The 56,704-nt window shown below is 71.9% G+C and carries 45 protein-coding genes and 3 pseudogenes; 29 read left to right on the top strand and 19 right to left on the bottom strand.

Annotated features, from left to right (window positions below; translation table 11 throughout):
- Positions 1–164: 164 nt before the first annotated feature.
- Positions 165–713 carry a winged helix-turn-helix domain-containing protein gene (locus tag ACZ5NH_RS37350; RefSeq protein WP_468781739.1) on the bottom strand — a complete coding sequence of 183 codons (549 nt, stop codon included), beginning with the start codon at positions 711–713 and terminating at the stop codon, positions 165–167.
- Positions 714–1,066: 353 nt separating this feature from the next.
- On the opposite strand from ACZ5NH_RS37350, the gene ACZ5NH_RS37345 reads away from it, so the two are divergent.
- The 5 genes from ACZ5NH_RS37345 (at position 1,067) to ACZ5NH_RS37325 (ending at position 9,075) form a co-directional block, all read left to right on the top strand.
- Positions 1,067–1,909 carry an oxygenase MpaB family protein gene (locus ACZ5NH_RS37345; RefSeq protein WP_388634103.1) on the top strand — a complete coding sequence of 281 codons (843 nt, stop codon included), beginning with the start codon at positions 1,067–1,069 and terminating at the stop codon, positions 1,907–1,909.
- Between the two features lie 116 nt (positions 1,910–2,025).
- Entirely contained in the window at positions 2,026–4,257 is a 2,232-nt protein-coding gene (locus ACZ5NH_RS37340; protein ID WP_468781737.1) for a serine/threonine-protein kinase, read from the top strand.
- A 511-nt stretch (positions 4,258–4,768) separates the two neighbouring features.
- On the top strand, positions 4,769–6,337 hold the full coding sequence (locus ACZ5NH_RS37335) for a phytoene desaturase family protein (protein WP_468781735.1): 1,569 nt from the start codon (positions 4,769–4,771) through the stop codon (positions 6,335–6,337).
- Positions 6,338–6,415: 78 nt separating this feature from the next.
- Positions 6,416–7,525 carry a nitronate monooxygenase gene (locus ACZ5NH_RS37330; protein WP_468781733.1) on the top strand — a complete coding sequence of 370 codons (1,110 nt, stop codon included), beginning with the start codon at positions 6,416–6,418 and terminating at the stop codon, positions 7,523–7,525.
- Positions 7,522–9,075: an acyl-CoA synthetase gene (locus ACZ5NH_RS37325; protein WP_468781731.1), complete on the top strand. Its 1,554-nt coding sequence runs from the start codon at positions 7,522–7,524 to the stop codon at positions 9,073–9,075. Before ACZ5NH_RS37330 ends, ACZ5NH_RS37325 begins: the two co-directional genes overlap by 4 nt.
- Positions 9,076–9,191: 116 nt before the next feature.
- On the opposite strand, the gene ACZ5NH_RS37320 is transcribed toward ACZ5NH_RS37325, so the two are convergent.
- Complete coding sequence (locus tag ACZ5NH_RS37320) at positions 9,192–9,632, bottom strand: hypothetical protein (RefSeq protein WP_468781729.1); 441 nt, start codon at positions 9,630–9,632, stop codon at positions 9,192–9,194.
- 198 nt (positions 9,633–9,830) lie between these two features.
- On the opposite strand from ACZ5NH_RS37320, the gene ACZ5NH_RS37315 reads away from it, so the two are divergent.
- Positions 9,831–11,327 carry an acyl-CoA synthetase gene (locus tag ACZ5NH_RS37315; RefSeq protein ID WP_468781727.1) on the top strand — a complete coding sequence of 499 codons (1,497 nt, stop codon included), beginning with the start codon at positions 9,831–9,833 and terminating at the stop codon, positions 11,325–11,327.
- On the opposite strand, the gene ACZ5NH_RS37310 is transcribed toward ACZ5NH_RS37315, so the two are convergent.
- The 3 genes from ACZ5NH_RS37310 to paaK form a co-directional block, all read right to left on the bottom strand.
- Positions 11,324–12,226, bottom strand: a complete 903-nt coding sequence (locus tag ACZ5NH_RS37310) for a TIGR03620 family F420-dependent LLM class oxidoreductase (protein ID WP_468781726.1) — start codon at positions 12,224–12,226, stop codon at positions 11,324–11,326. The genes ACZ5NH_RS37315 and ACZ5NH_RS37310 overlap by 4 nt on opposite strands.
- A gap of 202 nt (positions 12,227–12,428) precedes the next feature.
- A complete protein-coding gene (locus ACZ5NH_RS37305) occupies positions 12,429–12,761 on the bottom strand; it encodes an ArsR/SmtB family transcription factor (RefSeq protein ID WP_468781724.1) in 333 nt (110 codons plus the stop codon).
- Positions 12,762–12,840: 79 nt separating this feature from the next.
- Positions 12,841–14,160 (bottom strand): phenylacetate--CoA ligase PaaK, encoded by a 1,320-nt coding sequence (paaK, locus tag ACZ5NH_RS37300; protein WP_468781722.1) that lies wholly within the window; start codon positions 14,158–14,160, stop codon positions 12,841–12,843.
- Between the two features lie 214 nt (positions 14,161–14,374).
- Between paaK and ACZ5NH_RS37295 the strand changes: the two genes are divergently transcribed.
- Positions 14,375–15,268, top strand: coding sequence for an alpha/beta fold hydrolase (locus tag ACZ5NH_RS37295; protein WP_468781720.1), 894 nt, complete (start codon positions 14,375–14,377; stop codon positions 15,266–15,268).
- Between the two features lies 1 nt (position 15,269).
- Positions 15,270–15,737 carry an alpha/beta fold hydrolase gene (locus tag ACZ5NH_RS37290; RefSeq protein ID WP_468781718.1) on the top strand — a complete coding sequence of 156 codons (468 nt, stop codon included), beginning with the start codon at positions 15,270–15,272 and terminating at the stop codon, positions 15,735–15,737.
- Between the two features lie 172 nt (positions 15,738–15,909).
- On the opposite strand, the gene ACZ5NH_RS37285 is transcribed toward ACZ5NH_RS37290, so the two are convergent.
- Both ACZ5NH_RS37285 and ACZ5NH_RS37280 read right to left on the bottom strand, forming a co-directional pair.
- Entirely contained in the window at positions 15,910–17,766 is a 1,857-nt protein-coding gene (locus ACZ5NH_RS37285) for an alkaline phosphatase family protein (protein ID WP_468781716.1), read from the bottom strand.
- Positions 17,767–17,923: 157 nt separating this feature from the next.
- Positions 17,924–19,540 (bottom strand): acyl-CoA synthetase, encoded by a 1,617-nt coding sequence (locus ACZ5NH_RS37280; protein ID WP_468781714.1) that lies wholly within the window; start codon positions 19,538–19,540, stop codon positions 17,924–17,926.
- A gap of 204 nt (positions 19,541–19,744) precedes the next feature.
- Here ACZ5NH_RS37280 and ACZ5NH_RS37275 point away from each other — a divergent pair, with 204 nt between their 5' ends.
- Genes ACZ5NH_RS37275 through ACZ5NH_RS37265 form a run of 3 tightly spaced genes read left to right on the top strand, consistent with a single transcriptional unit; the run spans position 19,745 to position 22,555 of the window.
- On the top strand, positions 19,745–20,545 hold the full coding sequence (locus tag ACZ5NH_RS37275) for a crotonase/enoyl-CoA hydratase family protein (protein WP_468781712.1): 801 nt from the start codon (positions 19,745–19,747) through the stop codon (positions 20,543–20,545).
- A 22-nt stretch (positions 20,546–20,567) separates the two neighbouring features.
- Complete coding sequence (locus ACZ5NH_RS37270) at positions 20,568–21,509, top strand: Zn-ribbon domain-containing OB-fold protein (protein WP_468781710.1); 942 nt, start codon at positions 20,568–20,570, stop codon at positions 21,507–21,509.
- Positions 21,506–22,555, top strand: a complete 1,050-nt coding sequence (locus ACZ5NH_RS37265; protein WP_468781708.1) for a thiolase domain-containing protein — start codon at positions 21,506–21,508, stop codon at positions 22,553–22,555. Before ACZ5NH_RS37270 ends, ACZ5NH_RS37265 begins: the two co-directional genes overlap by 4 nt.
- A gap of 29 nt (positions 22,556–22,584) precedes the next feature.
- Here the strand turns inward: ACZ5NH_RS37265 and ACZ5NH_RS37260 are convergent, their stop codons facing one another.
- Positions 22,585–23,781, bottom strand: coding sequence for an RNA-guided endonuclease InsQ/TnpB family protein (locus ACZ5NH_RS37260; protein WP_468781706.1), 1,197 nt, complete (start codon positions 23,779–23,781; stop codon positions 22,585–22,587).
- Between the two features lie 155 nt (positions 23,782–23,936).
- Between ACZ5NH_RS37260 and ACZ5NH_RS37255 the strand changes: the two genes are divergently transcribed.
- From ACZ5NH_RS37255 to ACZ5NH_RS37230, 6 genes are all read left to right on the top strand, one after another.
- Positions 23,937–25,103: a thiolase domain-containing protein gene (locus tag ACZ5NH_RS37255; protein ID WP_468781704.1), complete on the top strand. Its 1,167-nt coding sequence runs from the start codon at positions 23,937–23,939 to the stop codon at positions 25,101–25,103.
- Between the two features lie 82 nt (positions 25,104–25,185).
- Entirely contained in the window at positions 25,186–25,428 is a 243-nt protein-coding gene (locus ACZ5NH_RS37250; RefSeq protein WP_468781702.1) for a DUF397 domain-containing protein, read from the top strand.
- A 188-nt stretch (positions 25,429–25,616) separates the two neighbouring features.
- Entirely contained in the window at positions 25,617–26,519 is a 903-nt protein-coding gene (locus ACZ5NH_RS37245) for a universal stress protein (protein WP_468781700.1), read from the top strand.
- A gap of 206 nt (positions 26,520–26,725) precedes the next feature.
- A complete protein-coding gene (locus ACZ5NH_RS37240; RefSeq protein WP_468781698.1) occupies positions 26,726–27,988 on the top strand; it encodes an extracellular catalytic domain type 1 short-chain-length polyhydroxyalkanoate depolymerase in 1,263 nt (420 codons plus the stop codon).
- Between the two features lie 144 nt (positions 27,989–28,132).
- On the top strand, positions 28,133–29,548 hold the full coding sequence (locus tag ACZ5NH_RS37235; RefSeq protein WP_468781696.1) for a 3-hydroxybutyrate oligomer hydrolase family protein: 1,416 nt from the start codon (positions 28,133–28,135) through the stop codon (positions 29,546–29,548).
- Positions 29,549–29,721: 173 nt separating this feature from the next.
- Positions 29,722–30,219: a glycosyltransferase family protein gene (locus ACZ5NH_RS37230; protein WP_014670824.1), complete on the top strand. Its 498-nt coding sequence runs from the start codon at positions 29,722–29,724 to the stop codon at positions 30,217–30,219.
- Positions 30,220–30,235: 16 nt separating this feature from the next.
- Here ACZ5NH_RS37230 and ACZ5NH_RS37225 read toward each other — a convergent pair whose 3' ends face one another.
- Complete coding sequence (locus tag ACZ5NH_RS37225) at positions 30,236–32,206, bottom strand: N-acetylmuramoyl-L-alanine amidase (protein WP_468781694.1); 1,971 nt, start codon at positions 32,204–32,206, stop codon at positions 30,236–30,238.
- Positions 32,207–32,464: 258 nt separating this feature from the next.
- Positions 32,465–33,610, bottom strand: a complete 1,146-nt coding sequence (locus tag ACZ5NH_RS37220) for an aminoglycoside phosphotransferase family protein (RefSeq protein ID WP_388634165.1) — start codon at positions 33,608–33,610, stop codon at positions 32,465–32,467.
- Positions 33,611–33,941: 331 nt separating this feature from the next.
- Here ACZ5NH_RS37220 and ACZ5NH_RS37215 point away from each other — a divergent pair, with 331 nt between their 5' ends.
- Entirely contained in the window at positions 33,942–35,435 is a 1,494-nt protein-coding gene (locus ACZ5NH_RS37215) for a DNA-binding protein NsdB (RefSeq protein WP_468781692.1), read from the top strand.
- A gap of 66 nt (positions 35,436–35,501) precedes the next feature.
- On the opposite strand, the gene ACZ5NH_RS37210 is transcribed toward ACZ5NH_RS37215, so the two are convergent.
- On the bottom strand, positions 35,502–36,932 hold the full coding sequence (locus ACZ5NH_RS37210; protein WP_468781690.1) for a PP2C family protein-serine/threonine phosphatase: 1,431 nt from the start codon (positions 36,930–36,932) through the stop codon (positions 35,502–35,504).
- Positions 36,933–37,280: 348 nt separating this feature from the next.
- Here ACZ5NH_RS37210 and ACZ5NH_RS37205 point away from each other — a divergent pair, with 348 nt between their 5' ends.
- Positions 37,281–37,697, top strand: a complete 417-nt coding sequence (locus ACZ5NH_RS37205) for an SsgA family sporulation/cell division regulator (RefSeq protein WP_388634172.1) — start codon at positions 37,281–37,283, stop codon at positions 37,695–37,697.
- A gap of 132 nt (positions 37,698–37,829) precedes the next feature.
- Positions 37,830–39,854 (top strand): phosphocholine-specific phospholipase C, encoded by a 2,025-nt coding sequence (locus tag ACZ5NH_RS37200; protein WP_468781688.1) that lies wholly within the window; start codon positions 37,830–37,832, stop codon positions 39,852–39,854.
- Here ACZ5NH_RS37200 and ACZ5NH_RS37195 read toward each other — a convergent pair.
- Entirely contained in the window at positions 39,844–40,878 is a 1,035-nt protein-coding gene (locus ACZ5NH_RS37195; protein ID WP_468781686.1) for a Gfo/Idh/MocA family protein, read from the bottom strand. The two genes, ACZ5NH_RS37200 and ACZ5NH_RS37195, sit on opposite strands and share 11 nt — an antisense overlap.
- A gap of 102 nt (positions 40,879–40,980) precedes the next feature.
- Positions 40,981–42,075 (bottom strand): baeRF3 domain-containing protein, encoded by a 1,095-nt coding sequence (locus ACZ5NH_RS37190; RefSeq protein WP_468781684.1) that lies wholly within the window; start codon positions 42,073–42,075, stop codon positions 40,981–40,983.
- 157 nt (positions 42,076–42,232) lie between these two features.
- Between ACZ5NH_RS37190 and ACZ5NH_RS37185 the strand changes: the two genes are divergently transcribed.
- Positions 42,233–43,012 (top strand): alpha/beta fold hydrolase, encoded by a 780-nt coding sequence (locus tag ACZ5NH_RS37185; RefSeq protein ID WP_468781682.1) that lies wholly within the window; start codon positions 42,233–42,235, stop codon positions 43,010–43,012.
- A 235-nt stretch (positions 43,013–43,247) separates the two neighbouring features.
- Positions 43,248–45,089, top strand: a complete 1,842-nt coding sequence (gene asnB, locus ACZ5NH_RS37180) for an asparagine synthase (glutamine-hydrolyzing) (RefSeq protein ID WP_468781680.1) — start codon at positions 43,248–43,250, stop codon at positions 45,087–45,089.
- On the opposite strand, the gene ACZ5NH_RS37175 is transcribed toward asnB, so the two are convergent.
- Positions 45,079–45,609, bottom strand: coding sequence for a DUF4232 domain-containing protein (locus ACZ5NH_RS37175; RefSeq protein ID WP_468781678.1), 531 nt, complete (start codon positions 45,607–45,609; stop codon positions 45,079–45,081). The genes asnB and ACZ5NH_RS37175 overlap by 11 nt on opposite strands.
- A gap of 82 nt (positions 45,610–45,691) precedes the next feature.
- Positions 45,692–47,290 (bottom strand): alpha/beta hydrolase, encoded by a 1,599-nt coding sequence (locus tag ACZ5NH_RS37170; RefSeq protein ID WP_468781676.1) that lies wholly within the window; start codon positions 47,288–47,290, stop codon positions 45,692–45,694.
- Positions 47,291–47,572: 282 nt separating this feature from the next.
- Here ACZ5NH_RS37170 and ACZ5NH_RS37165 point away from each other — a divergent pair, with 282 nt between their 5' ends.
- From ACZ5NH_RS37165 to ACZ5NH_RS37155, 3 genes are all read left to right on the top strand, one after another.
- The gene (locus tag ACZ5NH_RS37165; protein WP_468781674.1) at positions 47,573–48,232 is read left to right on the top strand and encodes a chaplin; all 660 of its coding nucleotides are present in this window, start codon (positions 47,573–47,575) and stop codon (positions 48,230–48,232) included.
- Between the two features lie 94 nt (positions 48,233–48,326).
- Complete coding sequence (locus ACZ5NH_RS37160) at positions 48,327–48,764, top strand: hypothetical protein (RefSeq protein WP_468781672.1); 438 nt, start codon at positions 48,327–48,329, stop codon at positions 48,762–48,764.
- A 78-nt stretch (positions 48,765–48,842) separates the two neighbouring features.
- Positions 48,843–49,697 (top strand): GNAT family N-acetyltransferase, encoded by an 855-nt coding sequence (locus tag ACZ5NH_RS37155; RefSeq protein WP_468781670.1) that lies wholly within the window; start codon positions 48,843–48,845, stop codon positions 49,695–49,697.
- Between the two features lie 26 nt (positions 49,698–49,723).
- Here the strand turns inward: ACZ5NH_RS37155 and ACZ5NH_RS37150 are convergent.
- Positions 49,724–49,840, bottom strand: a pseudogene (locus ACZ5NH_RS37150) (nucleoside deaminase); the annotation flags it as partial.
- A 210-nt stretch (positions 49,841–50,050) separates the two neighbouring features.
- On the opposite strand from ACZ5NH_RS37150, the gene ACZ5NH_RS37145 reads away from it, so the two are divergent.
- Positions 50,051–50,827 (top strand): GNAT family N-acetyltransferase, encoded by a 777-nt coding sequence (locus tag ACZ5NH_RS37145; protein ID WP_468781668.1) that lies wholly within the window; start codon positions 50,051–50,053, stop codon positions 50,825–50,827.
- Positions 50,828–50,834: 7 nt separating this feature from the next.
- Here ACZ5NH_RS37145 and ACZ5NH_RS37140 read toward each other — a convergent pair whose 3' ends face one another.
- Positions 50,835–51,098: a GlsB/YeaQ/YmgE family stress response membrane protein gene (locus ACZ5NH_RS37140; protein ID WP_388634205.1), complete on the bottom strand. Its 264-nt coding sequence runs from the start codon at positions 51,096–51,098 to the stop codon at positions 50,835–50,837.
- A gap of 211 nt (positions 51,099–51,309) precedes the next feature.
- On the opposite strand from ACZ5NH_RS37140, the gene ACZ5NH_RS37135 reads away from it, so the two are divergent.
- Complete coding sequence (locus ACZ5NH_RS37135) at positions 51,310–52,767, top strand: hydrolase (protein ID WP_468781666.1); 1,458 nt, start codon at positions 51,310–51,312, stop codon at positions 52,765–52,767.
- On the opposite strand, the pseudogene ACZ5NH_RS37130 reads toward ACZ5NH_RS37135, so the two are convergent.
- Positions 52,760–53,007 (bottom strand): annotated as a pseudogene (locus ACZ5NH_RS37130) (hypothetical protein); the annotation flags it as partial. The gene ACZ5NH_RS37135 and the pseudogene ACZ5NH_RS37130 sit on opposite strands and share 8 nt — an antisense overlap.
- A 233-nt stretch (positions 53,008–53,240) precedes the next feature.
- Entirely contained in the window at positions 53,241–54,425 is a 1,185-nt protein-coding gene (locus tag ACZ5NH_RS37125) for an ROK family transcriptional regulator (RefSeq protein WP_468781664.1), read from the bottom strand.
- Positions 54,426–54,543: 118 nt separating this feature from the next.
- Here ACZ5NH_RS37125 and ACZ5NH_RS37120 point away from each other — a divergent pair, with 118 nt between their 5' ends.
- Both ACZ5NH_RS37120 and ACZ5NH_RS37115 read left to right on the top strand, forming a co-directional pair.
- Positions 54,544–55,995 (top strand): APC family permease, encoded by a 1,452-nt coding sequence (locus tag ACZ5NH_RS37120; RefSeq protein WP_468781662.1) that lies wholly within the window; start codon positions 54,544–54,546, stop codon positions 55,993–55,995.
- 88 nt (positions 55,996–56,083) lie between these two features.
- A pseudogene (locus ACZ5NH_RS37115) lies at positions 56,084–56,593 on the top strand (GNAT family N-acetyltransferase); the annotation flags it as partial.
- Between the last annotated feature and the right edge of the window lie 111 nt (positions 56,594–56,704).

The raw sequence follows: 56,704 nt of genomic DNA, 5'->3' as shown, positions 1-56,704 counted from the left end.
GAGATCGGCCTGGCCGTCTGCGTCGCCGAACGACCGCCGTGGCGGGCACCGCTGCGCTGGTACGCCGCCCCGGCCGGAAGCCGCCCACCGCCCCCGCGAGTACCACGGACGACCTGGATTACCGCTGACTGGTGTTCCGATCGCGGAACCGCCCCGGACGGCTGTCAGGCCTCGGGCACGTACTTGTATCCCACGCGTCGCACGGTGACGATCCGCTGCCGTTGGGCCGCGCCCAGCTTTCGGCGCAGACGTGCGATGTGAACGTCGACGGTGCGTCCGTCCCCCAAGTGGGTGTGTTCCCCCACGTGCTCGACCAACTGATCGCGTGTGTGGACTCGATGCGGATGAATCACGCGCTGGGCCAGCAGGCCGAACTCCAGGTCTTGCAGCCCGAGGAGGACATCCCCGTACCGGCCGACGCCGTGGCCCGCATCCTCGCCGGTGTCGCGTACGGCACTACCCTGCCCCCGCGGCCACCCCGCGGCCACCCCGCGGCCACCCCGCGGCCACCCCGCGGCCGTCTCCGCCGAAGGAGCCTGGCGCCTCGGGCTGACCACCGGGACCTGGAGCAAGCCGGAACCCGCATTCATCGGTGCTCTGCCCGGCAGCGGGCCCGGCAACGCAGGGCCGCCGAACTGACCAGGCACATAGAGGAAGCGGACGGCGCCCTCGCCGCCCTCGACCACCAGCGGCGATGTGGTTGCCGCGTTCATATCAAGGCTGTCGCCGCCGAAGACCTCTGGCCCCCCTATGGCGACACACGCCTCATTACCTGCGCTGTACCAAAGTGCCAACTATTTCGCTGATTCAGCGGCTCCGGCCGCTGAATCCACTTGGCATCAGTGCAGGTCGTGAACGCGGCCTGGTGCCAACTAGCGAGCCCGGTCACACGCCGTCGTCCCGGCCCGGGACGCCGGCGCGGCAAGCCGGTGGCTGATGGGCTGACCCGGCTGTGAATGGTTCACTGTCAATCTGGGGTGTTGTGGCTGCCGGGACCGGCGCGCGGCACCGTCGGCCGGACAGCGACAAGAGGTGACAACCAGTGGCTGTGGTCACACCTGCGGGCATGGATGATCCTGGGCTGTTCACGCCGAGCTCCGTGACCTGGCAGATGCACGGCGACCCCATGATGTGGGTCGCCGGGGTCCGCGCGCTCTACCTCCAGGCCCTGCACCCGCGTGCGGTGCGCGGCGTCATGCAGAACTCCGACTTCCGGCGCGACGCCTGGGGCCGGCTGATGCGCACCGCGAACTTCGTCGGTACGACGACCTACGGCACGACCGAGGCCGCCGAGCGCGCCGGCGCCCGCGTACGGAAGATCCACAGCCTGCTGACGGCGACCGACCCGGAGACCGGAGAGCGGTACGGCGTCGATGAACCCGAGCTGCTGCTGTGGGTGCACTGCGCGGAGATCGACTCCTATCTGCACGTGCTGCGCCGCTCCGGCTTCCCGCTCACGGACGCCCAGGCCGACCGGTACATAGCCGAACACCGGGTCAGCGCACGCCTGGTGGGCCTCGACCCGAAGACCGTACCCGCGAGCCGGGCCCAACTCGCCGCGTACTTCGAGACGGTACGGCCCGAGCTGGCGGCGGGACCCGAGGCACGCGAGGTGGACGACTTCCTGCTCCGACCGCCGACGCATCCCCTTCTCGTCCCGGCGCGCGAGGTGTTGTGGCGGCGCGTGGCCCAACTGGCCTACGCCGCCCTGCCGCCGTACGCCCATCAGCTGTACGGCAGACCGGCCCCCGCACCCGCCGTCGTCACCCGTCGGCTGCGGGCCACGGGCGCGCTGCTACGGTGCGTTCCCGCACGTGCGCGCTGGCAACTGCCGCCCAAACACATCCTGCGGGCCATGGCGCGGCTCGGACCGGGGGCACGTCCGGCACCATACAAAGTCGGGCGATAGGCCGCCATACTGGACGAGCAGGGGGGTGTGGCGCGGATCGGGCCGACGTGATGCGGCGCGGTGCCGAGCAGGTCCCCTGGCGGCGGGGCGGACGGCGACGGGGGCGGCGGATCGCTATGGGGGAGAACAGGCTGGTTCAGGGCCGGTACCGGCTGCTCGACCTGATCGGGCGGGGCGGGATGGGCGAGGTGTGGCGGGCCCGGGACGAGTCCCTGGGCCGGCTGGTCGCCGTGAAGTGCCTCAAGCCGCTCGGCCCGTACCACGATCCGTCCCTCGTGGCGGTCCTGCGCGAGCGCTTCCGCCGTGAGGCCCGGGTGGCCGCCGGCCTCTCGCACCGCGGGGTGACCGTCGTCCATGACTTCGGCGAGTCCGACGGGGTCCCGTTTCTGGTGATGGAGTTGCTGGAGGGCCGCGATCTGAGCCGGCTGCTGCAGGACAACAAGGGCCATCCGCTGCCGGTGGAGGACGTGCGGGACATCGCCGCACAGGTCGCCGCCGCCCTTGCCTACACCCATCAACAGGGGGTCATACACCGTGACTTGAAACCGGCCAACGTCGTCCGGCTGACCGACGGGACCGTGAAGATCTGCGACTTCGGCATCGCCCGGCTCGGCCACGACATCGGCTTCACCGCCCGGCTGACCGGCACCGGCGTCGCGCTGGGCACCCCGCACTACATGTCCCCGGAACAGATCGGCGGCGACGCGGTGGACCAGCGCAGCGACCTGTACTCGCTGGGCTGCGTGCTGTACGAGATAGCCACCGGGGCACCGCCGTTCGACCTGGAGGACGCCTGGGCGATCCTCATCGGCCACCGCGACACCCCACCCCGGCCCCCACGCGAACACCGCCCGGAGCTTCCCGGTCACCTCGAGCGGATCATCCTCGACCTGCTGGCCAAACGGCCCGAGGAACGGCCGTACGACGCGGGGGAGTTGGTCCGCCGACTCGGGGGCCGGCGCGCAACAGGCGCTTTCCCCGAGGCCGTCGGGTCCGCGCTCCCGGACGCCGGGGGCAGGAGCCGGCCGCCGGCCTGGACTCACGGCATGACCACCGGCCCCAAGGCGCTCGGCACCGGCCTCGGCGCGCTGCCGCCGGTCTCGGGGGCGATGCTGTCGTGCCGGTGGGCTGCAGCGCCCCAAAAGGGCGCGGGGAACTCCGCGACCGGCCACAGCGGCTCCGCGGGCGCTGGACGCCCCGTGCCGGCACCACCCGTGGAGCGCAGCGCACGGCACCGCGAGGCCGTCCGGCTCGCCGGGCTCGGCCGGTGGGCCGAGGCGGGCGAGGCGCACCGGGCGGTGGCCGCCGAACGCGCCGCGCTCCTCGGACCCGACCACCCCGAGACCCTGGCCAGCCGCTACGAGGCGGCCTTCGCCCTCGTCCGGGCCGGCCGGGTCGCCGAGGCCATGGCCGCCTACACGGACCTCGCCGAGGCCAGAGCGCGCGTCCTCGGCGCGGAGCATCCCGACACCCTGGCCGCCCGCCAGGAGACGGCCTATGCGCTGGGCCGGCTGGGCCGCCACTTCGAGGCCCACCAGGTGTACGCGGAGGTGCTGGCCGCCCGGGTCCGCATCATGGGCCCCGACCACCCGGACACCCTGCGCTGCCGCCACAACCTCGCCTGCACCCTCGGCCGGCTCGGCCGCCTGGACGAAGCCTGCCGTACGGCCCTGGAGGTGGCCGCCGCCCGGGCCCGGGTGCTCGGTGCCGAGCATCCCGACACCCTGGTCTCGCGCTGCGAAGCCGCCTACGCCCAGGGACAGTCGGGGCGCTGGGAGGAAGCGCTGGGCATCTACCGCGAGGTCGCCGGGGCCAGAGCACGCGTCCTCGGCGCCGACCACCCGGACACCCTCGCCGCCCGCTACGAGACCGCCCTCAGCCTCGGCCGCCTCGGCCGCAGCGCGGACGCCCTGCGCCTGTACCGCGAGCTGATCGTGGACCGTACCCGCGTCCAGGGCTCCACCCACCCCGAGACCCTGCGTGCCCGGCACGGCCTCGGGGTCAACCTCGGCCGGCTCGGCCGCTGGGAGGACGCCCTGACCGAGGCCCGCGACGTCTGTCTGCTCCGGGAGCAGGTCCTCGGACCCACCCATCCCGACACGCTCGTCAGCCGCCGCGAGATCGCGGTCGCGCTCGGCTGGCTTGGCCGCTGGGTCGAGGCCCTCACCGAGTACCGGCGGGTCGCCGCCACCCGCGAGCAGATCCTCGGCCCGGACCACCCCGACACCCTCGCCGCCCGCGGCGACGAGGCCCACTGCCTGGAGCGGCTCGGCCGGGACACCGAGGCCGGCGAGCTGTACCGCCGGGTCGCGGTGATCCACCGCCGGCATGCGTCGGGCGGAGCCTGAGGGGACTCTCCTGCCGAGGTCACCCTGCCCCGGGCTGCTGCCAACCGCCCCCTCGGTCGCCTGATCGAGTCCGCGCGTGGGAGGCGGCCTGCCCCCGGCCGTTCGGCTGCTGCCCCCCCGGGCGGCGCCGGACGCCACCCGCCCGCCGACGGATGCCGCGGCCACCCGCCCGCCGACCGATGCCGCCGCCACCCGCCTGCCGACCGATGCCGCCCGCCCGGCTGCCGCCCCCCGGCCCTCGGCCGCCCCCGGCCCCTCGGCCCCTCGGCCGCCCGGCCTGCCCCCGGCCGCCCGGCTGCTGCTCCCCGCCCACCCGGCCGATGCCGCCGGCCACCCCGGCCGCCGGCTCCGGCCCCCGGCCGACGTCACCCTGCCCCCGGGCTGCTGCCACCCGCGCCCCGGCCGATCCCCCGGCCCCCGCCGGGCGCTACCCGCCTCGCAGCCGATGCCACCCGCCCCCGCCCGGGGCACGCCTCTGGCCGCAATGGATCATCACGTGTTACGAAGAACCATGCCTGCCAACGAGCACACCCGCACCTACGACGCCGTCATCGTCGGCGGTGGCCACAACGGCCTGGTCGCCGCCGCCTACCTTGCCCGCGCCGGCCGTTCGGTGCTGGTGCTGGAGCGGCTGGACCACACCGGCGGGGCCGCGATCTCCACCCGCCCCTTCGCCGGTGTAGACGCCCGGCTGTCGCGCTACTCCTACCTGGTCAGCCTCCTGCCGCAGAAGATCGTGCGCGATCTCGGACTCGACTTCCAGGTGCGCGCCCGCACCATCTCCTCGTACACCCCGGCGGAGCGGGACGGCCGGCCCACCGGACTCCTCGTCGGCGGCGGCGAACAGCGCACCCGGGAGGCCTTCGCCCGGCTGACCGGCGGCGAGCGCGAGTACCAGGCCTGGCAGCGCTTCTACGGCATGACCACGCGTGTCGCCGAACGCGTCTTCCCGACCCTCACCGAGCCCCTGCCCGCCCGTGACGAACTGCGCCGCCGCATCGACGACGAGACCGCCTGGCGGGCCCTGTTCGAGGAGCCGATCGGCGTCGCCGTCGAGGAGAACTTCACGGACGACCTGGTCCGGGGCGTCGTCCTCACCGACGCCCTGATCGGCACCTTCGCCGACGCCCACGACCCCTCCCTCGCCCAGAACCGCTGCTTCCTCTACCACGTCATCGGCGGCGGCACCGGCGCCTGGGACGTGCCGGTCGGCGGCATGGGCGCGCTCACCGACGCCCTGGCCGCCGCGGCCCGTTCGGCGGGCGCGGTCCTCGAGACCGGGCACGAGGCGGTCCGGATCGCCACCGACGGACACTCCGCCGAGGTCACCTACCGCACGGCCGACGGCGAGGGCGTCGCCGCCGCCCGCCACGTCCTGGTGAACGCCTCCCCGCAGGGACTGGCCGCCCTCACCGGCGACCCGTCACCCGAGCCCGCCGAGGGCGCGCAGCTCAAGGTCAACATGCTGCTCACCCGGCTGCCCAAACTGCGCGACCCGGCGGTCGACCCGCGGGAGGCCTTCGCCGGCACCTTCCACATCGCCGAGGGCTACCGGCAGCTCGCCACCGCCCACGCCCAGGCCGCCGCCGGCGAACTCCCCGCCGTGCCGCCCTCGGAGATCTACTGCCACTCCCTGACCGACCCCACCATCCTCGGCGCGGACCTCGCCGAGCGCGGCTACCAGACCCTCACCCTGTTCGGCCTGCACACCCCGGCCCGCCTCTTCGACCGGGACAACGACGCCGTACGCGAGGAGCTGCTGAAGGCCACCCTCGCCCAGCTCGACGCCCACCTCGCCGAACCCCTCACCGACTGCCTGGCCACCGACGCCGACGGCCGCCCCTGCATCGAGGCCAAGACCCCGCTGGACCTGGAGCGGGACCTCCGGCTGCCCGGCGGCAACATCTTCCACCGCGCCCTGACCTGGCCCCATGCCCAGGAGGGGACCGGCCGCTGGGGAGTGGAGACCCGGCACCCGAACGTCCTGCTGTGCGGCGCGGGCGCCGTGCGCGGGGGAGGGGTGAGCGGCGTACCGGGACACAACGCGGCGATGGCGGTGCTGGAGGCCACCACTGCGTAAGGCGCCGCTCGGCAAAAGAATCTGACGGGACGTCAGAAAACTCTTCCGTCGTTCGGCCCGCTGCGGCATCCTGCGCCCATGCAGACGGAGCTGAGCAGGAAACTCGGAGTCGAGCACGCCGTCTTCGGCTTCACGCCGTTCCCCGCCGTCGCCGCGGCCATCAGCCGGGCCGGCGGCTTCGGCGTGCTCGGCGCGGTCCGCTACACCGCCCCCGACGACCTCAAACGCGACCTCGACTGGCTCGACGCGCACACCGGCGGCCGCCCCTACGGGCTCGATGTCGTCATGCCCGCGAAGAAGGTCGAGGGCGTGACCGAAGCCGACGTCGAGGCGATGATCCCGCAGGAGCACCGGCAGTTCGTGCGGGACACCCTCGCCAGGTACGGCGTCCCCGAGCTGGCCGAGGGGGAGGCGTCCGGGTGGCGTATCACCGGCTGGATGGAGCAGGTCGCGCGCACCCAGCTCGACGTCGCCTTCGACTACCCGATCAAGCTGCTCGCCAACGCCCTCGGCTCCCCGCCCGCCGACGTCGTGGCCCGCGCCCACGACCGGGGCGTGCAGGTCGCCGCGCTCGCGGGCAGCGCCCGGCACGCCTGCAAGCACCAGGAGGCCGGCATCGACATCGTCGTTGCCCAGGGTTACGAGGCCGGCGGCCACACCGGCGAGATCGCCACCATGGTGCTCACCCCCGAGATCGTGGAAGCCGTCGACCCACTGCCCGTCCTCGCCGCCGGCGGCATCGGCAGCGGACAGCAGGTGGCGGCCGCACTCACACTCGGCGCGCAGGGCGTGTGGCTGGGCTCTATATGGCTGACTACTACAGAAGCGGACCTCCACTCGCCCGCTCTGACCCGCAAGCTGCTCGCCGCCGGGTCCGGCGACACCGTCCGCTCCCGTGCCCTCACGGGCAAGCCCGCACGCCAGCTCCGTACCGAGTGGACCGAAGCCTGGGAGGACCCGGCCGGACCCGGCACCCTGCCGATGCCGCTGCAGGGCCTGCTGGTGGCCGAGGCGGTCTCCCGGATCCAGAAGTACGAGGTCGAACCGCTGCTCGGCACGCCGGTCGGGCAGATCGTCGGCCGGATGAGCAGCGAACGCAGCGTCCAGACCGTCTTCGACGACCTCACCCGCGGCTTCGAGAAGGCCGTGGACCGCATCAACCGCATCGCCGGAAGGAGCGGCAAGTGACCAGCACGCCCCCCGCCGGATTCTGGGCCCAGGCCGCCCAGCAGCCCGGCCGCGCGGTCCTCGTCGCCCCCGACGGCGAGGAGTGGACCGCCGGACGACTGCACGGGGCCGCCAACCGGCTCGTCCACGGGCTGCGCGCGGCCGGTCTGGAGCGCGGCGACGCCTTCGCCGTCGTCCTGCCGAACGGTGTCGAGTTGATCACCGCCTACCTGGCCGCCACGCAGGCAGGCCTCTATCTGGTCCCGGTCAACCACCATCTCGTCGGCGCCGAGATCGCCTGGATCGTCGCCGACTCCGGCGCCAAGGTGCTCATCGCCCACGAGCGGTTCGCATCCGCCGCGCGGTCCGCCGCCGACGAGGCGGGACTGCCCGCCACCCACCGGTACGCGGTCGGCGAGGTCGCCGGCTTCCGGCCGTACGGCGAACTCCTCGACGGACGACCGGAGTCCGCCCCGGGGGGCCGGGAACTCGGCTGGGTCATGAACTACACCTCGGGTACGACCGGACGCCCGCGCGGCATCCGCCGTCCGCTGCCCGGCAAGGCACCGGAGGAGGCCTACCTGGGCGGTTTCCTCGGGATCTTCGGCATCAAGCCGTTCGACGACAACGTGCACCTCGTCTGCTCACCGCTGTACCACACGGCCGTCCTGCAGTTCGCCGGTGCGTCCCTGCACATCGGCCACCGGCTGGTCCTGATGGACAAGTGGACGCCCGAGGAGATGCTGCGCCTCATCGACAGCCACAAGTGCACCCACACCCACATGGTCCCCACCCAGTTCCATCGCCTGCTGGCCCTCCCGCACGAGGTGAGGGCCCGCTACGACGTCTCGTCCATGCGGCACGCCATCCACGGCGCCGCCCCCTGCCCGGACCATGTGAAAAGGGCCATGATCGACTGGTGGGGGCACTGTGTGGAGGAGTACTACGCGGCCAGCGAGGGCGGCGGAGCCTTCGCCACCGCCGAGGACTGGCTGAAGAAGCCCGGCACGGTCGGCAAGGCCTGGCCCATCAGCGAACTCGCGGTCTTCGACGACGACGGCAACCGGCTACCGCCCGGTGAACTCGGCACCGTCTACATGAAGATGAGCACCGGCGGCTTCTCGTACCACAAGGACGAGGCGAAGACCCGCAGGAACCGTATCGGCGACTTCTTCACCGTCGGCGACCTCGGCTACCTCGACGAGGACGGCTACCTCTTCCTCCGCGACCGCAAGATCGACATGATCATCTCCGGCGGGGTCAACATCTACCCCGCCGAGATCGAGTCCGTGCTGCTGTCCCACCCCGCCGTCGCCGACGCGGCCGCCTTCGGCATCCCGCACGACGACTGGGGCGAGGAGGTCAAGGCCGTGGTCGAACCGGCCCCCGGCCACGAGCCGGGCCCGGCCCTCGCCGCCGCCCTCCTCGACCACTGCGCCGAGCGACTCGCCGGCTACAAGCGGCCCAAGAGCGTCGACTTCATCGCCGAGCTGCCCCGCGACCCCAACGGCAAGCTGTACAAGCGGCGGCTGCGGGACCCCTATTGGGCGGGGCGGACGCGGCCGGTGTGACCACGGCCCCGGCCGTCGGAGTCATGGGTGACTCTCCAGGAATCCGGCGAGGCCCGCGGCGTCGGTACCGGCCTTGCGGTAGACGCTGGACAGCAAGTGCCGCACGCCTTGCTCGGTCAGCCGCAGTTACTTGGCGACCACCGCCACCGGGTGTCCATGGGCGGACAGTTCGGCTGTGCGGCGTTCCCGGGCGGCCAGCGTGTCCGGCAGCGCATACCGCAGCGGCAGCGGACGCATTCCCGCCGCCGCGAGCTCTGCCCTGGCCCGGGGGCCGGTGCCTCCGCCCCGCAGTGGACGGCGCCTTCCAGGCCTTGGTAGAGCCGATAGGCGGCCTCCTGCAGCCGCCCGTTGCGGGACAGCGCGGCGCCGTGGCCGACCTGGGCGCGGGCCGGCTCGTAGGCGGCGGGGGACTGCTCCAGGTGAGCGACGGCCTCCGCGTACAGGGGGAGCGCGGCGGGACCGCCGGTCACCTCGGCCAGCGTGTGCAGAGCCTGATCGATGGTGGAGGCGGCACCGAACTCCCGGGTGCGCCGTGCGGCGTCCCGGGCGTGGCCCACCGCCTGCCCCGGGGCGGTGGGGGCGAGTGCGGAGGCCAGGTGCAGCTGCCACGGACACCAGGCCGGGTTCCGCCAGGCCCGCCCGTCCGAATCCCTTCTCCAAAGGGGCGCACAGAGGTACGCGGAAGCAAAAGTGCATCCGGAATGCGCCTCCAAAGTCCTTGACCTGTCTTTGCGGCGGACCCAGGATCATGAGCCATGACGCAGGGACACGGCAGCACGGTCGACGGGGTGCTGCGCCGCAGCGCCCGGCGTACCCCGGCCCGCCGCGCGGTGGAGTACGGCGAGCGCCGCTGGACGTACGAGGAACTCGACGACGCCGTCTCCCGCGCGGCCTCGGTGCTGCTCGCCGAGGGCCTCGCACCCGGCGACCGGGTCGGCGCCTACGGCCACAACTCCGACGCCTACCTGATCGGCTTCCTGGCCTGCGCCCGTGCGGGCCTGGTCCATGTGCCGGTCAACCAGAACCTGACCGGGGACGACCTGGCGTACCTCGTCGGCCAGTCCGGCAGCAACCTCGTCCTCGCCGACCCGGACCTGGCCGACCGACTCCCGGACGGCGTGCGGGTGTTGCCGCTCAGGGACACCGAGGGTTCGCTGCTCGCCCGGCTGGCGGACACACCGCCGTACGCCGGGCCGGAACCCCGCACCGAGGACCTGGTGCAGCTGCTGTACACCTCCGGTACGACGGCCCTGCCCAAGGGCGCGATGATGACCCACCGGGCTCTTGTGCACGAGTACCTGAGCGCGATCACCGCTCTGGACCTGAGCGCCGGTGACCGTCCGGTGCACGCGCTGCCGCTGTACCACTCGGCCCAGATGCATGTGTTCCTGCTGCCGTACCTCGCCGTCGGCGCGACCAACATCATCCTGGACGCGCCGGACGGCGACCGCCTGCTCGACCTGATCGAGGCCGGCCGCGTGGACAGCCTGTTCGCGCCGCCCACGGTGTGGATCGGTCTGGCGGGCCGGCCCGACTTCGCCACCCGCGGTCTCGACGGCCTGCGCAAGGCCTACTACGGCGCGTCGATCATGCCGGTCCCGGTGCTTCAGCGGCTGCGCGAGCGCCTGCCGCGGCTCGCCTTCTACAACTGCTTCGGGCAGAGCGAGATCGGCCCACTGGCCACCGTCCTCGGCCCCGACGAGCACGAGGGCCGGCTGGACTCCTGCGGGCGGACCGTGCTGTTCGTGGACGCACGGGTCGTGGACGACCAGGGCGAGGACGTGCCCGCCGGCACGCCCGGCGAGATCGTGTACCGCTCACCGCAGCTGTGCGAGGGCTACTGGGACAAGCCCGAGGAGACCGCCGAGGCCTTCCGGGACGGCTGGTTCCACTCCGGGGACCTCGCGGTGCGCGACGCCGACGGTTACTTCACGATCGTGGACCGGGTGAAGGACGTCATCAACTCCGGTGGCGTCCTGGTGGCTTCGCGCCAGGTCGAGGACGCCCTGTACACCCACGAGGCGGTCGCCGAGGCCGCCGTGATCGGCCTGCCCGACGAGCGGTGGATCGAGGCCGTCACGGCGATCGTCGTCCTGCGCGGCGAGGCGACGGAGGATCAGCTCATCGCGCATGTGAAGGGGAAGCTCGCGCCCTTCAAGGCGCCCAAACGGGTGCTGTTCGTGGACGAGTTGCCGCGCAACGCCAGCGGGAAGATCCTCAAGCGCGAACTGCGGGACCGCTTCGGCGGCTAGCCGAGGCCGCCGGCGGTCTTCGACGGCAGCAGGGCGTCGGCCAGCAACCGCGACTGCGGAAGCGCCGATTCGCCCGGGGCCACGCCGATCACCTGCACGGCGACGTGATCGGCACCGGCCTCCACATGCCCGTGCAGCTTCCGTACGACCGTCTCCGGGTCGCCCCAGAACACCAGGTCGTCCACGAGCCGGTCGCTGCCGCCGCCGGAGAGGTCGTCGTCGGTGTAGCCGAGCCGACGGAACTTGGCGATGTTGTAAGGGGTTTCGAGGTAGCCGCGCAGGTGCTCGCGCGCGAGCGCGCGGGCCCGGTCCCGGTCGGTCTCGAACAGCACGGCGTGCTCCACGGCCAGGAAGGCGTCCGGCCCGAGGATCTCCCGCGCCTGCGCGGTGTGGACCGTGTTCACGTGGTAGGTCTGGGCACCCTCGGCGCGCTCGCGGGCCAGCTCCAGCATCTTGGGACCGTAGGCCGCCAGCAGGCGCCGGACGGGCTGGGCCGGGCGGGGGTTGGGCGTCTGCAGGGCGTCCAGCTCGTCGAGGTACCCGGCCATCGCGGCGAGGGGCTTGACCCCCGGACGCGGCTGCCCGCCGAAGCCCAGGCCGAGCACGTGCCGCCCCGGGTAGGCGTCCGCCAGCAGCAGGGCGGCGCCGTGCGCCCAGGTCGCCTCCCGGGACCAGATCCGGGCGATGCCGTTCACGACCCCGAGCCGACGCGTCGAGGCGAGCAGAAACCCGGCGTGCGTGAACGCGTCCCGCCCGAGCGCCTCCGGGATCCAGACGGCCCGCCAGCCCAGATCCTCCAGCTCCTGGACCGAGTCCCGGATCCGTGCGGCCGGCTGGTGCTCGAAGTCAAAGGTGTAGATCCCGAACCTGCCGAGGTCCAGGCCGTTCTTCCCCGTCATCGTCAGTCTCCCTGCGCGTCGGCTCCATGCGATGATTCGAAATATCGCAGATTCTCGATATGAAGTGCAAGGCGTGGCCAGCGCCGGTGATCAAGGTGCGGCTGACAGCCGGCGATGCCGGGCTGGGGGTCGCGCAGGGCGGGGTCGCGCAGGGCTGAGCCGGGCGGAGCGAGCTGGGTCGATCCGGGAGAGGCCGGGCCGGCTAGAGCGACCGACCCAGCTCGGCGACCAGGTCGGCTATGCGCTCTTCATCCCGTTTGTAGTGGGTCCACTTGCCCACGCGGGTGGCCCGGACCAGGCCCGCGCGCTGGAGTTCGGCCATATAGGCCGACACCGTCGACTGGGCCAGGCCCGCCTTGGCCTGGATGTGGCTCACGCACACACCGACGCCGGCCGGATCGGCGATGGCCGTCTCCATGGGGAAGTGCCGCTCGGGCTCGCGCAGCCAGCGCAGCATCTGCAGCCGCATGGGATTGGACAGCGCCCGCAGCGCGTTGACCAGGTCGGGGTCCGGGGTGGGAGCGCTGTCCGTCATGGGTTCGGAGTATAGGGCCGCACCGATGTTTCGGGGTACGTCGATACGACCCCCGTACGTCCGTCGGCCCGGCGAGGTCCTACCCGGCAGTCTTCGGCCCGGCAGGCTTCGGTCGCAGGTCCACGATCCGGCGGATCTTGCCGACCGAGCGCTCCAGGGACTCCGGCTCCACGATCTCCACGTCGACGGTCACCCCGATCCCGTCCTTCACGGCCGCGCAGATGGAGAGGGCCGCCGCGTCCCTCGCCTCCGGGCCCGCGTCCGGCCGGGCCTCGGCCCGGACGGTCAGCCGGTCCAGCCGGCCCTCCCGGGTCAGCCGGAGCTGGAAGTGGGGCGCCACGCCGGGCGTGCGGAGCACGATCTCCTCGATCTGGGTCGGGAAGAGGTTGACCCCGCGCAGGATCACCATGTCGTCACTGCGTCCGGTGATCTTCTCCATCCGCCGGAACACCCGGGCCGTCCCGGGCAGCAGCCGGGTGAGATCCCGGGTGCGGTAGCGGACGATCGGCATGGCCTCCTTGGTCAGCGAGGTGAACACCAGCTCGCCCCGCTCGCCGTCCGGCAGCACCTCACCCGTGATCGGGTCGACGACCTCCGGGTAGAAGTGGTCCTCCCAGATCGTCAGCCCGTCCTTGGTCTCCACGCACTCCTGCGCCACGCCCGGGCCGATCACCTCGGACAGCCCGTAGATGTCCACGGCATCGATGGCGAACCGCTCCTCGATCTCGCGCCGCATCTGCTCGGTCCAGGGCTCGGCCCCGAAGACGCCCACGCGCAGCGAGGTGCCGCGCGGGTCCACCCCCTGCCGCTCGAACTCGTCCAGCAGGGTGAGCATGTAGGACGGGGTCACCATGATGACGGCCGGCTGAAGGTCCTGGATCAGCTGCACCTGCCGGGCCGTCATGCCGCCGGAGGCCGGGACGACCGTGCAGCCCAGGCGCTCGGCACCATAGTGGGCGCCCAGACCACCGGTGAACAGCCCATAGCCGTAGGCCACATGCACGATGTCACCGGGTCGTCCCCCGGCCGCCCGTATCGACCGCGCCACCATGTCGGCCCACATGGAGAGGTCGTTGTCCGTGTAGCCGACCACCGTGGGGCGTCCGGTGGTGCCGCTGGAGGCGTGCAGCCGGCGGATCCGCTCGCGCGGCACGGCGAACATCCCGAACGGGTAGTTCTCCCTGAGGTCCGCCTTGGTCGTGAAGGGGAAACGCGCCAGATCGGCGAGTGATCGGCAGTCCTCGGGGCGGAGGCCGGCCTTGTCGAAGGACTCGCGGTAGAACGGCACGTTGTCGTAGGCGTGCCGCAGCGAGGCGCGCAGCCGCTCCAGTTGGAGCTCGCGCAACTCCTCGGGTCCGAGCCGTTCGCCCGCGTCGAACAGGGCCGTCGCTTCCGCCATCGAGTCGTCTCCCTCGCCGCACTCACATACCGGACGACCGATCATTCGGTCGATTTCTTCGGGGTCAGTAATTCAGGCCACACGGCTCCAGGCAAGAGGGCTGCGAAGATTTTCCGCGCCGGTGCGGGCCGGAGAACGGGGAGGTGGAGCCCGCCGACCTCCCCGCGTGGTGAACCGTTGCGCCGCGCCGGGTCCGGCCGACATGATCATGGCCATGTCGACCTGCACCGCACCCGACGGCACCCGGCTCGCCTACCACCTGCGGGGTGACGGCGAGCCCCTCGTCGTCCTGCCCGGCGGCCCCATGCGCGCCTCCGCCTACCTCGGAGACCTCGGCGGGCTGACCGCGCACCGCCGTCTGGCCCTGCTGGACCTACGAGGCACCGGGGACTCCGCCCTGCCGGCGGACCCGGCGACATACCGCTGCGACCACATGGTCGAGGACGTCGAGGCCTTGCGCGCACACATGGGTCTGGAGCACATGGATCTGCTCGCCCACTCGGCGGGCGCGGCCCTGGCCATGCTCTACGCGGCCCGCCACCCACAGCGAATTCGGCGACTGCTGCTGATCACGGCCAACCCGTCCGCCCTGGGCCTGCGGGCGACGCCCGAGGACCGGCTGGCCGCGGCCCGGCTGCGCGCGGACGAGCCGTGGTTCGCGCAGGCGTTCCCCGCCCTCCGGGCCTGGCTGGCGGGCGAGGCGGACTTCGACGACGTGTTCCTGCCGTTCTTCTACGGCCGCTGGGACGACGCCGCCCGGGCCCACGCGGACGCCGAACCGGAGCAGACGAACGAGATGGCGGGGGAGCGCTACTTCGCCGAGGGTGCCTTCACGCCGGACGCGACCCGGACCGCCCTCGCCGCGCTGACCGCGCCGGTCCTCGTGCTCGCCGGGGAACTCGACGGCGGCCCCCGCCCGGAGCTCGCCCGCCGTGCCGCCGAGGCCTTCCCGAACGCGGAGGTCGCCGTCCAGCCCGGAGCCGGACACTACCCCTGGCTGGACGACCCGGAGTGGTTCCTGCAACGCACTCTCGCCTTCCTCGACGCGCCGGCAGGGGCCGCTCTGCCCTCGGCAGAGCAGCCGGCCGGGCCCGGATCGCCCGGCTAGCGTGCCCGGCGTCGTGCTGCCGTACTGCCGGGGTGCGGACGGCGTCGTGCTGCCGTACTGCCGGGGTGCGGACGGCGCGGACTGGACGCACATCGCCGAGCGGCTCGCGGCACCCCCGCGCCCGCGCCGGGTGTACGCCCCCGACCGGCGGGGCCACGGACACAGTGGCTGGCCGGGGGACCACCGGGCCGAGACGATGAGCGAGGACGTCCTCGCCCTGCCGGCCGCCCTCGGCCTCGGCGGCGCCGACGTCGTGGGCCATTCGCCGGGCGGCATCGTCGCCTACCTGCTGGCCCAGCGCCGTCCCGGTGCCGTGCGACGGCTGGTGCTGGAGGACGTCCGCGCACCCGTGCCGCTCGACCCGCCCCGGCCGCCCGCCGAACGGCCCGCGGGGGAGCTGCCGTTCGACTCGGAGGTGGTCCCACCAGCCTCATCCCGCGGGATCAGGTCGCGCAGCTCGCCGGTCTGATCCCCGGCGCCGCTCAGGTGACCGTGGACGCGGGGCACCTGGAGCACGAGTCCCGCCCGGAGGAATTCCTCGCCGTGGTACAGGAGTTCCTCGACCGCTGAGCACGGTCCACGAGCGCGGTCCATGAGCACCGGCCCACCGGCCCGACCGGTGAGCACGGTCACCGGCGGATTCAGCCCGGTTGCGGCCCGAACGCCTTCAGGAACCGGTCGCGGAAGCTGTCCATCCCCCAGACGGGAGCGTTCGCGGCGGGCTTCAGGCCCTCCGTCCAGCCCCAGCCGGAGATCCGGGCCAGCACCTTGGGGTCACGGGCGACGACGGTGACCGGCACCTCCTTGCGGGGGCTGTTCCCGGTGACCGTCGGCACGGGCTGGTGGTCGCCCAGGAAGACCACGACCGTGTTCTCGTTGCCGTAACGCCGCAGGAACCAGACGAGGCTGTTCAGCGAGTACTCGACGGAGGTGCGGTATTCCGTGCGCACGCTCTCCGCGTTCCTCCAGACCTCCTGCTGGGACTTGCCCTCGCGCCTGATCTGCTGGAAGACCGAGCCGTCGCCCAGCTTCGCCCAGTCGACCATGCGGGGCAGCGGTGCCCACGGATAGTGGCTCGAGGTGAGGATGATCTCGGCCATGATCGGGCCCCGGCCCCGCTTGCCGAACTCCCGCCGCTGGAACGTCTGCAGGGTGAACTGGTCCGGCACCTGCGACCAGCCGAAGTCCGGGCCGTGGTAGTCGAGGTGATGGCCGTCGTAGATGTGGTCCAGGCCGAAGAACCGGCCCTCCGGCCAGGCCACCAGCACCCCCGGCACCACCCCGACCGTGCGCCAGGCACCGGTCCTGCGGAACGCCCCGGTGAGGGTGGTCCGGTCGCTGGAGGTGAGGCTGCGGAACCTCTGCTGGTTGCTGATCCACAGGCCGGACAGGAAGGTCGAGTGGGCCAGCCAGCTGCCGCCACCGGTCACCGGCGAGCGCAGCCAGCCGCTGCGCGCCCGGAATCCGGCGGCCTTGAGGGCGTCGTCGCTCTCCTTGAGGACCCTGCCGATCCGCGGGGCCATCGCCGGGTCCTCGATCGCCGAACGGCCGTAGCTCTCGATGAAGGTGAACAGCACGTCCTTGCCGCGCAGGCCGGTCAGCAACTGGTCGGGCGGCGTATGGGCGAAGGCGTCGTGAGCGGCCTGGCGCCGGAAGAGACGGGCGTCCGCGAGGGAGACGCGGATCTGCTTGGCCCGGTCGCCGAGGAGGTCCGCGTCGAGCGTCGAGGCGACGGGTACGCCGCCTCTCTGCACACCGAGCACGACGCAGGTGATCCAGGCCGTGCTCAGCACCAGCACGACGCGGACGGACCGGGCGCGGTGCCGGGCCAGCACGGTGCTGAGACGGACCGCGGCGCCCGCGGTCAGGACGAGGACGACGACCGCGAGGAGCAGGGCGCCGGCGATGGCGACCAGTTCGCCGGTGCGGCCGGAGGTGTCCCGCAGATAGTCCGCCGCATTGCCCAGCAGACCCCAGTCCAGCACCAGGTCGAAGGGGCGGTAGAGCACCGAGTAGAAGCCGATGTCGAGGCACTTCAGGAGCGTGACCAGCCCGATCAGTACGCCGATGGCGGCCGCCGCGGCCCGCCTCGCGCGGGCCGGCAGCACGAGCAGCACGACGGCGAGCAGGATCCCCTCGGCCGGCAGATGCTCGACGGCGGCCGGGGTCAGCCGGTCGGGCCGGTTGGGCAGCAGCAGCGCCGCCAGCAGGACGCCGACGGCCAGGACGGTCGAGCCCACGGCCGCGTACCGCGCGATGCGGGCCCGCCTGCCGGGCGGGCCGGCCAGTGCGGCCAAGCCCCGAGCGAGGCGACTGTGCCCGCCGAGCAGGCCGGCCCGTGCGGCGAGGCCCCGTACGACACGCGGGCGTCTGCCGGCCCCGCCGGGTGTGGCGGCCGGCTTCGCCTCCCCGGCCGTCGTGGGATCCCCGGTTCCCGCCGGGCCGCTGTCCGTCTCGTCTGAGCCACCCGGCAGGTGACTAGGTGTGTGGTGAGACACCCGGAGATCCTTCCGTGCGTGGCCCGGTGCCGGTGCGGCAGGCCGGGACCGGCACGACTCGACCGACTGATAGTCACCCAAAGTAGCCGAATGGGTGTCGAGCGTGCGCACAGAGTAGTGCTACCGGGTGGTGGGGGTGGTGAGACGCCCCGGCGTGTCAGTGCCGGTCGGCCGCCACCGCCACCTCACGCGCCCACCGATAGTCGGCCTTGCCGCTCGGGCTCCGCCGGATGGTGTCGGTGATCACCAGCTGCCGGGGGATCTTGTAGCCGGCCAGCCGGGTACGGCAGTGGTTCTGGATGTCGGCGAGCGAGGGGTGCGAGGCTCCGGCGCGCAACTGCACCACGGCGGCCACATGGTTGCCCCAGGTGGCGTCCGGGACCCCGGCGACCAGCGCGTCGTACACGTCCGGATGTGCCTTGAGCGCCTGCTCGACCTCCTCCGGATAGACTTTCTCGCCGCCGGTGTTGATGCACTGCGAGCCCCGGCCCAGCACGGTGACCACGCCGTCCTCGTCGACCGTCGCCATGTCGCCGAGCAGGACCCAGCGCTGCCCGTCCTTCGCGAAGAACGTCTCGGCGGTCTTCCGCGGGTCGTTGTAGTAGCCGAGCGGGACATGGCCGCACTGGGCGACCCTGCCGATCTCGCCCGCGGCCACCGGTTCGTGGGTCGCCGGATCCACCACGCGCGTACGGGAGTTGACCCGCAGGCGGAAGCCGCGCTCGGGGCCCGAGTCCTCCGTCGCCGTACCGTTGAAGCCGGACTCGGAGGAGCCGAAGTTGTTGAGCAGCATGGCGTTCGGCACCAGCTCCCGGAACTGCCGGCGCACCGTCTCCGACATGACGGCGCCCGACGAGGAGACGCTGAACAGGGCCGAGCAGTCCGTGCCCTTCAGGGGCCCGCTCAGTGCGTCGATCAGCGGCCGGAGCATCGCGTCGCCGACCAGCGACATGCTGGTGACCTTCTCCTTCTCGACGGTTCGCAGCACCTCCTCCGGCACGAACTTGCGGTGCACGACGACACGTTGGCCGAAGTTGAAGCCGATGAACGCCGTCAGGGTGGAGGTGCCGTGCATCAGAGGGGGAGTGGGGAAGAAGGTGATTCCGGCGCCCCCGGCGGCGACCCGCTCGGCCAGCTCCTCCGGTGCCTTCACCGGCTCCCCGGTCGGCGCCCCGCCGCCGAGCCCGGCGAAGAACAGGTCTTCCTGGCGCCACATGACGCCCTTGGGCATGCCGGTCGTGCCACCGGTGTAGATGATGAACTGGTCGTCCGCGGAACGGGCCGGGAAACCCCGGGCCGGCGATCCGGACGCCTCCGCGTCGCCGAACGGCACCGCCCCGGGCACCTCGGCCGTCTCCGGGCCCACCCGCAGCAGATGCCGCAGCATCGGCGCCCGCGGCAGCGCCGACGCCACCCGGTCCGCGAACTCGGCGTCGAAGACCAGCGCGACCAGATCGGCGTCCCGGTAGAGATACACCAACTCCTCTTCGACGTAGCGGTAGTTGACGTTGACCGGGACGATCCGCGCTTTCAGGCAGGCCAGCACCGTCTGCAGGTACTCGACACCGTTGTACAGATGGAGGCCGAGGTGTTCCCCGGGCCGTATCCCGCTGTCGATCAGGTGGTGGGCGATGCGGTTGGCGGCCGCGTCCAGTTCCGCGTAGGTCAGGCGGCGCTCCGCGCCGGTGCCGGGATGGTCGACGTACACGAGCGCCTCGCGGTCCGGGACCACGTCGACGACCGACTCGAACAGGTCGGCAAGGTTGTACTCCACCGCTCCTCCTGACCCCGGCAGTGCTGGTGAACAAAGGCGCATCGGTCGGTCGGTACGCCGGTCATCAGAGCAAAGCCCACGACAACTGTGAAGGGCCCGCGCCCAAATAATCTGACTGCCTGTCAGAAAACCATGGAAGCTCCCTTGAAGTGCCTCCCCGCCTACTGCAACCTGTTCTCGTTCTCACCGAGGGGAGACAAGCCCATGGGCGGGACGGAACACCTCACCGTGCGGCGCGAGGGCGCCACGCTGGTGCTCACGCTCAACAGGCCCGACGCCAGGAACGCGCTCTCGCTTCCCATGCTCGTCGGCCTGTACGACGGCTGGCTGGCGGCCGACGCGGACGACGGGATCCGCTCGATCGTCCTCACCGGGGCCGGCGGCTCCTTCTGCGCCGGCATGGACCTCAAGGCCCTGGCCGGGAAGGGGATGGAAGGCGAGCGGTATCGCGACCGGCTCAAGGCCGACCCCGACCTGCACTGGAAGGCGATGCTGCGCCACCATCGGCCACGCAAACCGGTCGTCGCCGCCGTCGAGGGGTACTGCGTCGCGGGCGGCACCGAGATCCTCCAGGGCACCGACATCCGGGTCGCGGGCGAGTCCGCGACCTTCGGCCTGTTCGAGGTCCGGCGCGGCCTGTTCCCGATCGGCGGCTCCACCGTCCGGCTGCAACGCCAGATCCCGCGCACCCACGCCCTGGAGATGCTGCTCACCGGACGGGCGTACAGCGCCCGGGAGGCCGCGGACATCGGACTGATCGGCCATGTCGTCCCCGACGGCTCCGCGCTGGGCAAGGCGCTGGAGATCGCCGAGCAGATCAACGCCTGCGGCCCGCTCGCCGTCGAGGCCGTCAAGGCGTCGGTGTACGAGACCGCGGAGATGGCGGAGACCGACGGGCTCGCGGCCGAACTCGCGCGCGGCTGGCCGGTCTTCGACACCGCCGACGCCAAGGAAGGCGCCCGCGCCTTCGCGGAGAAGCGGCCCCCCGTCTACAAACGCGCCTGAACCGCCGAAGGAGTCCTCCCGGATGCCCGAAGTCCTCAAAGCCCCCCTCGTCGTCGAGTTCCCCTTCACCCGCTCCCTCGGCCCCGTCCAGAGCGCCTTCCTCACCGGCCTGCGCGAACGCGCCGTCCTCGGCGTGAGAACGACCGACGGACGCACCCTCGTCCCACCGGTCGAGTACGACCCCGTCACCGCCGAGGAACTCCGCGACCTGGTGGAGGTCGCCCCCACGGGCACGGTCACCACCTGGGCGTGGAACCACGCGCCGCGCCGCGGGCAGCCACTCGGCACCCCCTTCGCCTGGGCCCTGGTCAGGCTCGACGGCGCCGACACCGCCCTGCTGCACGCCCTCGACGCCCCCGGCCCCGACTCCGTGCACACCGGAATGCGGGTCCGCATCCGCTGGGCCGCAGAACGCACCGGCGCCATCACCGACATCGCCTGCTTCGAGCCGTACGACGGAGCACCCGCACAAGCCGACGACCACACCGGCGAGTTCGACGACCGGATCACCGGGATCGTCGCCCCGGCCCGCCTGGACTACACCTACTCACCCGGCCGCGCCCAGTCCGACTACATCGACGCCCTCTCGGAACGGCGAACCGTCGGCGAACGCTGCCCCTCCTGCCGCAAGGTGTACGTCCCCCCGAGGGGTGCGTGCCCCACATGTGGTGTGGCCACAGTGGAACAGGTCGAAGTGGGTCCCCGCGGCACAGTCACCACCTACTGCATCGTCAACATCAAGGCGAAGAACCTCGACATCGAGGTGCCCTACGTCTACGCGCACATCGCCCTCGACGGCGCCGACCTCGCCCTGCACGCCCGGATCGGCGGCATCCCCTACGACCAGGTGCGCATGGGCCTGCGCGTGGAGCCCGTGTGGACCGAGGGTGGCCGCTACCCCGACCACTACCGGCCCACCGGTGAGCCCGACGCCGACTACGACACCTACAAGGAGCTGCTGTGACCCGGGAGATCGCGGTCGTCGCCTTCGCCCAGACCGACCACCGGCGCTCCACCGAGGAGTCCTCCGAGGTCGAGATGCTGATGCCGGTCCTGCACGAGGTGCTGGCACAGACCGGCCTCAGGACCGCCGACATCGGCTTCACCTGCTCCGGCTCCAGCGACTACCTCGCCGGCCGCGCCTTCTCCTTCACCCTCGCCCTCGACGGCGTCGGTGCCTGGCCGCCGATCTCCGAGTCGCACGTCGAGATGGACGGCGCCTGGGCGCTGTACGAGGCCTGGACCAAGCTGCTCACCGGCGACGCCGACACCGCGCTCGTCTACGCCTACGGCAAGTCCTCGCCCGGCTCCCTGCGCGACGTCCTCACCCGCCAGCTCGACCCGTACTACCTCGCCCCCCTGTGGCCCGACTCCATAGCCCTCGCCGCCCTCCAGGCACAGGCCCTCATGGACGCCGGCCACGCCGACGAACCCGCGCTCGCCGCCGTCGCCGCCCGCAGCCGCACGGATGCGGAAGCCAACCCGCACGCCCAGCTCAAGGGGCAGGTGCCGCACGGCGACTACGTCGTACGACCGCTGCGCACCGGCGACTGTCCGCCCGTCGGCGACGGCGCCGCCGCCGTGGTCCTCGCGGCGGGCGAGCGGGCCCGCCGGCTGTGCGCCCGGCCCGCCTGGATCCGCGGCGTCGACCACCGCATCGAGGCCCACACCCTCGGCGTCCGCGACCTCACCGACTCGCCCTCCAGCCGGCTCGCCGCCGAACGGGCCGGCGCCTTCGAACGGCCCGTCGACACCGTCGAGTTGCACGCCCCGTTCACCGCTCAGGAGGTGATCCTGCGCAGGGCGCTCCGGCTCGGCGACGACGTGCGCGTCAACCCCTCCGGCGGTGCGCTGGCCGCCAACCCCGTCATGGCCGCCGGACTGATCCGCATCGGCGAGGCCGCCGCCCGCATCCACCGCGGCGCGTCCGACCGCGCCCTCGCCCACGCCACCTCCGGCCCCTGCCTGCAGCAGAACCTGGTCGCCGTACTCGAAGGGGATCCACGTTGACTTCCTCCCCCTCCTGTAGGAGGGGGATCCTACGGCTCGCGCCGTAGGGGTTTCTGCTTCGTCGCCGACTGCCCGCCCGGAGTTCTCCGTTGAGGTCTTACACCAGCTCCACAGACAGACACGGCCAGCCCGGCCGCCAGGATGTTCTTCGCCGCGTTCACGTCCCGGTCGTGGGTCGTGCCGCAGTCGCACGTCCAGGAACGGACGTTCAGCGCCATCGTGCCCTGCAAGCTGCCGCAGGTAGAACACAACTTGGAGGAGGGGAACCAGCGGTCGACCGCGATCACTTCGCGGCCGTACCACTGGGCCTTGTACTCCAGCATGCTCCGGAACTCGCTCCAAGCCGCGTCGCTGATGGCGCGGGCGAGCTTGCCGTTCTTCACCATGTGGCGAACAGCCAGGTCCTCGATCACGATCGTTTGGTTCTCACGAACGAGCCGAGTGGTGATCTTGTGCAGGTGGTCGCGTCGCCGGTCGGCGATGCGGGCGTAGACCTTGGCGACCTTCCACCGGGCCTTGGCCCGGTTCGCTCCGTCACCCTTGGCCTTGCGGGCAAGCTGCCGCTGGGCCCTGGCAAGGCGGGCGCGTTCTCGCCGCTGGTGCCGGGGGTTGGCGATCTTCTCCCCGGTGGAGAGGGTCAGGAGGTGGTCGAGGCCGGCGTCTATGCCGATCGCCGTGTCCGTTGCGGGAAGCGGCTGGAGGGAGGGGTCTTCGCACAGCAGGGACACGTACCAGCGTCCGGCCGCATCCTGGGAGACGGTCACCGTGGACGGCGAAGCGTCTTCGGGAAGCGGACGGGACCACACGATGTCCAGCGGCTCCGCCATCTTCGCCAGCGTCAGCTTCCCGTCCCGGAACCGGAACGCGCTGGTGGTGTACTCCGCCGACTTCCGCGACTTCTTCCGCGACTTGAAACGAGGGTACTTCGCGCGCTTGGCGAAGAAATTGGTGAACGCCGTCTGAAGGTGGCGAAGTGCCTGCTGGAGCGGGACGGAGGAGACGTCGTTGAGGTACGCCAGTTCCTCGGTCTGCTTCCAGGCCGTCAGCATCGCCGATGTCTGGTTGTAGTTCACCCGCTCCTGTCGCGCCCACGCCTCGGTGCGCGCCGCAAGGGCCAGGTTGTAGACCTTCCGCACGCAACCGAACGTGCGCGACAGCTCGGCTGCCTGCGCATCGGTCGGATAGAAGCGGTACTTGAACGCCCGCTTCACGCCGGTGGCCCTCATGACTCACACACTAGCCCATCAGTTTGTGAACGAGCGGGGGTAGTTGGAGGTGGACGCCGGTCCGCCCTGGCGGCGAACCGGCTTTCCTTGCCCTGCTCCGCAGGGGTTCGATTCACCCCCGCCCTGAAGGACGGGGTTTCCTCGAAGGAGATCTGATGAGCAAGGAGCCCGTGGCCGTCGTAGGCATCGGCCAGACCAAGCACGTGGCCGCCCGCCGGGACGTCTCGATCGCCGGACTCGTCCGCGAGGCCGCCCAAAGGGCGCTCGAGGATGCGGAGTTGACCTGGGCCGACATCGACGCCGTGGTGATCGGCAAGGCGCCGGACTTCTTCGAGGGCGTGATGATGCCCGAGCTGTACCTGGCCGACGCGCTCGGCGCTGTCGGCAAGCCCATGCTCCGGGTGCACACCGCGGGCTCCGTCGGCGGATCCACCGCGCTGGTGGCCGCGAACCTGGTCGCCGCCCGCGTCCACGGCACCGTCCTCACCCTCGCCTTCGAGAAGCAGTCCGAGTCGAACGCCATGTGGGGCCTGTCCCTGCCGATCCCCTTCCAGCAGCCCCTGCTCGCCGGCGCCGGCGGCTTCTTCGCTCCCCACGTGCGCGCCTACATGCGGCGCAGCGGCGCCCCCGACACCATCGGCTCCCTCGTCGCCTACAAGGACCGGCGCAACGCCCTGAAGAACCCCTACGCCCACCTCCACGAGCACGACATCACCCTGGAGAAGGTCCAGGCCTCACCCATGCTGTGGGACCCCATCCGCTACTCCGAGACCTGCCCCTCCTCCGACGGCGCCTGCGCGATGATCCTCACCGACCGCGCCGGAGCCGCCCGCGCGCCCCGGCCGCCCGCCTGGATGCTCGGCGGGGCCATGCGCAGCGAGCCGACCCTGTTCGCGGGCAAGGACTTCGTCTCCCCGCAGGCCGGCAAGGACTGCGCCGCCGACGTCTACCGGCAGGCCGGCATCGCCGACCCGCGCCGGGACATCGACGCCGCCGAGATGTACGTGCCGTTCTCCTGGTACGAGCCCATGTGGCTGGAGAACCTGGGCTTCGCGGAGGAGGGCGAGGGCTGGAAGCTCACCGAGTCCGGGGTGACAGAACTCGACGGCGACCTGCCCGTCAACATGTCCGGCGGAGTGCTCTCCACCAACCCGATCGGCGCCTCCGGCATGATCCGCTTCGCCGAGGCCGCCCTCCAGGTGCGCGGCCAGGCCGGGGAACACCAGGTGGACGGCGCCCGCAGGGTGCTCGGTCACGCCTACGGCGGCGGCTCGCAGTTCTTCTCCATGTGGCTCGTGGGAGCGCGGCCACCGGAGACCTGAAAGTCCTCCCCACGTGGCCTGTTGGGCATCGTGAGCGGTCGCTAGGCTGAGCCGCGGACGACGAACCGGGAGGAGCACGGACGTGGCCGAGACCACCACCCAGCAGAAGCCGCTCGCGGGCTGGGACAAGCCGGAGCTGGACCTCAGCAAGGCCGAGTGGCAGTCCAGCAGCCGAGGTATGGGCGATGTCCAGATCGCCTTTGTCGAGGGCTTCATCGCGATGCGCAACAGCGGCCGCCCGGAGAGCCCATCCCTGATCTTCACGCCGGCGGAATGGGGTGCCTTCGTCTCCGGAGCCCGGGACGGCGAGTTCGACCTCACCTGAGCCGACCGGGCGGCGAGACCGGCACCACCACCCGGACCGAACGGGTACCGCGCGTACTTCCGGCAGCCGAACCGGGGGTGTTCCGCGCCGATTTCCGGACACGCGACCAGCAGGACCCCGCTGGGACCCACGCCTGAGTCAGGCTGACCCCAGCAAGGGCAAGGTCGTGTTCCGAAAGGTGAGGGACGATGAGCACTGCGCCGGTCATCGCCGCGGTCGACGGCTCCGACGACAGCCTGCGCGCGCTGGAGTGGGCCGTCGACGCCGCCCGTCGCCGCGCCGCACCGCTGCGGGTGGTGCACGTGCGGCAGTACGCCGCCTGGGGGCAGGCCGATGTGCTGGTCGCCGTGGAGCCCGAGGCGGAGGGCGATCCGGTGCTGGACGAGGTGCGCAACCGGCTCGCGGAGCGCGGCGCAGGGTCCGCCGTCGAGTACGTCGCCCTGGAGGGCGTACCGGGCGCCGTGCTGCCGGAACTCGGCGCCGACGCCCAGCTGTTGGTCCTCGGCTCCCGGGGCCGCGGTGGCTTCGCCAGCCTGCTGCTCGGCTCCAACGGGCTCGCCGCGGCCCGGGACGCCGAGTGCCCGGTGGTCGTCGTACCCCGGCCCGGCCGGCAGGTGCACGGCGAGGGTCCGGCCGAGCCCGGGCCCCGGGTGGTCGTCGGCCTGCACGCCGACAGCCCCGACGAGGCCTCCCTCGCCTTCGCCTTCACCGAGGCCGCCCTGCGCGGCGCCCGCCTGCAGGTGATCGCCGCCTACCCGTGGCCGGTGCAGACCTGGTCAGCCCCCGGTCAGCTGGTGCCGCCCCAGATCGACCAGGGCGCCGTCGAGACCGAGACCCGTGCCCTCGCCGAGGGCTTCCTCGCCCCGCACCGTGAGCGGCACCCGGAGGTCCGCGCCGACGTCGAGGCACTGCCCGGTGACGCGGCCGGCCATCTCGTCGCCGCCTCCAAGGACGCCGAGCTGGTCGTCGTCGGCCGGCACCGGCGGCGTCTGCTCGCACCGGCCCGCATGATGGGCTCGGTCACCCAGGCCGTCCTGCTGCACGCGGCGAGCCCGATCGCGGTGGTGTCCCCCGGAGCGCCGGAGGACTGAGTGCCGGACGGGGCGCGGCCGGATCGGCGTAGCAGACCGCACGGCGGCCCGCAATCGGGCGGGTGCCGACCGGCACGGACACGGCTGTGGTGTCGGGGCCCATGGTGGTGACCCGCATGCCTTCGTACGGTGCCGCCACGCCCGGCGCCGTGCGCACAGCCCCGCGCACGAGTGGCCGGGACACGTGTCCCGCAAAGGAGCCGCCCATGCCACCGCCCCCGTTCGGAAGGCCGGCCGGAGCGCCGTCCCGTGCCCGCCGCCTGCCCCGTTTCCTGGCCCGTCTCCTCGCCGTCGTCGCCGTCGTCCTCGGCACCGCGCTCGCCGGTCCGCTGCCCGCCGCCCGGGCCTCCGTGACGCTCACCCAGGTGAGCGACTTCGGATCCAACCCCGGCGCCCTGACCATGTACGTGTACCGGCCCGCGTCCCTGCCCGCGCACCCGCCCGTCGTCGTGGCCCTGCACGGCTGCACCCAGAACGCCCAGGTCTACGCCGACAACTCCGGTCTGCCCGGGCTCGCCGACCGCGACGGCTTTCTGCTGGTGCTCGCGCAGACCGGCTCGGCCAACAACCCGAGCCAGTGCTTCAACTGGTTCCAGACCTCGGACAACCGGCGCGGACAGGGCGAGGCGCTCTCCATCCGGCAGATGGTGAGCCAGGCCGAGACCGCCTACGGCGCCGACCCCCAGCGCGTCTACGTCACCGGCCTGTCCGCCGGCGGCGCCATGACCGCCGTCATGCTCGCCACCTACCCCGACGTCTTCTCCGCCGGAGCGGTCGTCGCGGGCCTGCCCTACGACTGCACCAAGGACAACAGCCCGTACACCTGCATGAACCCGGGGGTCGACCTGAGCCCGGACGAATGGGCCCAGCGGGTGCGGGACGCCTATCCGTCGTACACCGGGCCATGGCCGCGCACGGCCGTCTGGTACGGCGACCAGGACACCACGGTCGTCCCGCGCAACGCCGCGGAACTGCGCGACCAGTGGACGGCCCTGCACGGCCTCTCCCAGACCCCGAGCCGCACCACGACCATCGGGCCCGACGCCACCCGGCAGGACCAGTACCTGGCCGCCGACGGCACGGTCGCCGTCGAGGTCGACGAGGTCCCCGGCATCGGCCACGGCACCCCGGTCGACCCGGGCACCGGCACGCAGCAGTGCGGCAGCACCGGCGCGCCCTACTTCGCCGCCTCCATCTGCTCCAGCTACTGGATCGCCCGGTTCTTCGGCCTGGACACCTCCGATCCCGGCGGCGGTGGTGGCGGCACGGGCGGTGGCGGCAGCGAGGCCGCCTGCTGGACGGCGAGCAACTACGCCCAGGTGCAGGCGGGACGGGCCACCACCAGCGGCGGCTACACCTATGCCAAGGGATCCCAGCAGAACATGGGCCTCTACAACACGTTCGTCACCCACACCCTGAAGGAGTCACCCACGGGTTACTACACCATCGCCGACAACGGCTGCCCCTGACATCGAGTCAGCCAGGTCGGTCACGGTCGGTCATGGTGGCCGACGACGCTACCGGGGCCGTCTTCATGGCGGCCCCACACATGTCGGGCGCACCCACCCCGCCCCTAGCCTCCAGCGCGTCCACCCACAGCCGGAGGTACCCGTATGCCGATCGCACCGCACAGACGGCCCACCCGCCGAGCCGTTCTCCCCGCCCTCTCGCTCACCGCGGCCTGTCTGCTCCTGACCACCCCGGCCACCGCGGCACCCACCGGCACACCGGACGGACACTGTGCCGGCCGCATCCACCTCCAGGTGCCCGGCGCCGCGTACCAGCAGGCCGACTGCCTGGACGAGCTGACCACCGCCGGCACCGTGGCCTCCGGCCACACGGACCCGGCCGACTACGCCGGACTCACCCCCAAGGACCTGCCCACGCCCAGCGGCGTGCCCGGCATCCAGATCGACGGCTACTTCCCCGACAGCTCCACCACCGACACGAACCACGGCTGGAACCACGACTCCCAGTTCGTCATGCGCCTGCCCGACCACTGGAACGGCGGCCTGGTCGTCGCCGGGACGCCCGGCAACCGCGAGCAGTACGCGAACGACAAGGCCATCTCCGACTGGGTGCTCGCCCGTGGCTACGCCTACGCCGCCACCGACAAGGGCAACACCGGCACCGCCTTCTACCGCGACGGCCTGCGGCCCGGAGACGCCATCGCCGAATGGAACACCCGCCTCACCCAGCTCACCCGCGCGGCCCGCGCCGTGGTCGCCCAGCGCTACCACCGGCCCCCCGCCCGCACCATCGCCACCGGCCTGTCCAACGGCGGCTACCTCGTCCGCTGGCAGCTGGAGAACCACCCCGAGCTCTACGACGGCGGAGTCGACTGGGAAGGCACCCTCTGGCGCACGGACGGCCCCAACCTGCTCACCTTCCTGCCGCAGGCCCTGCGCCACTACCCCGCGTACGCCGCCGGCGGCCCCGGCGCCGCCGAGGCCGAGGACGCGCTGCACCGGGCCGGCTTCCCGGCCGGCTCGGAGTTCCTGTGGCCGTACCACTACCGGGTCTACTGGGACCTGACCCAGCGCATCTACCGGGAGGAACTCGACCCCGGCTACGACGGCGCCACCGAGGCCGGCACCCCGTTCTGCGCCTCCGGCACACCGGGCTGCGACGCCGACTACGACTACGCGTCCCGGCCCGCGGCCGTCCACCGCGCCGTCGACCGGATCGCCCTCACCGGACGCCTCGGCAAACCGCTGATCACCATCCAGGGCACCCTCGACGTGCTGCTGCCGATCAGCCAGGACTCCGACGTCTACGCGCGCATGGTCCACGCGGCCGGCCGCGGGGCCCTGCTGCGCTACTACCGCATCGAGGACGGCACCCACACCGACTCCCTGGTCGACGCCTTCCCCGACCGACTCCGCCCGATGGTCCCCTGCCACCACTCGGCCTTCGAGGCCCTGGAGGCCTGGATCACCGGCAGGGCCCTCCCGCCCGCCGACCACACGGTCCCACGCCCGCCAGGCGCCCCCGCATCCACCCTGCTCACCAACTGCCCCCTGAGCTGACCGGCGGAGCCCCGAGGGCGCCCGAGGCGGCGCCCCAAAGGGGCGCGAGGACCTGCGCGACCAGCCACAACGAACCCGCAGCCGATCGACGGCCCCATCACGGCACTCCGGAGCAACGGCACTGTCGGCGGAGCCGCTCCGCACTTCCGGCGCACCCCACGTACCATGGCCGCATGTCGTTCCTCCGCCGCCGCAGCGCCACCCCCGCCGGACCCGATTTCGACGTGCTGGCCATGGACCCGGGCGACTGGCCGGGCAACCTCGGCGCGGGCCTGCTGCCCGCGCCCGACGGCACCTGCCAGGGTGTCTTCCTGCGCTACGACCTCTTCGGCGGCCGCGGCCCCGCCATGATCATCGGCAACCTCCCCGAGGGCTCCCCGGCCCGCGATGTCGCCGAGGGCGAGATCCCCTTCGAGGTGGGCCAGCTGCTGCTCGCGCTGGAGAACGACGAGGAGGTCACGGTCGTCGGCGTCGAGGACACCCCGGTCCTCCAGGGCGACAACCTGCTCATCGTGCGGCGGTTGAAGCTGTCCGAGTCCCGGATCTCCTGCGTCCAGTTCGACCGCAGCGACGGCGTCCTCGTCACCATCGCGGCCTGGGACCGCCCCATCACCGACGACCTGTACGCCCTGCTGAAGCCGCTCCCGGCGGAGCTTTTCCAGCAGGGCTGAGGCCGCGCGGCCGTGCCTAGCCGGCCGAGCCTTCCAGGGTCACGTCCGCGGCGCGGACGAATTCGACCCGGTGGCCGTACTGGATCTCGTAGTACAGGTCCTTGCCCAGCACGACCCGGTGCGAGTCGGTGGTGAAGGTGACCGAGTAGTAGTACTCGCCCGGCACCTCGTCACCGACCACGTACTTCTGTCCGGCCGGGATCGTGTACGGCAGCGGGACGACCGACTGCGCCGGGACACCCGCCGGGTACGCGTCCTTCTCCGGGTAGGCCCTGCCGTACACCGGAATGCTCGCCAGGCCGTCCTTCGGGGTGATCACCAGTCCCTTGGCGGGCACCGCCGTCGGAGCCTTGACCGGGTTCTGGAACCAGGCCTTCTGGCCCAGGTACCAGATCGCGGTCCAGCCGCCCCAGCGGTCCGCGACCGCGTACTGCTGTCCGGTGGAGACCCGGGAGGACAGGTCGTTCACGTCCTCGGTCGGGTCCTGCTTCAGCCCGATGTCCTTGATCAGCGGCGCGTTCACGTCGTGGTCCGAGTACAGCCGCACCTCGCTGGAGCCGTGCGCCGTGCACGCCTCGCCTCTGGTGGTGCAGCCCGTGTAGGCCGGCTGGTTCGCGGAGTAGTCCGGCAGGATGGTGACCAGCCCGTTGTGCTTGCCGCCCGCGCGCTTGAAGGGGTGGCCCAGCAGCTGGAAGTAGTGCCGCCAGTCCCAGTACGGACCCGGGTCCGTGTGCATACCGGGAATCGTGGACGTGGTCGGGCCGGGCACGTTGTCGTGGCCCAGGATGTGCTGCCGGTCCAGCGGGATGGCGTACTTGGCGGCCAGGTACCTCACCAGCCGGGCCGAGGAGCGGTACATCGCCTCCGTGTACCAGGCGTCCGGATTGGCGAGGAAACCTTCGTGCTCGATGCCGATGGACTTGGCGTTGACGTACCAGTTGCCGGCGTGCCAGGCCACGTCCTTCGCCTTGACGTGCTGGGCGATCAGCCCGTCCGTGGAGCGGATCGTGTAGTTCCACGACACATAGGTCGGGTCCTGGATCAGGTTCAGCACCCCGTCCCAGGCGCCCTCCGTGTCATGGACGACGATGTACTTGATGCTCTGCGACACCGGACGGTCGCCGAGATCGTGGTTGCCGTAGTCGTCGTTCCCGAACTGCGCGTACGGCGCCCAGACCGCCTCGCAGGACACCGACTTCGGGCACTCGACGCCGTCCGTGGGCAGTGTGCCCAGCCCGGTTCGCCCCAGCTGCGCGGTGTCCGCCGTCAGCCCGGGCTGTGCGGCGAGCGCGACGAGCTGGCCGTCGTCCGTGACGCGTTCCTCGCCGGTGTGCAGGACGTCGTACACGTCGTCGGCGTACGCGGCCGCGGTCGCCGTGTCGTCGGCGCCGGAGAAGCGGGCCACCGCGCCGTACCAGTCGGCCGGGTCGGCGCTCAGCGGCTCGCCGAGCTCCTTCTGCGCGGCGGCGAGCAGGGCGGCGCCGCCGGCCACGTTCGCCGCCGGGTCGGTGCGCAGTTCCTCGGCCGGCAGCCCGGTCAGCTGTGCCGCCTTCGGCAGCGTCTTCAGGCGGGCCGGTAGCGCGGAATCGGCCGGCACCTTGATGTCCGGGTGCACGGCCGCGCGGGCGGCGTCGCCGCGGGCGTCCTCGGCGCCCTCGGCGTAGTGCTCCGTGGCGGCGATGGCGGTGCGGGCGTCCGTGAGGTGCATCGGACCGTAACCGCCGGACACGCTGGGCGCGCCGGCGTGCCAGTCCCAGCGGGACTGGAGGTAGGAGACGGCCAGCAGGACGCTCTGCGGCACGTGGTACTCGGTAGCCGCGGTGGCGAACGCGTGCTGCAGCCGGCCGGCGGAGGTGTCGGTGCTGCTCTGGGCGGGGGCCGCGCCGAGCAGCGGCAGCAGCAGGGCCGCCGACGCCAGCGGGACGGCGGCCCTGCGCAGATGTCTGTGGCCGGGTGTGGACGTGGAATCGGTGGCGGAACCTCGCAATGCGGCCTCCTGTGACGGGTGGGCGTGGCGGGGCGTGCGGCGCGGAGCTGGGTCAGTGGTACCGGCTTGCCGACGATCCGTCAATCATGCCTTCACCGTGGCGATTTCCCACGTCACGGAGGTTTTCGGCGAGTTTCGCCGCGACGGCGCGCGGGCCTGCGGGGCGTCACTGGCGTACACCAGTGGCCATGGGAGCCCGGACACACGAAGGCCCGCGGTGCGCCGCCGCTCTGGCGCACCGCGGAACCGTCGTCCCCGTCAGCGAGTACCGACCGCCGCTCGGACGGCCTTGCGGGCCATCTGGCAGTCGTCGTGCAGCCGCCTGAGCAGCAGCCGCTGTTCCTCGCCGGACGGCGCAGCACCCGGGTGGGCCATGCCCGGTGCCGCCGGGGCCACCTCGTGCATCGAACGCTGCACGGCGGTCTCGTAGGTACGGATCTCCCGGGTCAGCACCAGCATCAAGTTCACCAGGAAGGCGTCCCTAGAGGCCGGGCCCGCCGTCTGGGCGATCTGGCTGATCTGCCGCCGGGCCACCGGCGCGTCCCCGAGCACCAGCCACAGCGTCGCCAGGTCGTACCCCGGCAGATACCAGCCGGCGTGCTCCCAGTCCACCAGCACTGGACCGGCCGGTGACAGCAGGATGTTCGACAGCTGGGCGTCGCCGTGGTTGAACTGGAGCATGCCCTGCCGGCCCACCTGGTGGGCGATGCCGTGCAGCAGTTTCTGGAGGTCGCCGAGGTCCCGGTCGGTGAGCAGGCCCAGCTCGTGGTACCGGGAGATCCGGGCGCCGTAGTCCAGCGGCATGTCGAAGGTGCCCGCCGGTGGCCGCCAGGCGTTGAGCCGGCAGATCGCGCCCAGCGCGGCCCGGATGTCCGGGCGGGGCGGCACCTCCACCGGATGGCGCTGCAGTGCCGCCACCCGGCCCGGCGCCCGCTCGATGACCAGGGTGCAGTTGTCCGGGTCCGCCGCGATCAGCCGGGGCACGCGGACCGGTGGCCGGTGCCGGACGAACGAGCGGTATGCAGCTATTTCGTGGCGGATCCGCTCGGCCCAGGCGGGCGAGTGGTCCAGCAGACACTTGGCCACGGCCGTGCCGCGCCCCGCCGTCCCGACGAGGAGGACGGACCGTCCGCTGCGCCGCAGCACCTGCACCGGGGTGAACTCCGGGCAGATCCGGTGCACCGATGCGATCGCGGTGCGCAGTTGCGCGCCCTGGGGGCCGGACAAGTCGAGTCTCCCGCTGAGCGGTTGGGTACCGGCCTGGCCCGGCACCCGCCGGAGCCGGCCCGCGACCGGCACGGGGCCGCCCGGACGCGCCGCCGGGTCCAGGTACGGCCCGCCACCCGCGGGGCGGGAGCGCAGCGGCCGGGGCGGGGCGGACACGGAGGACGATGCTGCGTACATGGGAGATACAGATCCCTTCGTGTGCCTGCGGTGCCTGCCTTTGGTGCGTGCTCGGGGCACATGCGCGGCGCCGGAGCGCGGGGGAGCCCGTACTCCGTTCGCATGCACTGCGAGCGAGCGCCTGCCCGCCCCGGTCGCCCGGGTGCACCCTGGGGAATGCACCCGTCAGCTCGGCGAGCCGAGCGGCGACCGGGTCGGGGTGGCGCGTTCCTACTCGACACCCGATGCCCAGTGGCACACCATCTGGCGGACCCTGGCGAACCCTGGCGAATAGTCGCCCGGCAACCCGCACCGGGCTACTGTCAACTCAGCCGAGAACCTGGGGGCTTACGTGAGCGGACAACCCAACACCCGCCTTGCGGACCTGTTCGGCCTGGCCGGCTGGTCCAAGGGGGAACTCGCGAGGCTGGTCAACAAGCAGGCGGCGGCCATGGGCCACCCCCAGCTGTCGACCGACACCTCCCGGGTCCGTCGGTGGATCGACATGGGAGAGATCCCGCGCGATCCGGTACCGCGGGTGCTGGCGGCCCTGTTCACCGAGCGTCTCGGCCGTGTCGTGACCATCGAGGACCTCGGTCTGGTACGGCACGGGCGTGCGGGGAAACGGCAGGGCGACGGGATCGAGGAACATCCCGACGGCGTGCCGTGGGCGCCCGAACGTACCGCCGCGGTCCTCACCGAATTCACGGGAATGGACCTCATGCTCAACCGACGCGGCTTGGTGGGCGCGGGTGCCGCGCTCGCCGCGGGATCCGCACTCAGCAGCGCCATGTACGACTGGCTGCACACCGACCCGGCCCTGAAGGCCGACGCCCCCGTCCTCGACGACCCCCTGCACGCCGACCCCGCTGGGTTCGACCGCTATGAGGCCGCCCCCATCGGGTCGCAGGAGATCGAGGAACTGGAGCGCTCGGTCGAGGTGTTCCGAGCCTGGGACGCGGCCCGTGGCGGCGGGCTTCAGCGCAAGGCGGTCGTGGGCCAGCTCAACGAGGTGGGCGGCATGCTCGCCTACCACCATCCACCCCATCTCCAGCGGCGCCTGTGGGGCGTCGCCGCCAACCTCGCCGTCCTCGCGGGCTGGATGTCGCACGACGTCGGCCTGGAGCCCACGGCGCAGAAGTACTTCGTCATCGCCGCCCATGCCGCCCGCGAGGGTGGAGACCGGCCGCGCGCCGGTGAAGCCCTGTCCCGGGCGGCCCGGCAGATGGTGCACCTGGGCCGGCCCGACGACGCCCTGGACCTGATGAAACTCGCCCAGTCCGGCGCCGGCGACCGCCTGCAGCCGCGTACGAAGGCGATGTTCCACACCATCGAGGCCTGGGCGCAGGCCTCGATGGGCAAGGGCCGGGCGATGCGCCGCACGCTGGGTCAGGCGGAGGACATGTTCGTCGCCGACCGGGGCGACGGGGAACCACTGGACTGGATGCAGACCTTCAAGGACGAGGATCTGTACGGCATGCAGGCCCTGGCCTACCGCACGCTGGCCGAGTTCGACCCGAGCGCGGCCGCGCACGCCCAGCACTACGCGGAGAAGGCCCTGTCCCTGCGCGTCGACGGACGGGAGCGCTCGAAGATCTTCGACCATCTGTCCATGGCGTCGGCCTGCTTCATCGCCGACGACCCCGAACAGGCCGACCGCTACGCCCGGCTGGCCCTGATGTCGATGGGCTCGAACTCCTCCCGTCGCACCTGGGACCGGCTGCGGCAGATGTACCGGCTGACCGCGGAGTACTCCGGCTATCCGAAGATCCAGGAACTGCGGGAGGAGATCCGGCTCGCCCTGCCCAAGCCGAGGGCCAAGGGCTCCGGCAGCGCACAGGCGTGAGCGCACAGGCACAGGGCCCGTGCGCCGGATTCCGCCGGTGATCTCAACTCAGTCGGTGATCTCAACTCATGTGGTGACCCTGGCGACGAGCACACAGGCGTCGTCCTCGCGTCCGGCTCCGTCGAACTCCTCGACCAGCGTGCGCACGCAGTCCTGCGCGGTGCGCGCCGCGCCGAACCGCGGGGCGAGGTCGAGCAGGCGGTCCACGGCCGAGTTCGGGCTGTGCCCCGGCACCAGTCCGTCGGTGTGCAGCAGCAGGAGGTCGCCCGGCCGGAGGGTCTCCTCGGCCTGTCCGTAGACGGCGCCCGAGGTGGCGCCGAGCAGGACGCCGTCCGGTGCGTTCAGCATGCGCCCCGTCCCGTCGCGGTACAGCAGCGGGGCGGGGTGTCCTGCCTGTGCCCAGACCAGGGTGCGGGTCTCGGGCCGGTAGCGGCAGCAGACGGCGCTGCCCAGGGCGGGCTGCACGGTGGCGTCCAGTAACTGGTTGAGCATGCCGAGCAGTTCACCGGGCCGACTGCCCGCCAGCGCCATACCGCGTACGGCACCGAGCAGCATCGCCATCCCGGAGGCGACGGCCACACCGTGCCCGGTGAGGTCGCCGACGCTGAGCAGGGTCTCGCCGTCGGACAGTTCCAGCGCGTCGTACCAGTCGCCGCCCAGCGGTGTGCTCGTCGCCGCGGGGAGGCGGCGGGCGGCGAGGTCGAGGGTGCGTGGCCCCTGGTGCGGGAGCCGCAGGGAGCCGCGCCAGGGCGGTAGCACGGCTTCCTGCAGCTCGGCCGCGATCCGGTGCTCGGTCTGCTCCTCCCGGCGGTGACGCCGCAACGAGTCACGGGTCTCGCGCTCCGTCGTCCGGCAGCGGCGCAGTTCGCTGACGTCGCGCAGCACGGCCCACATCGAGGCCGTGCCGCCGTCGGCGCCGAGCACGGGTTCGCCCATCATGTGCACCGCCCGCACGGAGCCCTCGGGCCGCAGGACGCGGAATTCGCCGTCGATGGGTTTGCCGTCGACCAGGCAGTCCGTCACCATCGCGGTCAGTTTCGGCCGGTCCTCCTCCACGACCAGCGAGGGCAGCTCGTCCAGGGTGAGGGCGGGGGCGTCCGGGTCCAGGCCGAGGATGTGGTACAGCTCCCCGGACCAGGTGGCCTCGTCCGTCAGCAGGTTCCACTCCGCGCTGCCGACACGGCTGAGCAGCGAGCCGCTCGGGGCGGCGGCGGGCGAGGGCCGAAGGGCGGGCGCCTCGGCCGGTCCGGCCGGCTCGGCCGCCGGTCCGTCCCGAAGCTGGGCCAAGTGGGCGTCCACGTCTTCAAGTTGGTGCAGTGCGAGGTCGTACAGGGCGCGCTGCCAGCGTTCCTCCGGGTCCGCACCGTCGCTCCGGGTGTCCCGCCGTACCGCGTCCACTTCGCCCTTGAGCCGCCGCGTCTGCTTTATCAACGCCTCCACCGAGCCGGGTCCGGGTGGCTGGGCGGCTGGGCGGTCCGCGGAGACTTGGGACGGCATGACGCACTCCGTTGGGGGACGAGACGGCCGGGGAGGACGGGGGGACCGTTACGACTCTCGCACAGCCCGCGACGCGCCGTAAGGGATTTGGCAACACACGATACGGTGGTGCTTCCGGCATATGCCAGAGTCTTCCCGGAGTGATCCGCGCGCACGAATGACGTACGCGCGGTGTGGTCCAAGTCGTAGGAAAACTACGTGTGTTGTCCCGTCCGGACCGCTTTCCCCCCGGCGCTCACGCGAGTGTTCGTCGCATCCACGTTCCAGTGTGCGGGAAGCGTCCTGTACCTGTCGAACTCTGACCGGATTTCGCGGCATGCGAGAGGCCTTCGCAGACTCCATTAAGGCATGGACGCCATCACTGTCGAACAGCCCGCCCAGGCCCGGCTCATCACCGCCGAGGACCAGGAGATCCCAGTGTCCGCCACGCTGCGCTATACAACGGACGACCCATTGGCCGTCTTCGTGGACTTCCCGGCCGAGGCCGCGCTGGACGGCGAGGAGGTCACCTGGATCTTCGCGCGCTCCCTGCTCGACGAGGGGCTGCGGGCCCCGGCCGGCCACGGGGACGTCCAGATCTGGCCGTACGGCCGCACCCGGACGGTTCTGGAGTTCCACTCGCCCCACGGTCTGGCCCTGCTGCAGTTCCCCGCTTCGGCCCTGCGCCGCTTCCTGCTGCGCACGTACGGGGTGGTGGCGGCCGGGCAGGAGGACCTGGCCGGAGTCGTGGAGCGGGGGCTGGGCGCCCTGTTCGGCGGGGTATGAGACGGGCCCCCGGGCGACTTTGACTTCTGTTCACCTTTGCCTCACCGCCCCGGCATGGACCCTGACGATCGCCGCGGGCACCCTGGCGCGCGGCGTGCCGCAGGGGCACCGAAGGCGACAAGGACGAGGCGAATGACACCGATCAGCCGAAGAGGCTTCGTGGGGCTCGGCGCATCCGTGGCGGCGGGTGTGGCGCTGGGCGGCGCAGGCGTGCGCACGGCAGCGGCGGCCACCACGGCGACCGGCACGATCAAGGACCTCCAGCACGTGGTGATCCTCATGCAGGAGAACCGCAGCTTCGACCACTACTTCGGCCGGCTGAAGGGCGTGCGCGGTTTCGGCGACCGCAGCGGCATCACCCTCAGCGGCGGCCACCCGGTCTTCGACCAGCCGAACGGAACGGGCCGTCAGTACCCGTGGAAGCTCAGCGCCACCCCGTCCGCCGGCGGCAAGGACGGCGAGACCCTGGCCCAGTGCAACGGCGACCTGCCCCACTCCTGGTCCTCGCAGCACTCCGCCTGGAACAAGGGCCGCATGGACAACTGGGTCGCGGGCGTCGGCAACGTCCGCTCGCTCGGCTACCTGGACCGCTCCGACATCCCCTTCCACTACGCGCTCGCCGACAACTACACCATCTGCGACGCCTACTTCTGCTCCACGCTCAGCGCCACCGGCCCCAACCGCACCTATCTGTGGAGCGGCAAGGTCGACTCCTCCAGCTACGACGGCGGCGACGAGTCCGGCCTGACCTGGCAGAACTACGCCGAGGCGCTGCAGGCCGCCGGAGTGACGTGGAAGGTCTACCAGAACGCCGCGGACAACTACGGCGACAACGGCTGCGCCTACTTCAAGAACTTCGCGAACGCCAAGCCGGGCGACCCCTTGTACGACCGCGGCATGTCCTCGGTGCCCAAGGTGACCGGCTCCACCCCCGACGACATCGCCGCCGCCATCAAGGCCGACGTGCTCGCGGGCACCCTCCCGCAGGTCTCCTGGGTCGTCCCCAACCAGGCCTTCTCCGAGCACCCCTACGCCCCGCCCGGCGACGGCGCCCACTTCGTCAACCTCGTCTACCAGGCCCTCGCGGCCGACCGGGACGTCTTCGACTCCACCGTCCTGTTCCTGAACTACGACGAGAACGACGGCTACTTCGACCACGTGCCCCCGCCGGCACCGCCCGCCGGAACGGCCGGCGAGTTCCTCAACGGGGTGCCGTACGGCTTCGGCTTCCGCGTCCCGATGCTCGTCGTCTCGCCCTGGACGCGCGGCGGCTGGGTCTCCTCCGAGGTCTTCGAGCACACCTCGGTGCTGCGCTTCCTGGAGACCTGGACGTCCGCGCTGGGCAAGCCCGCCAAGTGCCCCAACATGAGCGACTGGCGGCGCAAGGTCAGCGGGGACCTCACCGGTGTCTTCGACTTCGCCAACCCGGTCTACGGCACGGTCTCCCTGCCCGCCACCAGCGTCATCGGCATCGACATCTGCGGCCCGCTGCCCAACCCGGTGCCGACCGACAACGCCCTGCCCACGCAGGAGTCCGGCACCCGCCCGGCCCGCGCCCTGCCGTACCAGCCGAACGGCTACCTGGACCACCTGGAGTTCGACGCGGCCGGCAAGATCCTTGCCTGGTTCACGATGACCAACCAGGGTGCCCCGGCGTCCCGCGCGGCCCACTTCTCCATCCACCCGAACGCGTACCGCGACACCACGCCCTGGCAGTACACGGTCGACGCGGGCGGCACCGCCTCCGACTACTTCAACGTCGGCACCGGCTTCGGCGGCGGCAAGTACGACTTCACCATGATCGGCCCCAACCGCTTCCTGCGCCGCTTCCAGGGCGACGCGACCAAGGCGGGCAAGTCGGCGGAGGTGAGCACCCGTTACGGGGTCGAGCCGGGCACGGGCAAGCTCGCGATCTACTTCAAGATGGCCAACTCGGGTTCCTCATCCGTGAAGTTCACCATCACCTCCAACCACTACCGCAGTGACGGCCCCTGGACCTACACCGTCGCCGCGGGCGCCTCGACGGAGGACTACTTCAACGCCGTCGCCTACCAGAACGGCTGGTACGACTTCACGGTGACCGTCGACTCCGACGCGACCTGGTCGCGCCGGTTCACCGGGCACCTGGAGACGGGCGCGGCGAGCGTCAGCGGCTGACCCCGGCGCAGGGGCCGTACAGGTCCGGGCGCGGGGCGAGGTCGACGGTCGTACGGCCGCCGGTCTCCAGCGCCCGGACCCCCGCCTCGGCGACGACGGACGCGGCGTAACCGTCCCAGGCGCTCGGACCGGTGACCTCGCCGCGCCGAGTGGCATCCACCCAAGCCTGCACCTCGCGGTCGTACGCGTCGGCGAACCGGACGAGGTAGTCCTGCGCGACCTCCTCGCGGGCGCCGCCAGCCGTGGTGACCACCATGGTGTGCTCGTCGCCGATCCGCGCGCTGCCCCGCTCGCACACGGCCTCGCAGCGCACCTGGTAGCCGAAGCCGCAGTTGACGAAGACCTCCACGTCGACCAGCGCGCCCCCGTCCGTCTCGAACAGCAGGAACTGCGGGTCCAGCAGCCCTTCGGGGGCGTCCGCGGACGGCCTGGGACGCAGCACGGTCACCGCCGTCAGCTCCTGCCCGAGCAGCCAGCGGGCCGCGTCGATCTCGTGCGAGACGGAGCTGTTGATCAGCATGGCGCTGGTGAAGTGGCCGGGGGAGGAGACGTTGCGGTGGGTGCAGTGCAGCATCAGGGGGCGGCCCAGACCGCCGCCGTCCAGCAGCGACTTGAGCCGGCCGTACTCGGTGTCGTAGCGGCGCATGAAGCCGATCTGGGCCAGCCGGCGGCCCAGTCCTGCCTCCGCCTCCACCACCCGCAGCGCACCCGTGGAGTCGGGCACCATGGGCTTCTCGCACAGCACCGGCAGCCCGCGGGCGAAGGCGGCGAGGAGGGCCTCCTCGTGGGCGGGCCCGGGGGAGGCGATCAGCACGGCCGACACGCCGGGAGCGTCGAGCGCGGCCACGGGGTCCTTGTGCACGGTCACTCCGTCGAGGCCGGCCGCGGCTTTCCCGGCCCGCTCGACATCGGGGTCGGCCACCGCCGCGACCCTGGCTCCGCTGACCACTTGGTCGAGGCGTCGTATGTGGTCGGCCCCCATGTGTCCGGCACCCAGTACGGCCACTCCCAGCAGGTCACCCATGTGCGCGCTCCCTTACGCCGACGATCACGCCGTAGCGTACGCCGGGCAGGGAGCGCTGCCGGGGGGGCCTCGGACCTGGGGCGTCCCAGACCCGGGGGTGCCTCAGTACCGCAGCACGCCGGCGATCCCGTTCGCGTCGCCCAGCGTGCCGTCCGGCACGAAGCGGACCTCGGCGCCGGTCTCCAGACACTGCTCGACGATCTCGTCCACGATGTCCTCGCGGGCGTCCAGGTCGCCGGGCTCGGCCGGCACTAGGTGCTCGCCCAGGTCACTGGCGGTCGCCCGGAAGTTCTCCTCCACGGCGAGCAGCCGGATCCGGCCGTCGCGAGCACTCTGCCACAGCTCGTCCAGACCGGCCGCGTAGGTCTTGTGGCCGCGCGCCGAGGTCAGCTCACGGACCACGGCCGTGGTGTCCTTTCGGGTCTCCTCCTCCAGCACCGGCCGCAGCGCCTGCCACACCGCCTCGGGACCGGCGTGCGCGAGGCCGCCGCGCGGGACCAGGGTGGCCTCCTTGGCCGTGCTGCCGACCTCCTCCAGCAGGGACAGCGCCGCCTGCTCGCCGGTGATGTACAGCGGCCGGGGCTGGTCGCGCAGGAGCGCGGCCATGGCGGTGTCCGCCTCGCGCAGGAAGTGACGCGTGCCTTCGTCGCGGAAGGCGCTCGGCTGGTCGCCGATCTGCATCTGACGCTCCGCGTCGAAGTTCTCCTGCCGGCGCTCCAGCGGGAAACCGCCGGACGACTCCGCCACGACACGGCCCTCGCCGCCGCTCCACAGGGTGACGCGGTCCGCGGAGACCGCCAGCGCCCAGAAGGGCCGTTCGGCGGCCTGCGCGGCGACCAGGTTGCGGGTGAGGAAGGTGTCCGAGAGCACCACCCGCTCGGGGACGGTGCGGGCCAGGGACCACACCTGGTGCTCGCCCGGGGCGGCGAAGATCACCAGGCCGTCCTCGGCGTGTGCCAGGTCCACCTCCCGCAGCGCCCGGTCGAGCTGCGCCACGACGTCGTTGCGCCGCTCACGGGTGACGGCGGGGTCGGACTCCAGGCGTTTTCGTGCCTCGGTGACGACATTGCGCAGCCGGACGGGATCCTGCTCGTTGTCCGGTTCCCGGCGGTGTGTCGGGGTCAGCACGGACACCGCCGGGTACGGGCGCGGGCGCCGCAGTTCGGCCAGCATTGCGGGACTCAGTGCGTGCTCCATGACAGCACGATAGGGCGGATTCACCCGTACGGCATTCGGGGTGTCCCGGCCTCGGTTTCCGCGGTGAATTCTCCCGTTGAACCGGTGACGCGGTGCCCCGCGGGCGGTTACCGTACCGGCCAGTAACCGGACCGCAGTGCACCCCAGGAGGCCTGACATGCCGCAGCTCGAAGTCGACGGAGCGGCCCTGATGTACGACGACGAGGGCCCCCGTGACGCACCGGAGGTGCCGCTGGTGTTCGTGCACGGCTGGACCGCGAACCGGCGCCGCTGGGACCACCAGATCGCGCACTTCTCCGCAGGACGCCGGGTGATCCGGCTGGACCTGCGTGGTCACGGGGAGAGCACCGGCGCCGGCGTGCGCACGATCGCGGAGCTGGCGCGGGACGTCCTGGCTCTCCTGGACCACCTTCAGATCGAACGGTTCGCGCTGGTCGGCCACTCGATGGGCGGCATGATCGCGCAGACCATAGCCCTGACCCACCCCGAGCGGGTGGAGCGGATGGTGCTGGTGGGCTCGATCGGCCGGATGACGTACAGCCGTGGGCGGGGCCTGCTCATGGCCGCCTCCACCCTGGTGCCGTACCGGCTGTTCGTGGCGGCCAACATCCAGCGCGCCTTCGCGCCCGGCTATCCGCGCGAGGAGATCCGCGCGCACATCCGCGCCTCCGCCGCGACCCCGCGCGAGGTCGTGATGACGCTGTACGGCGCGATGCGCGCCTTCGACGTCCTCGACCGGGCCGGGGAGATCCGCACGCCCACGCTGATGGTGCACGGCTATCACGACGTCCAGCTGCCGGTGCGGCAGATGCTGCGGATGGCCAAGGCCTATCCGGACGCGGTCGTCCGCATCCTCGACGCGGGCCATGAGCTGCCTCTGGAGAAGCCTGCCGAGCTGACCGAGGCGCTCGACGCGTTTCTGGCCGTGAAGGAGTGACGCCCGAGCTGTTTGGCCAAGTTTTTGCCCGTGGCCGGTTCGCTGCCCTGTCGGCCCGCAGTCCCCGCGATCTGGAGATTTCGCGAAGGCAAAACCCGGCCGAAACAAGGGGGGAGGGTGGGTCATTCGTGTGACGACCGCGTTGACCGCGTCGAACACCTGACGGAGGCTCGTCATATAGGTGTTCGATGCAACTGGTTTGCTCCTGGTGCGAGCCGGAGGCAGGAGGCAGCGCATGTGCGGCATCACAGGATGGGTTTCCTTCGACCGCGACCTGACCGCCGAGGCCACCACATTGCATGCGATGACCGAGACAATGGCCTGCCGCGGCCCGGACGACCGCGGTGTCTGGACCGAGGGCCCGGCCGCCCTGGGCCACCGCCGGCTCGCGATCATCGACCTCCCCGGCGGCCGTCAGCCGATGTCCGTGGCGACCCAGCAGGGAACCGTCGCCATGGTGTACTCCGGGGAGGCCTACAACTTCACCGAACTGCGCCGTGAACTGGAAGGCCGGGGCCACCGGTTCACCACCGACTCCGACACCGAGGTCGTCCTGCACGGCTACCTCGAATGGGGTGACGGGGTCGCCGAACGGCTCAACGGGATGTACGCCTTCGCGGTCTGGGACGGCCGCCACGACAAGCTCGTGATGATCCGCGACCGCATGGGCATCAAGCCGTTCTACTACCACCCCACCTCCGACGGCGTCCTGTTCGGCTCCGAGCCCAAGGCGATCCTCGCCAACCCGCTGGCCCGCCGCCGGGTGACGCTGGACGGGCTGCGGGAGCTGTTCGTCATGGTCAAGACGCCCGGACACGCGATCTGGGACGGCATGCGCGAGGTGGAACCCGGCACGGTCGTCACCGTCGACCGCTCCGGCCTGTCCACCCGTGTCTACTGGCACCTTCAGACCCGGCCGCACACCGACGACCGCGACACCACCATCACGACCGTGCGCTCGCTGCTCGACGACATCGTGCGCCGCCAGCTGGTCGCCGACGTCCCCCGCTGCACCCTGCTCTCCGGCGGCCTCGACTCCTCCGCGATGACCGCGATCGCCGCCCGGCAACTCGCCCGGCAGGGCGAGAAGGTGCGCAGCTTCGCCGTCGACTTCGTCGGCCAGACCGACAACTTCGTCGCCGACGAGCTGCGCGGCACCCCCGACACGCCGTTCGTGCACGAGGTGGCCGAGCTCGCGGGCACCGACCACCAGGACATCGTGCTCGACGCGCAGTCCCTCGCCGACCCCGCCGTGCGCGAACAGGTGATCCGCGCCCGCGATCTGCCGGCCGGCTTCGGCGACATGGACGCCTCGCTCCTGCTGCTCTTCCGCGCCGTCCGCGAGAAGTCCACGGTGGCCCTGTCCGGCGAGTCCGCCGACGAAGTGTTCGGCGGCTACCTGCAGTTCTTCGACGAGGAGGCGCGCCGTGCCGACACCTTCCCGTGGCTGACGACCATGGGGCGCCACTTCGGCGAGGACGCCGACGTGCTGCGCGCCGACCTCACCAAGTCCCTGGACCTGGAGAGTTACGTCTCCGACGGCTACCGCACGGCCGTCGCCGGCATCGAACGGCTCGACGGCGAGAGCGACTTCGAGTACCGGATGCGGCAGATGAGCCATCTGCACCTGACCCGCTTCGTGCGCGCCCTGCTCGACCGCAAGGACCGGATGAGCATGGCCGTCGGGCTGGAGGTCCGGGTGCCGTTCTGCGACCACCGCCTCGTCGAGTACGTCTACAACGCCCCGTGGGCGCTGAAGTCCTTCGACGGCCGGGAGAAGAGCCTGCTGCGGGAGGCGGCCGCGGACGTCCTGCCGCGCTCGGTGTACGAGCGGGTCAAGAGCCCGTACCCGTCCACGCAGGATCCGCAGTACGCCCGCGCCCTCCAGGAGCAGGCCAAGGAGCTGCTCTCCCGGCCCTCGCACCAGGTCTTCGACCTCGTCGACCGCGACCGGCTCCGCCGGGCAGCCGAGCGCGAGGCGCCGGTGAGCACCCAGGCGGCCCGGCGCGGCTTGGAGCGTGCCCTGGACCTCGCGCGATGGCTGGAGGTCTACACGCCCGAGGTGATCACCGGCTGAGGCCGATGGCCCGGTCCGCGGCCGCCCGCGTGGGCTGCCACCACGTCGTCACCGGCTCCCACACCAGGACGTGCTCGCCGGTGCCGAGCTGGGCTGCGGTGAAGGAGCGGCCCCAGTGGGCGGCCGAGGCGGCCACGGTCACGGTGCCCACCCGGCGGGCCTCGGGGTCCGCCGGGTCGCCGATGGTGCGGATGTCGGCGTAGGCGGTCTGCCCGGCCGCGAGACGGAAGCTGCCGGCGCCGCCCTCGGGCGTCGGCAGCGCGGCGCCGTCCAGGTCCCCGAAGGTGACCGTGGGCACCCGGTCGACGACGCACGCGCGGGCGCCGTGGTGGGTGACGGCGACCCGCAGCACGGTCGGATCGGCGGACGCGGCCTCGGCCCGGACCGTCAGCGACTTCTCCGCGCAGCGGACGGGCCGGGCGTGGTCCGCCGTGGCGGCCTGGCTCTGCGGCGCGGTCAGCAGCAGGCCCGCCACGGCGGCCGAGGCGGCGGGTACGGCGATGGTGGCGCGGATGCGCATGACGGTGTCCCCCAGTCGCTCAGGTACGGGATGCGGCGGCTGCCGAAACACGCCCAGCCAGTGTGACGGCCGGGAGGGGCTGTCACCAGTTGGTGGCGCTCGTGGTGGCGCTCCAGTCATTGCCGTCCGCCGGGCAGGAGCTGCCGTTCGGCGGCAGGGAGCCGTACAGCAGGTAGTCGTCGATCTTCTGGTGCACGCACTTGGAGGAGGTGTAACCGGTGTGGCCGTCCCCCTTGTTGTCGAGCACCACCGCCGACGAACCGAGCCGTGCGGCCGTCTCCACCGTCCACCGGTACGGCGTCGCCGGGTCCCCGCGCGTGCCCACGAGCAGCATCCTCGCCGAGTGGACGTCCTTCACCCGGTCGCGGATGAAGTCGGTGCCCTTGGGGCGGCCGTAGCACATGAGCAGTTCGGTCAGCCGGTAGCGGCCGAAGACCGGCGAGGCCTGCTCGTACTCGGCCCGCAGCTGCTTCAGGTCCTTGCCGATCTGCGCCGCGTCGGGCCGGTCGGGGTCGTCGGCGCAGTTGATCGCCATCAGCGCGGCCTGCAGGTTGTCCGCCGGAACGTTCTGCGGATCGACGAGGCCGTCGTTGCGGTGGCCGCCCACGGGCAGTCCGGAGCCCGAGGTGGCGAAGTTCTGCACGCCCCGGGTGTCGCCGTCCTGGACGAGCGAGGCCAGGGCGCGCTCCAGGGAGGGCCACAGCTTCTTGCTGTAGAGGGCCTGCCCGATGGCGCCGACCAGGTCCTGTCCGGAGAACGAGCCGCCGAAGTCCGACGGGACCGGGTTCTGGTCGAGCGAGCGCACCAGGGTGACCACCTGGTCCCCGGCCGCGCGCCGGTCCTGCCCGAACGGACAGGCGACGTCCGTCATACACCAGTCCAGGAAATCGTCCAGCGCGGTCTGCTGCCCCTCGGCGCCGGCCACCCCCTGCTCGGACAGCGGCTCGGTCAGGGTGTCCACGCCGTCGAGGGCGAGCCGGCGCACCTTGTGCGGGAACTGTGCCGCGTACACCGCGCCGAGCCGCGTTCCATAGGAGAAGCCGAGGTAGTTGAGCTTCTTGTCGCCGAGGGCCTGGCGGATGACGTCCAGGTCGCGGGAGGCGTTCACGGTGCCTATGTGGGGCAGCACCGGGCCGGAGTTCCGGGCGCATTCGCCGGCGGCCTTGCGCAACTTCGTGAGCAGCGTCCGCGGATGGTCGAGGCCGGTCTCGTCGTCCAGCGCGGACGCGGCCTCGTCGCTGCCGTCGCCGCAGCTGACGGGGGAGGAGCGGCCGACGCCCCGCGGGTCGAAGCCGACCACGTCGTAGCCGTTGGTGAGGTCCATGAACTGCTTGCCGTCGGCGGCGAGTTCAGGGATGCCCGCACCGCCCGGGCCGCCGAAGTTCAGCAGCACCGAGCCCTGTTTCTTCCCGGTCGCCTGGTAGCGGGCGAGGGCCAGGTCGAGCGTGCCCGCGCGGGGCCGTGCGTAGTCGATCGGGACCGTGACCTTCCCGCACTGGAGGTCCTTCGGCGTGTCGGGGCCCTTGCAGGCCGCCCAGGTCACCTTCTGCCGATAGAAGCGGGACAGGTCGGGCTGTGTCCGGTCGGTCGCGGGCAGTCCGGCGCCGAGCAGCGCCAGGGCGAGGGCTCCAGTACCCGCGCAGCGCCGCACGGCGGGCCGTGTGGACAGCTTGACCAGCATCGACAGCCTCCCGGGACGCCTGTCGCGGACCGGGGGACGGCGCCCTCGGATCACCATAAGCGGGCCGCTGACGGCCCGCCTCCCGGCGAGCGGGGCGGCGCCCCGTGCCGTATTCTCCGTCCCTCCGTGCCCGTTATCGATCACTGAGCGTCTTCGCGCGCAGTTCGATAACACTGTCGCTCGACGGGGTGAAAGGCCGATGAGCCATAACTCAGATGGTTGACCTGCGTTTTACGGGGTGCGGGTGAGTGCCCGCGACGAAGTCTGGAAGGCAGGGAACCTATGAGACGGGCTACCCGTAACGGTGTGATCGCCGTCGTCGCCGCCTCCGGAGCGATGGCCGTGACAATGCCGGTGTCCGCCGCTTTCGCCGCCGACGGTGCCACCGCCGACGGCTCCGCGGCCGGCTCGCCCGGGCTGTTCTCCGGCAACGGCATCCAGCTCCCGGTGCATGTGCCGGTGAACGTGTGCGGCAACACCGTGAACGTGGTGGGGCTGCTCAACCCGGCCACCGGCAACGCCTGCGCGAACCGCTCCGGCCAGGGCGCCGCAACAGGCGGGTCGGCGACGTCCGGCGGTGCCTCTGCCCACGGCGGCGCGCAGGGCTCGCCCGGCCTGCTCTCCGGCAACGGCGTCCAGCTCCCCGTCGACCTGCCGGTGAACGTCAGCGGCAACAGCGTCGGCGTGGTCGGGGTGGGCAACCCGGCCGAGGGCAACCGGTCGGTCAACGGCCCCGGTGACCATCCCCGTGCCCCGCGGAGCCCGGCCCCGAAGCCTCCCGCCCCCACCAGGCACCAGCCTCGCCCGCACACCCCGCCGACGACGTCCGCGCTGGCCCACACCGGCGCGGACGGCACCGCGCCCGCCGTCGCCGGCAGCGCCGCGCTGCTCCTCACCGGCGCCGTCCTCTACCGCCGCTTCCGCCCCGGGCACACCGACTGACCCACCCCCTCCCATGGCCCCACCGGACGCCGGCCCGGTGGGGCCTCGTTCGGGTGAGACCGGGCGGTGCCGCACGGTGCAGTAGCTTGATCGGGTGACGGACGGCATACCAGAGCGATTACGAGCGCTGCCGCGCCGGGCGCGCTGGACCCTCGCGGTGTACGTGGGCGGCTTCCTGGAGGGGACCTGCGCCCATGTCCTCGACCTGGTGCGCGGCGGACTTCACGCCTATACCGACTTCGGCCCCCTTCCGCTGCAGGTGTTCTTCGTCGCCCTGGTGGTCCTCGACCCCCTGGTCGCCGTCCTGGCGCTGCGGGCGCGGCCCCTGGGCATCCGGCTGGCGGGTGTCGTGATGCCGCTGGACGTACTCGCCAACTGGTACGTCAACTGGCCCTGGGTGAAGGAGGATCCGGCAGGCCTGCTGCGGCCCGTGGGACTGCTGCCCATCACCCTCTTCGGGGCGTTCGTCCTCGCGTCGCTGCTTCCCCTGCTGCGCGCCCTGGCCGGTGGCCGGGTCCTGCGCAACGGCTGATCTTCCCGTGGCGCGGCCCCCGTTGATCCGGAAGGATGCGGCACGGCAGTCCGGTCCCGACGGAATTGGAGCGCATCGATGACCCCTGCGGCCCCCCACGACCTCGTCGTCACCCAGGCCACCCTCGACGACTGGCCGGTGATCGCCGGATGGGCGGCGGCCGAGGGCTGGAACCCGGGACTGTCCGACGGGCCCGCGTTCTTCGCGCAGGATCCGGACGGGTTCTTCCTCGGCCGTATCGACGGTGAGCCGGTGTCGGCCATCTCCGTGGTGAACCACGGCCCGGAGTACGCCTTCCTGGGCTGCTATCTGGTCCGCCCCGACCTGCGCGGCCAGGGCCACGGCCTCACCACCTGGAAGACCGCCCTCGCCCATGCCGGCAACCGCACCGTCGGCCTGGACGGCGTCGTCGCCCAGCAGGACAACTACCGCCAGTCGGGGTTCGAACTGGCCTACCGCACCATCCGGTTCACCGGGACGGCCCCGCAGGGCGGGACACCCGCCGGGGTCCGTCCGGCGGGCCCCGCCGACCTCGCCGCGATCACCGCCTACGACAGCTCCTGCCACCCGGCCGACCGGCCGCGCTTCCTCGCCGAGTGGCTCACCGGCCCCGGACACCGGGCCTTCGTCCGCCACGACGGATCCCGGCTCACCGGCTACGGCGTGCTCCGCCCCGGACACGACACCCTGCGCGTCGGCCCCCTCTTCGCGGACACCGCCGACGACGCCCGCGCCCTGTTCGCAGCCCTCACGGCCGAGGCCGCGGGAGGCCAGGTCGCCATCGACGTGCCGGAGCCGAACGCGGCCGGTGTCGCACTCGCCGAAGCGGCTGGATTCCAGGCCTCGTTCGAGACCGCCCGCATGTACACCGGGCCGGTGCGTGCATACGCCCGGCACCGCGTGTTCGGCGTCACCACGCTCGAACTCGGATGAGATTGAGGCCCGTTGTGCCAATCACACAACTCGTTCAACCAGCCGGACAGTTGATCCGACGAGGCGACGTACACAATGCGGCCGAGCCCCACCCAGGCGTGCGCGGCCGCGCACATCGGGCAGTGCTCGCCGGAGGTGCAGACGGGGCCGCCGCACGCCTTCGCCATCGGCCACCGACCTCCTCGCGGCATGACCTCCGGCAGGGGCACGCTACGGCCACCGGCACCGGCACCGGCTCGGCCGGCACCGAGGATCCGTGGGCTGCTGCGGCCGCCCACCTGGCCGCCGTATGCCCGGAGGCCGGTGCGGAAATCCCGTTGCCCCGGGCCGGTCCGGCATGGTCGAGTCGGGGCATGGATCACTCGGCGGTGCTCGCCCTCTACGACCGGGACATGCGCGAGAACGCGACTCCCGACGGCCCCGGTGCCCGCATCGAACGGACCGGCGCGGTGGTGCGGCATGTCGCGGACGCGCAGGGATGGAACGGTGTGCTCTGGTCCGGTCTGGACGCGGCCGGCGCGGACCGGGCGATCCACGACCAGATCGCGTACTTCACCGGTCTCGGCCGCGACTTCGAGTGGAAGCACTACGGCCACGACCGGCCGGACGACCTCGGCGCCCGGCTCCTCGCCGCCGGATTCCGGGCCGAGCCCGAGGAGACGCTGATGGCCGCCGAGACCGGCCGGCTCGCCATGGACGCCGAACCTCCCGAGGGCATCCGTCTCGTGCAGGCCACCGACCCGGCCGGCGTCGACCTCGTGGTGGAGGTCCACGAAAAGGCGTTCGGCACCGACGGCGGCCGGCTGCGGCACCGGCTGCTCGCCGGCCTGGCCGCCGATCCCGGCACGGTCGTGGCCGTGGTCGCGCTGGCCGGGGACGAAGCCGTGAGCGCCGCCCGGATGGAGCTGGTGCCCGGCACCCGGTTCGCCGGGCTGTGGGGCGGCGGCACCGTCGAGGCCTGGCGGGGCCGGGGTGTCTACCGCGCCCTGGTCGCGCACCGCGCCCGCGTCGCCGCCGCCCACGGCTACCGCTACCTCCAGGTCGACGCCTCGCCCATGAGCCGCCCGATCCTGGAACGCCTCGGCTTTCATGCGCTGAGCACCACCACCCCGTATCTGTACGGGCGCTGACTTCGCGTCAGCGACGGACGAGGGCCCGGTCCAGTGCCGCGATCCCGGCCGCGGCCAGGGCGATCTGGATGAACCACTCGATCCAGTCGGGCCCCTTGGTGTCCGCGACCCCGAAGCCGGCGGCGATCGCCGAGCCCAGCAGTGCGGCCACGATGCCGACGACGATGGTCCACAGGATGCCGATGTGCTGTCGTCCGGGGACGACCAGGCGCCCCAGGGCGCCGATGACGAGTCCGATGACAATGGCGCTGATGATGCCCGAGATATGCATGGCCACCCCTTTTGGTCGAGCCTCCCGCTCACCGTCTGCCCGCTGAGAGCGGCGGTAGTCCGCTCCGGTCATTGCCGGGACTTTCTGTTCATCGGGCCTTCATGCCATGTACCTTTCAACCACTCGACGCGTGTAGAACCCTCAAGCGGGCTCTACGCGCGCAGACTTGGCGCCGCACCGCCTCTCCCCACCCCTCATGGAGGTTCGCCGGATGCTTGGATCCAGGAGATCCCGCCGCAGACTCACCACTGCCCTGGCCGGTTTCGGGCTGCTCCTCACCGGAGCCGCCGTCCAGATCAGCAGCGGCACCGCCGCCCACGCGGCGACCACGCACCGCATCCTGTTCGACAACGCCCACGCCGAGACGGCCGGCAACGCCGACTGGATCATCTCCACCAGTCAGCCCGACCCGCTCGGCGAGAACCCCTCCCCGTCCGCCGAGACCGACTGGACCGGCGCCCTGTCCTCCTGGGGCGTGGCGCTGCAGAAGACCGGCGACTACAGCCTGAAGACGCTGCCCTCGGGCTCCAGCCTCAGCTACGGCGGCTCGTCGTCGACCGACCTGTCGAACTTCGACACACTGGTCCTGCCGGAACCCAACACGCTGTTCACGAGCGCCGAGAAGACGGCGATCATGAACTTCGTGAAGAACGGCGGCGGTCTGTTCATGATCTCCGACCACACCGGAGCCGACCGCAACAACGACGGCTACGACGCGGTCAAGATCCTCAACGACCTGATGACGAACAACAGCGTCGACTCCACCGACCCGTTCGGCTTCTCGGTCGACTCGCTCAACATCAGCTCCGACCACCCGGCGGCGATCAGTGACAGCACCGACCCGGTGCTGCACGGTTCCTTCGGCACCGTCACCAAGAGCCTGATCGCCAACGGCACCACCGCCACCCTCAAGCCCGCCGACAACTCCGCCGTCAAGGGCCTGCTCTACCGCACCGGTTCCTCCGGCAACACCGGCGCCTTCTTCCTCACCAGCACCTTCGGCAGCGGCCGCGTCGCCTTCTGGGGCGACAGCTCCCCGATCGACGACGGCACCGGCCAGCCGGGCAACACCCTGTACGACGGCTGGAACGACACCAGCGCCACCAACGCCGCCCTCGCCCTCAACGCCACCGGCTGGCTGGCCGGTTCGGGCACCAGCAGCGGCGGGGGAGGCGGCGGTGGCGGCACCGGCACCTGCACCGCCGCCCAGCTCCTCGGCAACAGCGGCTTCGAGTCCGGCAACACCACGTGGAGCGCGTCCAGCGGGGTCATCACCAACGCGACCGGTGAGTCGGCTCATTCCGGCTCCTACTACGCCTGGCTCGACGGCTACGGCACCGCCACCACCGACACGCTGTCCCAGTCGGTGACCATCCCGTCCGGCTGCTCGACGGCCACGCTCAGCTTCTATCTGCACATCGACACGGCCGAGACCTCGACCAGCACGGCCTACGACACCCTCAAGGTCCAGGTCCTGAACAGCTCGGGCACGGTCCTCGGCACCCTGGCGACGTACTCGAACCTCAACGCCGCCTCCGGTTACACCCAGCGCAGCTTCGACCTCAGCAGCTACGCCGGGCAGACCGTCACGCTGAAGTTCACCGGCACCGAGGGCTCCCAGTACCAGACGTCGTTCGTCGTGGACGACACCGCGCTCAACGTCAGCTGAACCGGCCGGGGGTGGGCCGCACCGGTTCACCCCCGTTCCGGCAGGGCGCCGGCACCGTCCGCTCAGGAGTGTTCCAGCCGGAGATCCTCACCTCCGGCGCCGAGCGTGCAGATCGCCCGTCCGGAAGGTGGCGGTCAGCGTCACCGACTCGCCCGGCCACAGGCTCACCTCGTTGTCCGGCCAGCGCAACGGCAGCACCGGTTGTCCCTGCGCGTCCACGAGGCGGACGTCCGTCAGCAGCCCCTGCGGACGGTCTTCGTCTCGTGGGCGGCGAGCGGGACCTGCCGGGTGAAGGTGGTCGCGCCGATGCGTCCGGTGACCTCGGCGTACCGGCGTACCGGCGTCCGAGGGCGGGGCGAGGGATCATGGGGCTTCCCGGGCTCGTAAAGTTAGGAAACTTTACTAACTCAGTCCAAGCTAGGAGGCCTCGCGGGCCGTGTCAACGAGCGTGGCCGCAGTGGCCATTGGCGGGGTCAGGCTCCGGCCGTCCTGCGCTCGAACACAAGGTCCCGCGCCGTGTCCAGGGCCGTCGCCACCGCACCGAGCAGCACAGCGTCCTCACCGAGCCGGCTCGGGGCGATCCGCGGCCGCAGCGGGGTGAGGGCACGCACCTGCTCCTGGACCGGGCGCAGCAGCAGATCGACGCTGTGCCCGACACCGCCGCCGAGCACCACCAGATCCGGGTCGAGCACGGCGGCGGCCGCCGCCACGGTGTGCGCGATCCGCTCGGCCTCCAGCTCCACCGCCCGCACAGCGGCCGGATCGCCCTGCCGGGCCGCGTCGAACACGGCCTTCGCCGTGAGCTGCCCGCGCATCCCGAACTCCCGGGCGACCTCCACCACGGCCACCCCGGACACCGCGTCCTCCAGTCGCTCCGGCTTCTGCCGGCCCGGCCAGGGCAGGAAGCCGATCTCGCCCGCCAGTCCGTGCGCACCTGTGAACAGCCGTCCCTCGCCGACGACGCCCATGCCGAGGCCGGTGCCGATCAGGATGTACGCGAACAGCCGGCTGCCCGTTCCCACTCCGTACGTGTACTCGCCGAGCGCGGCCAGGTTGGCGTCATTGTGCACCTCCAGCGGTACGCCCAACTCCTCGCGCATCCGGTCGACGAGCCCGGCGCGCCCCCAGCCCGGCAGATGCATCGCGTACCGGACCCGCCGCTGCTTCTCGTCGTAGACGCCCGGCGTGCCCACCACCCCGTGCACCACCTCGGCCGGGTCCACCCCCGAGCCCGCGATCACCTGCCGGGCGGTGCCCACGACCAGATCGGCCAGTGCGGCGGAGGCGCGGGTCCGGTTGCGTACGTCGGCGCGGGCGACGACCGTGCCGTCCAGGTCGACCACCGCCACCCGCAGCCAGCCGCGGCCGATGTCCACGCCGAGCGCGTACCCCGCGGCCGGGTCGGGGGCGTAAAGCACGGCGGTGCGCCCGCGCTCCGGGGCCTGGGTGCCGACCTCGTGCACCAGGCCCGCCGCCTCCAGGGAGGCCAGCGCACTGGAGACCGTCGGCTTCGACAGGCCGGTCTCCCGGGCCAGTTGGGCGCGCGACGCCGCGCCGAGGGTGCGCAGCCGGTCCAGCAGCAGCCGCTCGTTGGTGCTGCGCAGCCGGCGGCGGCTCCAGGGCTGTCCCTGCTGCTCTTCGGCGTCACTGACGGTCATCGGACCATTCTCATGTATTCCCGGCGCACACTTGACGCCTCTAGTAAGGCTCCTTAACTTTATCGCCCAGTGAGCCCGCCGGGTGCCGTCGAGTGCGCCCGTGGCGTCAGGAGTCCCCATGTCCGGTAGTCCGCCACCCTCGGGTGGTTTCGTCCGCCGCGTAGGCCTGTTCCAGGCCACGGCCATCAATATGAGCCAGATGTGCGGGATCGGGCCGTTCGTGACGATTCCGCTCATGGTCACCGCCTTCGGCGGCCCGCAGGCGGTCATCGGCTTCGTCGCGGGCGCCGTGCTCGCGCTGTGCGACGGACTGATCTGGGCCGAGCTGGGCGCCTCGATGCCCGGCTCCGGCGGCAGTTACGTCTATCTGCGCCAGGCCTTCCAGTACCGCACGGGCCGGCTGATGCCGTTCCTGTTCGTATGGACGGCGATGCTCTTCATCCCGCTGATCATGTCCACGGGAGTCGTCGGCTTCGTCCAGTACCTCGGCTATCTGGCCCCCGATCTCGGGCAGACGACGGGCGATCTGATCGGCCTCGGCATCATCGCCCTGGTTGTGCTCCTGCTCTGGCGCGGTATCGAGCACATCGCCCGGATCACCGCCGTGATGTGGGCGGTGATGATCGCCTCGGTGCTGCTGGTGATCGTCGCCGCGGCCTCCGACTTCAGCCCCCACCTGGCCTTCACCTACCCGTCGGGCGCCTTCGACCTGACCGGCAACCACTTCTGGCTCGGCTTCGCCGCGGGCCTGACCATCGGCATCTACGACTACCTCGGCTACAACACCACCGCGTACATGGGTGCCGAGATCAAGGACCCGGGCCGCATCCTCCCGCGCTCGATCCTCTTGTCCATCCTCGGCATCATGGCGATCTACCTGCTCCTGCAGATCGGCACCCTCGGTGTGATCGACTGGCGGAGGATGGCCGACCCGCACGACATCGCCTCCACCTCGGTCGCCTCGGCTGTGCTGGAGAAGACCTGGGGCAAGGGCGCCGCCGACACGGTGACCGTGCTGATCCTGGTCACCGCGTTCGCCTCGGTCTTCACCGGGCTGCTGGGCGGTTCCCGGGTGCCCTACGACGCCGCCCGCGACCGCGTCTTCTTCCGGCCGTACGAGAGGCTCCACCCGAAGCACCGCTTTCCGACGCTGGGCCTGGCGACCATGGGCGTGATCACCGCCGTCGGCTTCCTGATCGGCCGGCACACCGACCTTGCGACTCTGATCCAGTTGCTCACGACGGTCATGGTGATCGTGCAGGCGCTCGCCCAGATCGTCGCCCTGACCGTGCTGCGCAAACGCCAGCCGGGCCTGCGCCGCCCGTACCGGATGTGGCTCTACCCCCTGCCCAGCCTCGTCGCCTTCGCCGGCTGGTGCGTGATCTACGGGTACGCGGACAAGAACTCCCCGGGCCGCCACCCCATCGAATGGTCCCTGGCCTGGCTGGCCCTCGGCTGTGTGGCCTTCGCCGTCTGGGCCCGGCTGGAGAAGGTCTGGCCGTTCGGGGAGAAGGAGATCAGCGAGGAGTACCTGGCCGGTACGGACCCGGACGTGGCCCCCGTGGGCTGACCGACGGGCCTGTGACGGGCTATGATCACGGCAGTCTCAGCAAGCCTCCCCGGCCCGGACCCGAGTCCGCCGGGGAGGCTTTCGTTTCATGACCGAAATCCTCCTTCCCGATGTCACCGTCCGCCCCGCGACCGCCGAGGACCGGCCCACCGTGGAGCGGCTGTGGCTGATGTTCCGCCATGACCTGTCCGCCTTCCGGGGCGAGCTGCCCGCCCCCGACGGCACCTTTCGCAGCGAGCGGGTCGAGAGCGCCTTCACCCGCCCCGGCTGGACGGCCTACCTGTTCGAGTGCGGCGCCCATCCGGCCGGCTTCGCGTTCGTGCGCGGACTCGACGGCCCGGTGCGGGTGCTGAACAGCTTCTTCGTGGTCCGCGGCGCCCGGCGCAGGCGCGTCGGGCTGCGGGCCGTGCGCGCGGTGCTCACCCGGCATCCCGGGCCGTGGCAGGTCGCCCATCAGCACGACAATCCGGCCGCCGTGGCGTTCTGGCCCCAGGTCGCCGCGGACGTCGCCGGTGACGCCTGGACGCGGGAACTCCGGCCGGTTCCGGAGCGGCCCGAACTGCCCCCGGACGTATGGCTGTCCTTCCACGTCGGGGGGGGGGGGGGGGGGGGGGGGGAGAAGAGAGGGGGGGGGGGGGGGGGGGGGGGGGGGGGGGGGGGGGGGGGGGGGGGGGGGGAGGGGGGGGGAGGCACAACACTGCAACCCCCC

Source organism: Streptomyces sp. NPDC031426 (assembly GCF_055581585.1).
The sequence above is the reverse complement of the archived record's forward strand: the minus strand, read 5'-3'. Positions and strand labels throughout refer to the sequence as shown.

Excerpts from the sequence above, each read along its gene's own strand:
- ACZ5NH_RS37350 (WP_468781739.1), bottom strand. The coding sequence starts at position 713 with ATGAACGCGGCAACCACATCGCCGCTGGTGGTCGAGGGCGGCGAGGGC.
- ACZ5NH_RS37345 (WP_388634103.1), top strand. The coding sequence starts at position 1,067 with ATGGATGATCCTGGGCTGTTCACGCCGAGCTCCGTGACCTGGCAGATG.
- ACZ5NH_RS37340 (WP_468781737.1), top strand. The coding sequence starts at position 2,026 with ATGGGGGAGAACAGGCTGGTTCAGGGCCGGTACCGGCTGCTCGACCTG.
- ACZ5NH_RS37335 (WP_468781735.1), top strand. The coding sequence starts at position 4,769 with ATGCCTGCCAACGAGCACACCCGCACCTACGACGCCGTCATCGTCGGC.
- ACZ5NH_RS37330 (WP_468781733.1), top strand. The coding sequence starts at position 6,416 with ATGCAGACGGAGCTGAGCAGGAAACTCGGAGTCGAGCACGCCGTCTTC.
- ACZ5NH_RS37315 (WP_468781727.1), top strand. The coding sequence starts at position 9,831 with ATGACGCAGGGACACGGCAGCACGGTCGACGGGGTGCTGCGCCGCAGC.
- ACZ5NH_RS37310 (WP_468781726.1), bottom strand. The coding sequence starts at position 12,226 with ATGACGGGGAAGAACGGCCTGGACCTCGGCAGGTTCGGGATCTACACC.
- ACZ5NH_RS37305 (WP_468781724.1), bottom strand. The coding sequence starts at position 12,761 with ATGACGGACAGCGCTCCCACCCCGGACCCCGACCTGGTCAACGCGCTG.
- paaK (WP_468781722.1), bottom strand. The coding sequence starts at position 14,160 with ATGGCGGAAGCGACGGCCCTGTTCGACGCGGGCGAACGGCTCGGACCC.
- ACZ5NH_RS37295 (WP_468781720.1), top strand. The coding sequence starts at position 14,375 with ATGTCGACCTGCACCGCACCCGACGGCACCCGGCTCGCCTACCACCTG.
- ACZ5NH_RS37275 (WP_468781712.1), top strand. The coding sequence starts at position 19,745 with ATGGGCGGGACGGAACACCTCACCGTGCGGCGCGAGGGCGCCACGCTG.
- ACZ5NH_RS37270 (WP_468781710.1), top strand. The coding sequence starts at position 20,568 with ATGCCCGAAGTCCTCAAAGCCCCCCTCGTCGTCGAGTTCCCCTTCACC.
- ACZ5NH_RS37260 (WP_468781706.1), bottom strand. The coding sequence starts at position 23,781 with ATGAGGGCCACCGGCGTGAAGCGGGCGTTCAAGTACCGCTTCTATCCG.
- ACZ5NH_RS37255 (WP_468781704.1), top strand. The coding sequence starts at position 23,937 with ATGAGCAAGGAGCCCGTGGCCGTCGTAGGCATCGGCCAGACCAAGCAC.
- ACZ5NH_RS37245 (WP_468781700.1), top strand. The coding sequence starts at position 25,617 with ATGAGCACTGCGCCGGTCATCGCCGCGGTCGACGGCTCCGACGACAGC.
- ACZ5NH_RS37240 (WP_468781698.1), top strand. The coding sequence starts at position 26,726 with ATGCCACCGCCCCCGTTCGGAAGGCCGGCCGGAGCGCCGTCCCGTGCC.
- ACZ5NH_RS37235 (WP_468781696.1), top strand. The coding sequence starts at position 28,133 with ATGCCGATCGCACCGCACAGACGGCCCACCCGCCGAGCCGTTCTCCCC.
- ACZ5NH_RS37230 (WP_014670824.1), top strand. The coding sequence starts at position 29,722 with ATGTCGTTCCTCCGCCGCCGCAGCGCCACCCCCGCCGGACCCGATTTC.
- ACZ5NH_RS37220 (WP_388634165.1), bottom strand. The coding sequence starts at position 33,610 with ATGTACGCAGCATCGTCCTCCGTGTCCGCCCCGCCCCGGCCGCTGCGC.
- ACZ5NH_RS37210 (WP_468781690.1), bottom strand. The coding sequence starts at position 36,932 with ATGCCGTCCCAAGTCTCCGCGGACCGCCCAGCCGCCCAGCCACCCGGA.
- ACZ5NH_RS37205 (WP_388634172.1), top strand. The coding sequence starts at position 37,281 with ATGGACGCCATCACTGTCGAACAGCCCGCCCAGGCCCGGCTCATCACC.
- ACZ5NH_RS37200 (WP_468781688.1), top strand. The coding sequence starts at position 37,830 with ATGACACCGATCAGCCGAAGAGGCTTCGTGGGGCTCGGCGCATCCGTG.
- ACZ5NH_RS37195 (WP_468781686.1), bottom strand. The coding sequence starts at position 40,878 with ATGGGTGACCTGCTGGGAGTGGCCGTACTGGGTGCCGGACACATGGGG.
- ACZ5NH_RS37190 (WP_468781684.1), bottom strand. The coding sequence starts at position 42,075 with ATGGAGCACGCACTGAGTCCCGCAATGCTGGCCGAACTGCGGCGCCCG.
- ACZ5NH_RS37185 (WP_468781682.1), top strand. The coding sequence starts at position 42,233 with ATGCCGCAGCTCGAAGTCGACGGAGCGGCCCTGATGTACGACGACGAG.
- asnB (WP_468781680.1), top strand. The coding sequence starts at position 43,248 with ATGTGCGGCATCACAGGATGGGTTTCCTTCGACCGCGACCTGACCGCC.
- ACZ5NH_RS37175 (WP_468781678.1), bottom strand. The coding sequence starts at position 45,609 with ATGCGCATCCGCGCCACCATCGCCGTACCCGCCGCCTCGGCCGCCGTG.
- ACZ5NH_RS37170 (WP_468781676.1), bottom strand. The coding sequence starts at position 47,290 with ATGCTGGTCAAGCTGTCCACACGGCCCGCCGTGCGGCGCTGCGCGGGT.
- ACZ5NH_RS37165 (WP_468781674.1), top strand. The coding sequence starts at position 47,573 with ATGAGACGGGCTACCCGTAACGGTGTGATCGCCGTCGTCGCCGCCTCC.
- ACZ5NH_RS37155 (WP_468781670.1), top strand. The coding sequence starts at position 48,843 with ATGACCCCTGCGGCCCCCCACGACCTCGTCGTCACCCAGGCCACCCTC.
- ACZ5NH_RS37145 (WP_468781668.1), top strand. The coding sequence starts at position 50,051 with ATGGATCACTCGGCGGTGCTCGCCCTCTACGACCGGGACATGCGCGAG.
- ACZ5NH_RS37140 (WP_388634205.1), bottom strand. The coding sequence starts at position 51,098 with ATGCATATCTCGGGCATCATCAGCGCCATTGTCATCGGACTCGTCATC.
- ACZ5NH_RS37135 (WP_468781666.1), top strand. The coding sequence starts at position 51,310 with ATGCTTGGATCCAGGAGATCCCGCCGCAGACTCACCACTGCCCTGGCC.
- ACZ5NH_RS37125 (WP_468781664.1), bottom strand. The coding sequence starts at position 54,425 with ATGACCGTCAGTGACGCCGAAGAGCAGCAGGGACAGCCCTGGAGCCGC.
- ACZ5NH_RS37120 (WP_468781662.1), top strand. The coding sequence starts at position 54,544 with ATGTCCGGTAGTCCGCCACCCTCGGGTGGTTTCGTCCGCCGCGTAGGC.